This is a genomic window from Agrobacterium sp. 22094 (genome assembly GCF_052046015.1).
In the GTDB taxonomy this organism is placed as follows: Bacteria; Pseudomonadota; Alphaproteobacteria; order Rhizobiales; family Rhizobiaceae; genus Agrobacterium; species Agrobacterium cavarae.
In genome coordinates, this window is sequence record NZ_JBQEPX010000001.1 from 1 (window position 1) to 56538 (window position 56538).

At 59.5% G+C, this 56538-nt stretch carries 50 protein-coding genes, 1 tRNA gene and 2 rRNA genes (1 of these 53 only partly in view); 29 read left to right on the plus strand and 24 right to left on the minus strand.

Translation table 11 applies throughout. The annotated features are described in order from the left end of the window. From ACTJK5_RS00005 to ACTJK5_RS00015, 3 genes are all read left to right on the plus strand, one after another. Positions 1-2212: ribosomal RNA gene (locus ACTJK5_RS00005) — 23S ribosomal RNA — on the plus strand; the annotation flags it as partial. A gap of 129 nt (positions 2213-2341) precedes the next feature. Next, positions 2342-2456, plus strand: a 5S ribosomal RNA gene (gene rrf / locus ACTJK5_RS00010). Between the two features lie 127 nt (positions 2457-2583). Next, positions 2584-2660, plus strand: a tRNA-Met gene (locus ACTJK5_RS00015). 354 nt (positions 2661-3014) lie between these two features. On the opposite strand, the gene ACTJK5_RS00020 is transcribed toward ACTJK5_RS00015, so the two are convergent. From ACTJK5_RS00020 to ACTJK5_RS00030, 3 genes are all read right to left on the minus strand, one after another. Continuing rightward, positions 3015-3548 (minus strand): lipocalin family protein, encoded by a 534-nt coding sequence (locus ACTJK5_RS00020; RefSeq protein ID WP_440611572.1) that lies wholly within the window; start codon positions 3546-3548, stop codon positions 3015-3017. Positions 3549-3871: 323 nt separating this feature from the next. Then, the gene (locus tag ACTJK5_RS00025; protein ID WP_440611573.1) at positions 3872-4429 is read right to left on the minus strand and encodes a DUF6030 family protein; all 558 of its coding nucleotides are present in this window, start codon (positions 4427-4429) and stop codon (positions 3872-3874) included. A gap of 247 nt (positions 4430-4676) precedes the next feature. Further along, positions 4677-5501: a MurR/RpiR family transcriptional regulator gene (locus ACTJK5_RS00030; protein WP_246666378.1), complete on the minus strand. Its 825-nt coding sequence runs from the start codon at positions 5499-5501 to the stop codon at positions 4677-4679. A 270-nt stretch (positions 5502-5771) separates the two neighbouring features. Between ACTJK5_RS00030 and ACTJK5_RS00035 the strand changes: the two genes are divergently transcribed. After that, on the plus strand, positions 5772-6527 hold the full coding sequence (locus ACTJK5_RS00035) for a sulfate transporter family protein (RefSeq protein WP_062425058.1): 756 nt from the start codon (positions 5772-5774) through the stop codon (positions 6525-6527). Here the strand turns inward: ACTJK5_RS00035 and nth are convergent. Then, positions 6501-7271, minus strand: a complete 771-nt coding sequence (gene nth, locus ACTJK5_RS00040; RefSeq protein WP_440611574.1) for an endonuclease III — start codon at positions 7269-7271, stop codon at positions 6501-6503. The genes ACTJK5_RS00035 and nth overlap by 27 nt on opposite strands. Before the next feature lie 44 nt (positions 7272-7315). On the opposite strand from nth, the gene ACTJK5_RS00045 reads away from it, so the two are divergent. Both ACTJK5_RS00045 and ACTJK5_RS00050 read left to right on the plus strand, forming a co-directional pair. Then, positions 7316-7798, plus strand: coding sequence for a DUF2244 domain-containing protein (locus ACTJK5_RS00045; protein WP_440611575.1), 483 nt, complete (start codon positions 7316-7318; stop codon positions 7796-7798). Positions 7799-7868: 70 nt separating this feature from the next. Further along, entirely contained in the window at positions 7869-8741 is an 873-nt protein-coding gene (locus tag ACTJK5_RS00050) for a bifunctional helix-turn-helix domain-containing protein/methylated-DNA--[protein]-cysteine S-methyltransferase (protein WP_343107705.1), read from the plus strand. Here ACTJK5_RS00050 and ACTJK5_RS00055 read toward each other — a convergent pair whose 3' ends face one another. Then, on the minus strand, positions 8742-9740 hold the full coding sequence (locus ACTJK5_RS00055; RefSeq protein WP_112956810.1) for a sugar-binding transcriptional regulator: 999 nt from the start codon (positions 9738-9740) through the stop codon (positions 8742-8744). 51 nt (positions 9741-9791) lie between these two features. Then, on the minus strand, positions 9792-10823 hold the full coding sequence (locus ACTJK5_RS00060) for a hypothetical protein (protein WP_440611576.1): 1032 nt from the start codon (positions 10821-10823) through the stop codon (positions 9792-9794). A gap of 236 nt (positions 10824-11059) precedes the next feature. On the opposite strand from ACTJK5_RS00060, the gene tal reads away from it, so the two are divergent. Continuing rightward, complete coding sequence (tal, locus tag ACTJK5_RS00065) at positions 11060-12019, plus strand: transaldolase (protein WP_062424984.1); 960 nt, start codon at positions 11060-11062, stop codon at positions 12017-12019. Positions 12020-12350: 331 nt separating this feature from the next. Here the strand turns inward: tal and ACTJK5_RS00070 are convergent, their stop codons facing one another. Beyond that, on the minus strand, positions 12351-13115 hold the full coding sequence (locus ACTJK5_RS00070) for an IclR family transcriptional regulator (RefSeq protein ID WP_113271791.1): 765 nt from the start codon (positions 13113-13115) through the stop codon (positions 12351-12353). A 113-nt stretch (positions 13116-13228) separates the two neighbouring features. On the opposite strand from ACTJK5_RS00070, the gene ACTJK5_RS00075 reads away from it, so the two are divergent. Then, a complete protein-coding gene (locus tag ACTJK5_RS00075; protein WP_062439287.1) occupies positions 13229-13960 on the plus strand; it encodes an SDR family oxidoreductase in 732 nt (243 codons plus the stop codon). Positions 13961-14137: 177 nt separating this feature from the next. Here ACTJK5_RS00075 and ACTJK5_RS00080 read toward each other — a convergent pair whose 3' ends face one another. The 5 genes from ACTJK5_RS00080 to ACTJK5_RS00100 all read right to left on the minus strand — a co-directional run bounded on the left by ACTJK5_RS00080 (position 14138) and on the right by ACTJK5_RS00100 (position 18016). After that, a complete protein-coding gene (locus tag ACTJK5_RS00080; RefSeq protein WP_082447294.1) occupies positions 14138-14311 on the minus strand; it encodes a DUF1328 domain-containing protein in 174 nt (57 codons plus the stop codon). 201 nt (positions 14312-14512) lie between these two features. After that, entirely contained in the window at positions 14513-15361 is an 849-nt protein-coding gene (locus tag ACTJK5_RS00085) for a metal ABC transporter permease (RefSeq protein WP_343107700.1), read from the minus strand. Then, complete coding sequence (locus ACTJK5_RS00090; protein ID WP_111850500.1) at positions 15358-16218, minus strand: iron chelate uptake ABC transporter family permease subunit; 861 nt, start codon at positions 16216-16218, stop codon at positions 15358-15360. The genes ACTJK5_RS00085 and ACTJK5_RS00090 overlap by 4 nt, the downstream gene beginning before the upstream one ends. After that, positions 16215-17126, minus strand: coding sequence for a manganese/iron ABC transporter ATP-binding protein (locus tag ACTJK5_RS00095; RefSeq protein ID WP_425532503.1), 912 nt, complete (start codon positions 17124-17126; stop codon positions 16215-16217). Before ACTJK5_RS00095 ends, ACTJK5_RS00090 begins: the two co-directional genes overlap by 4 nt. Next, positions 17126-18016, minus strand: a complete 891-nt coding sequence (locus ACTJK5_RS00100) for a metal ABC transporter substrate-binding protein (protein WP_343107698.1) — start codon at positions 18014-18016, stop codon at positions 17126-17128. Before ACTJK5_RS00100 ends, ACTJK5_RS00095 begins: the two co-directional genes overlap by 1 nt. 545 nt (positions 18017-18561) lie before the next feature. Here ACTJK5_RS00100 and ACTJK5_RS00105 point away from each other — a divergent pair. Beyond that, positions 18562-19689 carry a hypothetical protein gene (locus ACTJK5_RS00105; RefSeq protein WP_440611577.1) on the plus strand — a complete coding sequence of 376 codons (1128 nt, stop codon included), beginning with the start codon at positions 18562-18564 and terminating at the stop codon, positions 19687-19689. Positions 19690-19930: 241 nt separating this feature from the next. Here the strand turns inward: ACTJK5_RS00105 and lysS are convergent, their stop codons facing one another. The 5 genes from lysS to ACTJK5_RS00130 all read right to left on the minus strand — a co-directional run bounded on the left by lysS (position 19931) and on the right by ACTJK5_RS00130 (position 26943). Continuing rightward, complete coding sequence (lysS, locus tag ACTJK5_RS00110; protein ID WP_062424978.1) at positions 19931-21433, minus strand: lysine--tRNA ligase; 1503 nt, start codon at positions 21431-21433, stop codon at positions 19931-19933. A 213-nt stretch (positions 21434-21646) separates the two neighbouring features. Beyond that, positions 21647-23104, minus strand: a complete 1458-nt coding sequence (gltX, locus tag ACTJK5_RS00115; RefSeq protein WP_440611578.1) for a glutamate--tRNA ligase — start codon at positions 23102-23104, stop codon at positions 21647-21649. A gap of 216 nt (positions 23105-23320) precedes the next feature. Continuing rightward, positions 23321-25093 carry an SLC13 family permease gene (locus ACTJK5_RS00120; protein WP_112520887.1) on the minus strand — a complete coding sequence of 591 codons (1773 nt, stop codon included), beginning with the start codon at positions 25091-25093 and terminating at the stop codon, positions 23321-23323. A 266-nt stretch (positions 25094-25359) separates the two neighbouring features. Next, positions 25360-26112: a TerC family protein gene (locus ACTJK5_RS00125; RefSeq protein ID WP_062598961.1), complete on the minus strand. Its 753-nt coding sequence runs from the start codon at positions 26110-26112 to the stop codon at positions 25360-25362. Between the two features lie 159 nt (positions 26113-26271). Further along, a complete protein-coding gene (locus tag ACTJK5_RS00130; RefSeq protein ID WP_296014435.1) occupies positions 26272-26943 on the minus strand; it encodes a TetR/AcrR family transcriptional regulator in 672 nt (223 codons plus the stop codon). Positions 26944-27088: 145 nt separating this feature from the next. Here ACTJK5_RS00130 and ACTJK5_RS00135 point away from each other — a divergent pair, with 145 nt between their 5' ends. From ACTJK5_RS00135 to xylA, 5 genes are all read left to right on the plus strand, one after another. Continuing rightward, entirely contained in the window at positions 27089-28315 is a 1227-nt protein-coding gene (locus ACTJK5_RS00135; RefSeq protein WP_296078447.1) for an HlyD family secretion protein, read from the plus strand. Between the two features lie 33 nt (positions 28316-28348). Next, on the plus strand, positions 28349-29932 hold the full coding sequence (locus ACTJK5_RS00140) for a DHA2 family efflux MFS transporter permease subunit (RefSeq protein ID WP_440611579.1): 1584 nt from the start codon (positions 28349-28351) through the stop codon (positions 29930-29932). A gap of 298 nt (positions 29933-30230) precedes the next feature. Beyond that, positions 30231-31253 (plus strand): LacI family DNA-binding transcriptional regulator, encoded by a 1023-nt coding sequence (locus ACTJK5_RS00145; protein ID WP_440611580.1) that lies wholly within the window; start codon positions 30231-30233, stop codon positions 31251-31253. 81 nt (positions 31254-31334) lie between these two features. Continuing rightward, positions 31335-32789 carry a xylulokinase gene (gene xylB, locus ACTJK5_RS00150; protein ID WP_440611581.1) on the plus strand — a complete coding sequence of 485 codons (1455 nt, stop codon included), beginning with the start codon at positions 31335-31337 and terminating at the stop codon, positions 32787-32789. 68 nt (positions 32790-32857) lie between these two features. Then, positions 32858-34168 (plus strand): xylose isomerase, encoded by a 1311-nt coding sequence (gene xylA / locus ACTJK5_RS00155; protein ID WP_440611582.1) that lies wholly within the window; start codon positions 32858-32860, stop codon positions 34166-34168. Positions 34169-34412: 244 nt separating this feature from the next. On the opposite strand, the gene ACTJK5_RS00160 is transcribed toward xylA, so the two are convergent. Then, positions 34413-35432 carry a GlxA family transcriptional regulator gene (locus ACTJK5_RS00160; RefSeq protein ID WP_440612544.1) on the minus strand — a complete coding sequence of 340 codons (1020 nt, stop codon included), beginning with the start codon at positions 35430-35432 and terminating at the stop codon, positions 34413-34415. 265 nt (positions 35433-35697) lie between these two features. Here ACTJK5_RS00160 and ACTJK5_RS00165 point away from each other — a divergent pair, with 265 nt between their 5' ends. From ACTJK5_RS00165 to ACTJK5_RS00195, 7 genes are all read left to right on the plus strand, one after another. Beyond that, complete coding sequence (locus ACTJK5_RS00165) at positions 35698-36534, plus strand: alpha/beta fold hydrolase (protein WP_440612545.1); 837 nt, start codon at positions 35698-35700, stop codon at positions 36532-36534. 143 nt (positions 36535-36677) lie between these two features. Further along, the gene (locus ACTJK5_RS00170; RefSeq protein WP_113261818.1) at positions 36678-37010 is read left to right on the plus strand and encodes a DMT family transporter; all 333 of its coding nucleotides are present in this window, start codon (positions 36678-36680) and stop codon (positions 37008-37010) included. Positions 37011-37152: 142 nt separating this feature from the next. Beyond that, entirely contained in the window at positions 37153-37785 is a 633-nt protein-coding gene (locus ACTJK5_RS00175) for an NAD(P)H-dependent oxidoreductase (protein ID WP_440611583.1), read from the plus strand. Between the two features lie 337 nt (positions 37786-38122). Then, the gene (locus tag ACTJK5_RS00180) at positions 38123-39166 is read left to right on the plus strand and encodes a methionine ABC transporter ATP-binding protein (protein WP_440612546.1); all 1044 of its coding nucleotides are present in this window, start codon (positions 38123-38125) and stop codon (positions 39164-39166) included. After that, on the plus strand, positions 39156-39824 hold the full coding sequence (locus ACTJK5_RS00185; RefSeq protein ID WP_111849307.1) for a methionine ABC transporter permease: 669 nt from the start codon (positions 39156-39158) through the stop codon (positions 39822-39824). The genes ACTJK5_RS00180 and ACTJK5_RS00185 overlap by 11 nt, the downstream gene beginning before the upstream one ends. Positions 39825-39884: 60 nt before the next feature. Next, the gene (locus tag ACTJK5_RS00190; RefSeq protein WP_296014423.1) at positions 39885-40661 is read left to right on the plus strand and encodes a MetQ/NlpA family ABC transporter substrate-binding protein; all 777 of its coding nucleotides are present in this window, start codon (positions 39885-39887) and stop codon (positions 40659-40661) included. Between the two features lie 169 nt (positions 40662-40830). Continuing rightward, positions 40831-43065 (plus strand): putative bifunctional diguanylate cyclase/phosphodiesterase, encoded by a 2235-nt coding sequence (locus tag ACTJK5_RS00195; RefSeq protein WP_440611584.1) that lies wholly within the window; start codon positions 40831-40833, stop codon positions 43063-43065. Between the two features lie 12 nt (positions 43066-43077). Here ACTJK5_RS00195 and trhO read toward each other — a convergent pair whose 3' ends face one another. Then, the gene (gene trhO, locus ACTJK5_RS00200; RefSeq protein WP_427928815.1) at positions 43078-44064 is read right to left on the minus strand and encodes an oxygen-dependent tRNA uridine(34) hydroxylase TrhO; all 987 of its coding nucleotides are present in this window, start codon (positions 44062-44064) and stop codon (positions 43078-43080) included. Between the two features lie 231 nt (positions 44065-44295). Between trhO and ACTJK5_RS00205 the strand changes: the two genes are divergently transcribed. Beyond that, positions 44296-44490, plus strand: a complete 195-nt coding sequence (locus ACTJK5_RS00205) for a hypothetical protein (RefSeq protein ID WP_112520896.1) — start codon at positions 44296-44298, stop codon at positions 44488-44490. Positions 44491-44538: 48 nt separating this feature from the next. Continuing rightward, a complete protein-coding gene (locus tag ACTJK5_RS00210) occupies positions 44539-44964 on the plus strand; it encodes a type II toxin-antitoxin system HicB family antitoxin (protein WP_440611585.1) in 426 nt (141 codons plus the stop codon). Positions 44965-45045: 81 nt separating this feature from the next. Here ACTJK5_RS00210 and ACTJK5_RS00215 read toward each other — a convergent pair whose 3' ends face one another. Beyond that, a complete protein-coding gene (locus tag ACTJK5_RS00215; RefSeq protein ID WP_440611586.1) occupies positions 45046-45954 on the minus strand; it encodes a CHAD domain-containing protein in 909 nt (302 codons plus the stop codon). Next, complete coding sequence (locus tag ACTJK5_RS00220; RefSeq protein WP_313592690.1) at positions 45938-46426, minus strand: CYTH domain-containing protein; 489 nt, start codon at positions 46424-46426, stop codon at positions 45938-45940. The genes ACTJK5_RS00215 and ACTJK5_RS00220 overlap by 17 nt, the downstream gene beginning before the upstream one ends. 154 nt (positions 46427-46580) lie before the next feature. Here ACTJK5_RS00220 and ACTJK5_RS00225 point away from each other — a divergent pair, with 154 nt between their 5' ends. The 6 genes from ACTJK5_RS00225 (at position 46581) to ACTJK5_RS00250 (ending at position 53813) form a co-directional block, all read left to right on the plus strand. Then, entirely contained in the window at positions 46581-47219 is a 639-nt protein-coding gene (locus ACTJK5_RS00225; RefSeq protein ID WP_062427961.1) for a 2-dehydro-3-deoxy-phosphogluconate aldolase, read from the plus strand. A gap of 105 nt (positions 47220-47324) precedes the next feature. After that, a complete protein-coding gene (locus ACTJK5_RS00230) occupies positions 47325-48026 on the plus strand; it encodes a tellurite resistance TerB family protein (RefSeq protein WP_062427782.1) in 702 nt (233 codons plus the stop codon). A gap of 86 nt (positions 48027-48112) precedes the next feature. After that, on the plus strand, positions 48113-48808 hold the full coding sequence (locus tag ACTJK5_RS00235; protein ID WP_440611587.1) for a GNAT family N-acetyltransferase: 696 nt from the start codon (positions 48113-48115) through the stop codon (positions 48806-48808). Beyond that, positions 48805-49011, plus strand: a complete 207-nt coding sequence (locus ACTJK5_RS00240; RefSeq protein ID WP_116491883.1) for a hypothetical protein — start codon at positions 48805-48807, stop codon at positions 49009-49011. Before ACTJK5_RS00235 ends, ACTJK5_RS00240 begins: the two co-directional genes overlap by 4 nt. Positions 49012-49146: 135 nt before the next feature. Then, positions 49147-53163, plus strand: coding sequence for a Pls/PosA family non-ribosomal peptide synthetase (locus tag ACTJK5_RS00245; protein ID WP_440611588.1), 4017 nt, complete (start codon positions 49147-49149; stop codon positions 53161-53163). Then, the gene (locus tag ACTJK5_RS00250) at positions 53160-53813 is read left to right on the plus strand and encodes a 4'-phosphopantetheinyl transferase family protein (protein WP_440611589.1); all 654 of its coding nucleotides are present in this window, start codon (positions 53160-53162) and stop codon (positions 53811-53813) included. The genes ACTJK5_RS00245 and ACTJK5_RS00250 overlap by 4 nt, the downstream gene beginning before the upstream one ends. A 115-nt stretch (positions 53814-53928) precedes the next feature. On the opposite strand, the gene ACTJK5_RS00255 is transcribed toward ACTJK5_RS00250, so the two are convergent. The 3 genes from ACTJK5_RS00255 to ACTJK5_RS00265 all read right to left on the minus strand — a co-directional run. Beyond that, entirely contained in the window at positions 53929-54660 is a 732-nt protein-coding gene (locus ACTJK5_RS00255; protein WP_440611590.1) for a hypothetical protein, read from the minus strand. 524 nt (positions 54661-55184) lie between these two features. Continuing rightward, positions 55185-56030 (minus strand): diguanylate cyclase, encoded by an 846-nt coding sequence (locus ACTJK5_RS00260; RefSeq protein ID WP_274102983.1) that lies wholly within the window; start codon positions 56028-56030, stop codon positions 55185-55187. 179 nt (positions 56031-56209) lie between these two features. Further along, positions 56210-56538: the 3' portion of a PAS domain-containing protein gene (locus ACTJK5_RS00265; RefSeq protein WP_112956487.1), read on the minus strand. It continues 175 nt past the right edge of the window; 329 of the gene's 504 nt are visible here — the last part of the coding sequence; the start codon falls outside the window, past its right edge — the gene reads right to left on this strand; the stop codon is at positions 56210-56212.

A 56538-nucleotide genomic window follows, 5' to 3' on the forward strand; every position in this document is an offset into this window, starting at 1 on the left:
GGGTGACGGCGTACCTTTTGTATAATGGGTCAACGACTTAGTGTAACGAGCAAGCTTAAGCCGGTAGGTGTAGGCGTAGCGAAAGCGAGTCTGAATAGGGCGTTCAGTTCGTTGCATTAGACCCGAAACCGAGTGATCTAGCCATGAGCAGGCTGAAGGTTGGGTAACACCAACTGGAGGGCCGAACCCATAACTGTTGCAATAGTTCGGGATGACTTGTGGCTAGGGGTGAAAGGCCAATCAAACTCGGAAATAGCTGGTTCTCCGCGAAATCTATTTAGGTAGAGCGTCGACCGAATACCCTCGGGGGTAGAGCACTGGATGGGCTATGGGGACTCACCGTCTTACTGATCCTAACCAAACTCCGAATACCGAGGAGTACTAGTCGGCAGACACACGGCGGGTGCTAACGTCCGTCGTGAAGAGGGCAACAACCCTGACCTCCAGCTAAGGTCCCCAAGTCATGGCTAAGTGGGAAAGGATGTGAGGATCCCAAAACAACCAGGATGTTGGCTTAGAAGCAGCCATCATTTAAAGAAAGCGTAACAGCTCACTGGTCTAAATAAGGGTCTTTGCGCCGAAAATGTAACGGGGCTAAAGCCATGCACCGAAGCTGAGGATACAACGTAAGTTGTGTGGTAGCGGAGCGTTCCGTAAGTCTGTGAAGGCGGACCCGTGAGGGCTGCTGGAGATATCGGAAGTGCGAATGTTGACATGAGTAACGATAAAGGGAGTGAGAGACTCCCTCGCCGAAAGACCAAGGGTTCCTGCTTAAAGTTAATCTGAGCAGGGTTAGCCGGCCCCTAAGACGAGGCGGACACGCGTAGTCGATGGGAACCACGTTAATATTCGTGGGCCTGGTGGTAGTGACGGATCTTGTGTGTTGTTCAACCTTATTGGATTGGTTGGGCGGCGAAGAGGTTCCAGGAAATAGCTCCACCGTATAGACCGTACCCGAAACCGACACAGGTGGTCAGGTAGAGTATACCAAGGCGCTTGAGAGAACTATGTTGAAGGAACTCGGCAAATTGCACGCGTAACTTCGGAAGAAGCGTGACCCTTTTGCACGCAAGTGTGATGGGGTGGCACAGACCAGGGGGTAGCGACTGTTTATCAAAAACACAGGGCTCTGCGAAGTAGCAATACGACGTATAGGGTCTGACGCCTGCCCGGTGCTGGAAGGTTAAAGGGAGAGGTGCAAGCTTTGAACTGAAGCCCCAGTAAACGGCGGCCGTAACTATAACGGTCCTAAGGTAGCGAAATTCCTTGTCGGGTAAGTTCCGACCTGCACGAATGGCGTAACGACTTCCCCGCTGTCTCCAACATAGACTCAGTGAAATTGAATTCCCCGTGAAGATGCGGGGTTCCTGCGGTCAGACGGAAAGACCCCGTGCACCTTTACTATAGCTTTACACTGGCATTCGCCAAGGCATGTGTAGGATAGGTGGTAGGCTTTGAAGCAGGGACGCCAGTTCCTGTGGAGCCATCCTTGAAATACCACCCTTATCTTCGTGGATGTCTAACCGCGGTCCGTTATCCGGATCCGGGACAGTGTATGGTGGGTAGTTTGACTGGGGCGGTCGCCTCCGAAAGAGTAACGGAGGCGCGCGATGGTTAGCTCAGACCGGTCGGAAATCGGTCGTCGAGTGCAATGGCATAAGCTAGCCTGACTGCGAGACTGACAAGTCGAGCAGAGACGAAAGTCGGTCATAGTGATCCGGTGGTCCCGTGTGGAAGGGCCATCGCTCAACGGATAAAAGGTACGCCGGGGATAACAGGCTGATGACCCCCAAGAGTCCATATCGACGGGGTTGTTTGGCACCTCGATGTCGACTCATCGCATCCTGGGGCTGGAGCAGGTCCCAAGGGTATGGCTGTTCGCCATTTAAAGCGGTACGTGAGTTGGGTTCAGAACGTCGTGAGACAGTTCGGTCCCTATCTGCCGTGGGTGTAGGAATATTGACAGGATCTGTCCCTAGTACGAGAGGACCGGGATGGACGTATCTCTGGTGGATCTGTTGTCCTGCCAAGGGCATAGCAGAGTAGCTATATACGGAATGGATAACCGCTGAAGGCATCTAAGCGGGAAACCAACCTGAAAACGAGTGTTCCCTATCAGAGCCGTGGAAGACGACCACGTCGATAGGACGGGTGTGGAAGTGCAGTAATGCATGAAGCTTACCGTTACTAATAGCTCGAGCGACTTCTTCGTTCCCATTGTTCATGCTCATCGAATAAAACTCGATCGCATCACGTGTTCATATCAAATAGAGCCAAAAGCTCTCCAGCTTCTCGATACAACAGCACAAGCCAAAAGCTCGTGCCAGTTGCGTTTTGCCGACCTGGTGGTTATCGCGGGGCGGCTGCACCCGTTCCCATTCCGAACACGGCCGTGAAACGCCCCAGCGCCAATGGTACTCCGTCTTAAGACGCGGGAGAGTAGGTCGCTGCCAGGTCTGCTAAACGCAACTAATTATCTTCTCACTCACAAACCTCTCGGCACAAGCCGAATGCAAAAGCCGCCCTCAAAGCGGCTTTATCCAATTCTAAGACATATCCCGATCCAAATCGGGTAGCAGTCAACGCGGGGTGGAGCAGCCCGGTAGCTCGTCAGGCTCATAACCTGAAGGCCGCAGGTTCAAATCCTGCCCCCGCAACCAGAAAATTCTAAAAAAATTTCAATGTAGCAAGCCCTCCCAAAAGGAGGGCTTTCTTGCGTTTGCGCCTAGCACACCGCTAGCACAAAAACCATGCGCTTTGAATTAACCTTGCCCCCACAAGTTTTATTCCCGTTTTGAGTTCGCCCCGGCGGTCTTTGGGTAGTGTATTCTCGACGGTAGCGGCGGAAGAAGACGCCGCACCTCACACTACTTTATCTTCCGGGTCTCCTTCGGCGCTGGACCACGAACTCAGCACAAGTTTGAGCGCATGCGGCACTGGCGAGCGCCATCGGCAGGCCTGTATCTCGCTTGCTCTCTATCATCGAGGCGGGTGCGTTCTGGAAAATGTCATTCTCAATGGCGTGTCCAGCGCAGTAGCGCCGCATCGTAGCCCAGGGACGTTGCTCTTTTTACCAACATCTTCCGAGTTTGCTCGGAGGGCTTCGCCGTGCGGGTCAGAATCCATAGATAACGGCCGGATGGTTCACCCACAATCGACCAGGAGTAGTCGGCGGCGTGATCGAGGACCCAGTAGTCACCATAGAACGGACCGAAGAACGAGACTTTCAGTTTGGCGTTGCCGCTATCAGGAACGATCTTAGCAAGGCCTTCGACAGCCTTTTTTGCGCCATCAGGGCTGTCTTTGCGGCAGGTGTTGATGACCTTGATCATTCCATCGTCCCGAAGCGAATACTGAGCGGTTACGCCTTCGCAATCGGTTTCGAAAGAGTTCTCGTAGCGGGCTAGTTCGAACCAGTTGCCTAGATATCGGTCTAGTTGAACGGTTTTCGCCGGTTGAGGGACTGATGTGTTGCCGACGGGGCCGACTGTGCTGCAGGCGGCGAGGAAGCCGCTGGCGATGAGGGGGAGGAATGATCTGAGTTTCATCGGCGTTTAATGAGGTTGCGCACCAATAGTTCCCGTGGCGGGGGAGACTGTTCAGGTCATTTTTCTGAACGTCAGCCTGCTGGTGACCTTATGTATCCAGTTCCTAAAGGATGCGCGACTGAGATGAGATATCCGAGATCGAGTGGCGCTCCCGATCAGCGGACGAAGGGCGATTCCCGGACTTGGATGAGCAAGTTGCTGATAGGTACTCCGCCTTTCACGCAGTCGTCGTGGTGGTCCCCAAGCGGGCATTCTAACCTCCGGCACGTTGTGAATCCTCTCCGCTGATTTGCCGATATTGTCATATGCCTCGCTGGAGCCCGTCATTCAGCAATACCCTTCGAAAAGCCCGGCGAGTTGGTGCCGAAGAGGTTGAAGCGGGATTTGTCCATGCCTTCCTGCTTGTACCGCACCTTGGCGCCGGCAAGGGCGGACTCGAATTCCTGACCAGCCGCGAGTTTTGCGGTGAGGTCCTTCATCGGGGTCCGGTCGCCGATCAGCATGTGGATGACGGATAAGGCTCTCTCGCTCAGGATTTGGCGGGAGAGGGGAGAACCGAAGTTGAGCTTCAGTCGAAAATAGGTCCACCGACCGTCCTTGTTGCCGCGGATCTGGATGAAGAGCGAGGGGATGCGTCCCGTCTCTGGAAACTCCAGCAGGGAGTTACATTCCCAATCCCCGTTCGGCATCTGGGTGAAGGTGGGGGCCGCTTTTTGCGATAGGTCCGCAAGCGCCTTGCAGCGAGTGGCGTCAAAATTTCGGACCGGAATTCGGCCCGCCTTTGCCACGATCTGCTGGAGTGGAGCGGGCTCCGTCACGCGCGCGGTTCGGGTATCGTCCATCGTTATGCCGACAAAGGATAAGAGGGCGACGACGAGCATTCTCAAAGGCTCCGATTGAAGGGGCGTGCGGCGGAAGGTGGTTGAGCGGACCGAGACTGCTACCGTTCAAGCTGGTCGCACTCTTTCAGCTACGCTTCCTGCGCTTTCGCTCCAGGTGTCGTCGCATGCCTTCATCAAAAAACCAACAGGAGTTTGACGAAGAGGCTCCGCTCTCAGCTGATCCATCCCGATCAGGTGCTGATTGGCAGGTTCAACCGACTAAAGAGGCCTTTTCACGCCAGCGCCATCACCCGTGGTGGAGCGCCCGCTGCAAATCGCCGATGCGTTTGACGCGTTGTCTGCGGTTCGAGCCGTCATTGTATGAGAGGGACTGAAGCATGAACTCGGTCATGGCGACGAGCTGGAGCATGCTGTCACTGCCGTTCTGGTTCAGTGGGATGGTCAGGCAGATGTCGGCGCTTTCTGGACCCCACTCGTAGAAGCGGGTGGTGATGAGGACCGTTTTGTATCCGCCGCGTTTTGCCATCTTGGCAAGGCGCTGAAGGGCGGGGAGATTGCCGCCGCAGTCGATCAGGATCAGGAGCGTGCTGTCCGGCTCTTCATCCATCAGTTCGATATAGGTCGAGCCGTCGCTTTGCAGATAGTGGACCCGCTCGCGACATTCGAGCAGCTTCATGTAGAAGTAGCGGCACAGGCCGAAGCTTTCCGCCGATGAAGCGATGAAGACGTTCCGGCTGTCCTGAATGGCATCGAGTGCGGTCTTCCACACGGACTGACCAGCGAGGTCGTACACGGCCTGCACGGCCTGGATCTGCTGCATCATCAGACCCGAAAGCGGGGTCTGCCGTGGCTCCTGGCTTTCGGCTTGAACGGCCGGTGATGCGGTGACGCGCTCGCGCAGATGTTCGCGAATGTCGCTCAGCTGCCGGTAGCCGAGAGACCGAAGAAACCGGCCAACCGTCATCGGGCTCAAACCCAGCTTTTCTGCCAGCGTCGCAGCCGTCTCGAAGGGAAGCTCGTTCATATGCTCCATGAGATATTTCGCGATGCGCCGCTCCGCCGGCGTGCCGGACTTCATCAACCGGGACAGATCGATCAGTAGCTTTTCCAATAACGCCTCATTACGTTTCTATCGGACGACGATACAGAGCTTGGCAGGTGGCTGGTGGTCGTACGTGCTTCGCGACACACTGTACCCGCTTCGAGGGCAGAATACTATTTCTTCCCCGTTGTTTTTCATAGTTTAGGCATGGCTGCTATTCAAGCAAAAGATGATAGCTCACCACCATTTGCGAAAGGCCCGAGCGACGGCGTTCTTGTGGAAGAAATACAGCCGCCTTATCTCTGCACCGCAGGTAACGTTCAGAAGAGGAATGGTGGTTTGATTCTTGATGCAGCAAAACGCGCCTTTGAGAACCTGTTTGCTTCGCAGACGCGTTCCGTCTTCTGGAAGGTTCTCGGTCTTACCATTCTTGTTTTGATCGGTCTGTGGTTCGCGATCCGCAGCCTGTTCATCTGGCTTGCTTTGCCATGGCTTGATTCGCTCGTGCCCGGCATGCCGGATTGGGCCGGTTGGATGAGCGTTGTTCTGGCGATCCTTGCTGGCATCGGATTGGCGCTGGCGCTGGCACTGTTGATATCACCGGTCACGGCGGTAATTGCCGGCCTGTTTCTCGACGATGTGGCGGAGGTGATCGAGAAACAGGATTATGCAGGGGAGCCCGCCGGCCGCGCCATGCCGCTTGGGGAAGCGGTGTTGTCTTCGATCAAGTTTTTCGGCGTGGTCATTCTTGGCAATGCCATCGCACTTCTCCTGCTTCTGGTGCCAGGCGTAAACCTCATCGCCTTTTTCATGGTCAATGGTTATCTTTTGGGGCGGGAGTTCTTTGAATTCGCGGCCATGCGCTTCCGCACGCCAGAGGAGGCGCGGGCCTTTCGCTCGAAACACGCATCGACGGTGTTCATGGCGGGCCTGGTGATCGCAGCGTTTCTGGCGGTGCCCTTCCTCAATCTGCTGACGCCACTCTTTGCGGCATCCTTCATGGTGCATCTGCACAAGTCGATCAGCCGGAAAGACCCATCATTCGTGCTGCAATCGAACGCTCCCCGCTCAGGCACCAACCAGCTGGGGCGGTAGCTCGACCAGCGGGGCAGGAATGTCCCAGGTCTTTTCCGGCGATTTACAGATGTCGGCAATGATGCAGCGCTCGCATTCCGGCTTGCGGGCCTTGCAGCAATAGCGCCCATGCAGGATCAGCCAGTGGTGGGCGTGGAAGAGATAGGGCTCGGGAATGATCCTGACCAGCCGGTCTTCCACCTCGTCCGGGGTCTTGCCCGGTGCCAACAGGATGCGGTTGGCGATGCGAAAGACATGGGTATCGACGGCCAGCGTCGGGATGCCGAACGCCATGGACATGACCACGTTGGCGGTCTTGCGGCCCACACCCGGCAGCATCATCAGCTCTTGGCGGGTTTTTGGCACCTCGCCACCAAAATTGTCGATCAGCATCTGCGACAGAGCGATGACGTTCTTGGCCTTGTTGCGGTAAAGCCCGATGGTCTTGATGTAATCGATCAGCCGCTCTTCCCCAAGCGCCAGCATCTTTTGTGGCGTATCGGCAATTTCAAACAGTGCTCTCGTTGCCCGGTTGACGCCGACATCGGTGGCCTGGGCGGACAGTGCGACGGCCACGACCAGGGTGAAGGGGTTGGAATGTTCCAGCTCCCCCTTCGGCTCCGGCCGCTGGATGGAAAAACGGCGGAAGATCTCGTTCAGCTCGTCTTTCGAGTAAGCGGTCTTCACGCGCTTTTGCCTGGGCTTCGCCGTTGAAATTGACTTTTTTGCCGTTTGGGTGCTGGATCGTTTCTTGTCGATTGTCATAACGGATCTACATGCGCGTTGATCAGCCGTATCGAGGAAGGCAGATGGAAATGCTCAACGATCAGCCGGTTTTTTCTGCCGAACTCATCCCCTATCGCTCACTGGGGCGCAAGGGCTTTCGTATCCTGCTGGTGATCTGCGCGCTCGTTGCAGTGCTCTATGGCGGCTTCTTCCTCGTCACCGGCGCGTGGCCGATCGGCTTCTTCCTGGGGCTCGATTTCCTGCTTCTCTATATTGCCTTTCGCTCAAACTACCGTGCCGCCAAGGTCAAGGAGCAGGTGGTGGTATCCCGCACCAACCTCTCCATCCGTAAATTTTCGCCGAAGGGAGAGGTGGTTGAACATCGGTTCAACCCGTTCTGGGCGCGGTTTCGGGTGCGCCGTCACGAGGAATTCGGCATTCTTTCCATGCATGTGTCAGGCGAAGGCCGAGTGACGGATATCGGCTCCTTCCTCAACCCGGAGGATCGGGAAAGCTTTGCAAAGGCATTTCGCAATGCGCTGGCGACGGTGAGGCTCAAAATCTGATAGGTCTTGGCAAGAAACGGGTGGAGGCAGACGTCAGGTCGTGGTCTTCTGAATGCCAAGGAGACATGCCATGAATGCCAATATCATGCTGAAGGAAGATATCACCCCTGTCGGCGCCGACTATGAGACGGTGCGACAGGTGATCGAGATATTGACGGTGGATTACCGCGACCAGCCGTCGCTGGAGGAGATTGCCGCGAGGCTCAACCAGTCCCCCACCCAGTTGCAAAAGACCTTTACGCGCTGGGCGGGCTTGTCGCCAAAGGCCTTTTTGCAGGCCGTGACGCTGGATCATGCCAAGCGCCTTCTGCGCGAGGAAAATCTGCCGCTTCTGGAAACGGCCATCGAAGTCGGCATGTCCGGCCCAAGCCGCCTTCACGATCTCTTCGTCACCCATGAGGCCATGTCGCCCGGTGAGTGGAAGGTGAAGGGCAGCGGACTGCAGATCCGCTACGGCTACCACCCATCGCCCTTTGGTCTGGCGCTGGTGATGATCACCGATCGCGGGCTGGCCGGCTGCGCCTTTGCCGATGCGGGTGAGGAGACGGAATGTTTCGAGGACATGGCGCGGCGCTGGCCCAACGCCATCTATGTCGAAGACAGCGCCGCGACGGCACCCTATGCCGAGCGGATCTTCGATCCTACCCGCTGGAACAGCGACCAGCCGCTGCGCGTCGTGCTACTAGGAACGGATTTCCAGGTGCGCGTCTGGCAAAGCCTGTTGAAGATCCCGATGGGCAAGGCCGTCACCTATTCGCATGTGGCGCAGGATATCGGCCAGCCGACGGCGTCTCGCGCCGTGGGGGCGGCGATCGGTGCCAACCCCATCTCTTTCGTCGTTCCCTGCCACAGGGCGCTCGGCAAAAGCGGGGCGCTGACCGGCTATCATTGGGGCATTACCCGCAAGCGAGCGATGCTGGGCTGGGAAACGGGGCGGGTGTGACTACTCCGCTTCAGTGGCTTTTCCCGCCGCGGCCAGTTCCATCAGCGCCCTTGCCGCAGCCTCGTCGGTGATCAGCGTGTTGCAGCCGATGCGTTTGATGGTGGCGCGGATGGCGGTAGCGCGATGGGCGCCGCCGGAGGCGAGAACGATGTGTTTGGCCTTTTTCAGCGTATCGAGATCGATCGACATGGCGTGATTGTTGATCGGGTGATCGACGGAGCGGCCTTCGGCATCGATGAAGTTGAACATGGTGTCGCAGACGCAGCCCGCCGCGACCAGCTCATCGAGCGTCTGTTTGGAAATGAAACCTTCCGACAGCGATGTGGAATGCGGGCCGATATCGCCGCAGCTGACGATGGCAAGATCGAGGTTTTCGGCAAGCGCATAAAGGGTGCTCAGCCCGCATTTTTCGATCAGCGCCCGCTTGGTTTCGATGGAATCGACCAGGAGCGGGGCAAGAAACATGTAGCATTCCGCGCCTAAGGCACTGGCGAGCCGCCAGGTGTAGTCGAGCGGATTGGTCTGGTGCACGGCAACGATCCCGCCAAGCAGCGAGACGACCTTGCAGTTTTCGCGCCGCGGCGGGCGGAAGCTGGAGAGGGAAGCGGTCATGGTGCGGCCCCAGCCGACACCGATCGTGGCATTGTCCGGCACGACTTCGGAGAGGAACTGGCCGAGCGCAAGACCCACGCCCTTGGCGATATCTCCTACCTTATCCGAACCCGTGGGAATGATCACCGCCTCGTCCAGGCCATAGGCTTTTTCCAGATCGATCGAAAGCGCGACGAAGTCCTCGATGCCTTCATTGATCCAGATCTGCACGTCGGAGCGCTTCATCGCCTCATCGAGCAGGCGGATGACGGTGGAGCGGCTGATGCCAAGTTTTTCGGCGACATCCTTCTGCGTCATGCCCTGATTGTAATAGAGCCACGCGGCGCGAAGCCTCAGCGAGGGCGCTTCGGAAAAGGCCGTATGGGTTTCTCTACGCAGTTTTGCCACTGTCTTTTGCCATATCCTGGTCTGAGTATGCTTGAAAGATGAGCCTGTCGCTCAAGGGTGCCTGGGTTGAAGAAGAGACTTTAGGGAAAGGCGGGTTTGATCGCTGCATTTTTCCGCCTGACGCATTGCCGAGCGGAGAGTTACCTTGTGCTTGTCCGGCATGACGGGATATGCCGTTTCGAAAAGCCCGGTCAGCGGCGCCAAACGGGCGTCGCACCAACTTGCTTCCATGCCGTCCAAGGCCAGCGCCTCCAGGCTGCCCTCGATGACCAAGCCAATGTTCGAATAGACCTGATCACGACCTGCCGCCGCCTTTGGATTGCTCGATAGCTCGGGCATTTCTGAAAACATTTTCTTGGTGATTGTGACCGCTGCACGACTGGACCAGAGTGTGGCGTCCAGACAGGCGCCAAGCCCCCTCATATTGTCGGTGATTGCCTTCTGCGATCTCGCCGTGGCAGGATCTTCGTAGATATTCATGACGACGATGAGAGAGCGTGTGTAGCTCACCACCGTCTTGTACTCATGTGGGGAGAGTTCATCCAGCTTTTCCGCTTCACTTGGGCGACAGAGGATATCGAGGGTTTTTGAAACCTCTGGATTTGTGGGCTTCATGGCCTCCCGGGAGTGGCGATTGCGCTCGGCGAAAGCCTGCAGGCGTTGTGCGGCGTCCTGCATCTCCTGCAATCGCTTTTCTGACGGTGCGTTCGGTGAAACGCCATCCGCCGCTTGCGATGGCACTGGCGCAAAATTGAACCTGACTTCACCTTGGATACCCATGGCAGCCAGTTGCGGTTGGCAGCGCAGAACCGCTCTCATAGCCGCATTGGCGAAGGCCTGATCGATCGCCCCATTGCCTTTTTCAATGACGACGGGCGTCTTATCGAGCGACCCGTCAGCTTCAAATGTTGCGGCAATGACCACCGCACCGGTTGCCCCCGGCGGAGGGGTGAAACATGCCTCCACTGCGCGCTGAAACTCGGACGGGCTGACGGCCTTTTGCGTCTCCGCCTGCGCTGCCTGGAAGACAAAAGCGGCTGAGGCTATGGCTGCAAAGATCATGTAAAGTCGTTTGGCTATCATGTTTGCATCCAAATTCGTTTCGTCACCCCGACGTCAGGCAGCGCATTGGCTTGATCCGGCAGTATTGCAGACATGAAACTTATGTCAATTGCGATGGGCAAATGTCTTGACTTCCTCCCGTAAGCTGCGCGATACTCCCCGCGAACACAGTTCCCTTGTCGCCGTCTGTACGCTCACCCGTGCGGAACGAAATTCGATAGCGATGGTTTCCGAGACATTCACAAGGATTAAACGGCATGACTTCCAAGCTTGATCAACTTCGCGCCATCACCACCGTGGTTGCCGATACCGGTGACATCGAGGCGGTGGCCCGTCTGAAGCCGGTGGATTGCACCACCAACCCGTCCATCGTCTTGAAGGCGCTCGGCACGCCTGCCTTTGCCGATACGGTGAAGGAAGCGGTTGCCTGGGGTCGCAAGCAGGGCGGTGCCTCCGAAGGCGTGATTGCCGCGGTTGCCGACCGTCTGGCGATCTCCGTCGGTGCAGCCCTTGTCGATCTCGTACCCGGCCGCGTCTCGACCGAAGTGGATGCCGACCTCTCCTTCGATACGAAGGCTTCGATCGACAAGGCGCACAGCATCATTGCCGCCTACAAGGAGCGCGGCATCGAGCGCGAGCGCATCCTCATCAAGCTCGCCTCCACCTGGGAAGGCATCAAGGCGGCGGAAGTGCTGCAGGCGGAAGGCATCGATTGCAATCTGACGCTTCTCTTCTCGCAGGCCCAGGCGATTGCCTGCGCCGAAGCGAAGGCTTTCCTCATCTCGCCCTTCGTCGGTCGCATTCTCGACTGGTACAAGAAATCGACCGGTGAGACCTACACCGCCGAGACCGATCCGGGTGTACTTTCGGTGCGCCAGATCTACAATTACTACAAGGCCAACGGCATCTCGACCGTCGTCATGGGCGCGTCCTTCCGCAATGTCGGCGAAATCGAAGCGCTGGCCGGTTGCGACCGCCTGACGATCAGCCCGGCACTTCTGGAAGAGCTGGACAAGGACACCGGCACGCTCGAGCGCAAGCTGTCTCCCGATCACGCCAAGGCAGAGCCGCTTCAGTCGCTGGACGAGAAGTCCTTCCGCTGGCAGCTCAATGAAGACGCCATGGCGACGGAAAAGCTATCCGAAGGCATCCGCCTGTTTGCCAAGGATCTGGTGTCGCTGCGCGAAATCGTCCGCAAGGAACTTGCTGCTGCCTGACGAAAAACGACCGGGAACCGATTTCGCGTCCGGTCGTTTTATTCTCATAAGATCTCCAGTCTTGAAGCGCGGCTGTTCCCCCTGGCAGTCGCGCTTTTTCTTTGTGTGTTTGGTGCGGGGCTGCTGTGACAGCTGGGCGAAGCAGCGCTGCCTCAACGGATGGTGACGGTCAGCATTAGAGCCGTCGAGTGGCGGGGCGAGGATGTCTCGATCTCATCTCGCGTGCCGATCAGGTGCTCTACCGGGCGAAGATGTCCTGTCGCGCGCGAGTGGCCGCCCGGCGTCAAGACGTTGCGAGTAAAGCCTTCACGTAACGGATAGTTTAGGCGCCTTACTGACCGGCCACGACTTCTGAGATCGCCTTAGCCGTCTCGCGGATCAGCTCCAGACAGTCATCCTCTTTTGGCGCCGCTTCGTTGAGCGAGCCGATGAAGGGACAGGTGACGACGGCGAGCGCCGTGCCGTCGAGGGTCAGGATCGGGGCGGAAATGTTGCGCACGCCGGCGGTCTGCAGGCTGTTCATGCTTTCATAGCCTTGGGCCTTCACCTGTCGCAGCCGTTCGCGCAGGTTTGCAGGCAGTTCCTTTTCCTCGCCACGCAGCTGTTCGGCAATCATCAACTCTCGCTGCGTCTCGTTCTGGAAGGCCAGAAGAACGTGGCCGGAGCCGGTGTTGAACAGGCTCATCTGCGCACCGACGCGAATGGAGAGCGCCCAATAGGTAGAAGAATCCTGCTGCGCGATGACGACGACCGAGCCGCGATCATAGACCGCCAGATGACAGGCCTGCTGCGCTTTCGCCGAGAAATCCCGCATCATCGGGGCTGCAAAGGAAACGAGGCGTCTGACGGGCTGGTGGAAGTGGGCGAGCCCGAACATTTTCAGAGTGAGGGTAAAGCGGTCGCCATCCTGGCGCTGCACATAGCCGCGGCGGACCAGCCGATCCAGCATGCGATAGAACTCATTCGGGCTCTTGCCGAGCGCCTTGGCGATTTCCACCTGGGTCAGCCCGCCATCGGTGCGCGCCAGAAGCTCGAGAATATCCAGCCCCTTGTCCAGCGCCGGTGCGCGGTATCTGTCGCTATCGTCTTCCGTCATCGGGCCTCTATTGATTGCAAGCTGGCTTGACGGTCTGTGAATACACCGTTTACATATGAATTGTCGATGCATATTTGAGACGTTGCGCCCGAAGGCGCCGGAGGAGAGCCATCATGGGCCAGGATTTTTCAGGACAGACCGTTGTCATTACCGCAGCGGCGCAGGGTATCGGCCGGGCAACGGCGGAACGCTTCATCGCGCTTGGTGCGCGCGTTATCGCCACCGACATCAATGAAGCTGCTCTCGCAACCCTTGAAAATGCCGAGACCCGCGTTCTCAACGTTCTCGATGGCGCTGCCGTTCAGGCCTTTGCCGCCGAGATCGGCTCTGCGGATGTGCTCTTCAACTGCGCAGGCTTCGTGCATGCCGGCACCATTCTCGACTGCGAGGAAAAGGACTGGGATTTCTCCTTCGATCTCAATGCCAAGGCCATGTACCGCACCTGCCGCGCCTTTTTGCCCGGCATGTTGGAAAAGGGCAAGGGCGCCATCGTCAACATGTCGTCAGTGGCCTCCAGCGTCAAAGGCGTGCCGAACCGGTTTGCCTATACGGCCTCGAAGGCGGCTGTCATTGGCCTGACGAAGTCCATCGCATCGGATTTCGTCACCAAGGGTGTTCGCTGCAACGCCATCTGCCCCGGCACGGTGGATAGTCCATCGCTGCATGAGCGCCTGCGCGCGACCGGCGATTACGAAAAGGCGCTGAGCGACTTCATCGCGCGCCAGCCGATGGGGCGCATTGCCAAGCCGGAAGAGATTGCAGCGCTGGTGACCTATCTGGCTTCGGACGAGGCCGGGTTCACCACGGGTCAGATCCATGTGATCGACGGTGGCTGGACGGCCTGATAGGGCCGCTTTTCAGCCCGCGCATTAGCGTCTCGTCATCCCGCGGGTGACGGGGAGGGACTTAAGCTTCTCTCGTCGACTTGGTATGCCGTCAATGTCACGCAGGTCATCGATATGACCAAACAAAAACGGCCGGGGGAGGCCCGACCGTTTCTGTATTCCAAGCCTCTATAACTCTTAGAGGATCGCCTGACCGGCCATCACTGCCAGCACCAGGAAGATGAGGAAGACGACCACGGCGATGAAGAACAGGATCCGGGCGATGCCGGAGGCCGCCGCCGAAATGCCTGTGAAGCCGAAAACGCCGGCGATGATCGAGATCACGAAAAATATTAGAGCCCACTTCAGCATGGTCGGTCCTCTTGCGTCAGATTTGAAACGGGCAAACGCTCAAGGTCCTGGACCCACTCGTTTGTCTCTCAGTCTTTGTTCAGCCAAGCCCTTGGCGCACAATAATCTTCATGCGCACGGGCATGCACTAATGACGCAAAAGTGAGGGGAGAGGTTCCAGGGTACCGAAAATCTTTTTCGACACCCTGCCCGTGCGATGGGTCACGCGGTCGCGGTGTCGGGAGTTTCCTTGGCTTTCATCGTCGTGCGGAGGAAGGCCAGGATGAAAAGACCGCTCATGATCAGGACGATCGTGGGGGCCGGTGCGCTGTCGATCAGGAAGCTCAGCCAGATGCCAAGGGTGGTAGAGAAGAGCGCCACGCAGACGGCGGCAATCAGCATCTCGGAGAAGCGTCGCGTAACAAGGAAGGCGATAGCGCCAGGTGCCACCAGCATGGCGACCGACAGGATGATGCCGATTGCCTGGAGCGCGCCGACGACGGTGAGCGACAGGACGGCAAGCAGGCCGTAATGCAGGATGCGGACCGGCAGGCCGATGGCCTTGGCGTGTTGCGGATCGAAGGCGTGCACAAGCAGATCCTTGCGCAGTATGGCGAGGAAGAGTGTGGCGGCAAGCGCAATCAGGCCAGTCTGGATGACATCGACAACCGAAACGCCGAGCATGTCGCCGAAGAGGATATGGTCGAGATGCACGTCGCTCTGCACCTTGACGTAGAGCACCAGCCCCAGACCGAACATGCCGGAAAAGACGATGCCAAGCACCGTGTCTTCCTTGATACGGCTGTTTTCCTTCAGAAAACCGGTGCCGAGCGCGCAGATCATGCCGGCGATGAAGGCGCCGATGGAGAAGGGGATGTTGACGATATAGGCGATGACGACGCCGGGCAGCACCGCATGCGAGACAGCGTCACCCATCAGCGACCAGCCTTTCAGCACCAGCAGGCAGGAGAGCATGGCCATCGGCACGGCGATCATCAGCGTGATGATGAAGGCATATTGCATGAAGGGAAGCTGGAAGGGCAGGAGCGCCAGTTCGAGATATTCGCTCATGCGGGCTCCTCGAGTGCGGCGCGGGCCTTGGCGCGCGAGGCGAGATAGCCATGCTTGGGCGCAAACAGGAAAGCGGTCAGGAAGATCAGCGTCTGTAGCACGACGATGATGCCGCCGGTCGCGCCATCGAGGAAATAGCTCAGGTACGCGCCGAGGAAGCTCGTTGCGGCGCCGATGCCAAAGCTCATGCCGATCAGCCGCTCGAAACGGTCCGTCAGCAGATAGGCGGTGGCGCCGGGCGTCACCACCATGGCGACGACCAGAAAGGCACCGACGGTCTGCAGAGCTGCGACAGTGGAGGCGGCGAGCAGGGTAAAGAAGATCACCTTCAGCACATCAGGTTTGAGGCCGATTGTGCGGGCGTGGTTCTCATCGAAGAAGACGACCATGAAGTCCCGCCATTTCAGCGACAGGACCAGGAGGCTGATGCCGCCGATCAGCGCCAGCTGGATCGTGTCTTCGGGGGTGATGGCGAGGATGTTGCCGAGAACGATGGTCTGAATGTTGATGGAGGTGGGCGAGAGCGACACCATGAAGAGGCCGAGACCAAAGAAGGAGGTGAAGATCAGGCCGATAATGGCGTCTTCCTTCAGCCTTGTCTTCTGGTTGAGAAACAGCATCGATGCTGCCGCAAGCCCGCCGGAGAAAAACGCGCCGAGTGCGAAGGGAAGACCCAGCATATAAGCGCCGGCCACGCCCGGCACGATGGCGTGGGAGAGGGCATCGCCGATCAGCGACCAGCCCTTCAGCATCAGATAGGCGGAGAGAAAGCCGCAGACGCCGCCGACCAGTGCGCTGACCCAGATGGCATTCAGCATGTAGGAATAGGTGAAGGGCTCGAGCAGGATGGAGATCATCGCTCCGCGTCTCCCACCTTCGCCGGATCGCCCCGCGTCTCATGGCCGTTCTGGCCGTAGATGACGAAGGGGCGCTCGTCATCGGTGATCACTTTCAGATGCCGCGGGTCGGCATCGTCATGCAGATCGGCGCCACCCAGGATGAAGTGGCGAAGGCTTCCGCCAAAGGCGGCCTGAAGATTGGCTTCGGTGAAGGTGTCTTTCGTCTTGCCCGAGGCAAGCACCGTGCCCTTGACGAAGACGGCGCGGTCGCAGAAATCCGGCACACTGCCGAGATTGTGGGTGGAGACCAGCATGATGCGGCCTTCGTCGCGCAGGGATTTTAAGAGTGCAATGATCTGCTCTTCGGTCGTCACGTCGACGCCGGTGAAGGGCTCGTCGAGGAGAATGACCTTGCCTTCCTGCGCCAATGCGCGGGCGAGAAAGACGCGTTTCTTCTGGCCGCCGGAAAGCTCGCCGATCTGGCGCTTGCGGTAATCCAGCATGTTGACGCGGGCGAGCGCCTCTTCCACCATGCAGTGGTCGCGTTTGGTGGGAATGCGAAAGAAGTTCATGTGGCCGTAACGGCCCATCATCACCACATCCTCGACGAGGACGGGAAAGCTCCAATCCACCTCTTCGGCCTGCGGCACATAGGCGACGAGGTTCTTTTTCAGCGCGGTGGAAGCCGGCTCGCCGAAGATCGAGACGGTGCCGGCCGACAGCGGCGCGAAGCCCATGATGGCCTTGAAGATGGTGGATTTGCCCGCACCATTGACGCCAACAAGGGCAGTGATGGTGCCCCGGGGTATCGAGAAGCTTGCGCGGCGCAATGCCGTGTGGCCGTTGCGATAGGTGACCGTCACATCATCGACGGTCAATCCATCCCGAGGCTCTGGCTTCGCAGCGCTTCTCGTTTTCCCCATCATCATTCGCTGAGACCCTTCACGATCGTGGCTGTTGTGGTGCGCAGAAGATCGAGATAGGTCGGCACGGGGCCGTTCGCCTCACTCAGAGAATCCACATAGAGAATGCCGCCATAGGCCGCGCCCGTTTCCTTCGCCACCTGCTTTGCCGGATCGGGCGACACGGTGCTTTCGCTGAAGATGACGTGGATAGTGTTGGCGCGCATCGCGTCGATGACGCCGCGCACCTGCTGCGGTGTGCCCTGGCTATCCGCATTGACCGGCCAGAGGAACAGTTCCTTCAGGCCGAAATCACGCGCCAGATAGGAGAAGGCCCCTTCGCTCGTCACCAGCCAGCGCTTGTTTTCCGGCAGTGCTGCGATGGCATCGCGCATCGGCTGGATTTCCTGTCGGATCTTGTCCGAATAGGCCTTGGCATTGGCGGCGTAGACATCCGCATGGTCGGGATCGATTTGCGTCAGCGCCTTGCGAATGTTCTCGACATAGATCAGCGCATTGTCCGGCGACATCCAGGCATGCGGGTTGGGCTTGCCGCTATAGGCGCCGCCGCTGATCGAAATCGGCGTCACACCATCGCTGACGACGACATTCGGCACGCCGGAGAGATTGGCGAGGAACTTCTGAAACCAGAGTTCGAGATTCAGCCCGTTCCACAAGACGAGGTTGGCATCGCGGGCTTTGAGAATATCGCGCGGGGTCGGCTGGTAGTTATGGATCTCGGCCCCGGGCTTGGTGATGCTCTCGACATCAGCGGCGTCGCCCGCAACGTTGCGGGCCATATCGGCAATGATGGTGAAGGTGGTGATCACCTTGGGCTTTTCCGCAGCAAAAGCGGAGAAGGGCAGGAAGGCTGCGGCGCAGAGAGCGATAAACGTCGAGCGGGTCAACTTCATGAGAACGATAAAACCTCTTTTGCGATTAATTCGCAATAGCAATGTGGGAGACATCGGAAAGATTGTCAATGCTATTGCAAATCATTCGCATTAAGAACGGCTTCAACTGAATATTGTTCCAAATTCTCCTGTGCAACTGTGTGCTGCGGCCCGATTGGGCGTGGGCTGCTGTCGACGGCGAGCCTATGCGGCGCGGTCTCTCTCTGCATAGGAGAGACCAAACGCCGTCCGCCGATACGTGCGGGCTCGCCCGTTGCGTGTCTTGTCTGGAAAAAGCGTCAGTGATCTTACGGCGTGTTTCGCCTGGCAGCCTGGGCAAGAGCGGGCTGATGAGCCTCGGCGCACCAGCCCAAAAAACGTCCGGAAACAAACGTTTTTCCTGCCTAATTAAGTCTTCTTCAATGAGAAGCCATCAAGATCAATGGCTGCACGGATGTGGTCTATCACCATCCGGCCTTTTTCCACTCCGGTGGCGCAACGAGGCGCGACGGGAGACGAAGGCGTTAGACGAGGTTGTCTATGTCGGGACGTTTGACGTGAAAGCAGTGTTCAAAAGAATACGGTTTTCCCGCAAAGTGGTATTGATTGGCGGTGGCATCCTCCTTCTGGGTGGTGCCTCCGGCGTTGCTGCCATTGTCGTCGGCAGGGATCAGCTCTTCGGTAATTCGGAGGTCGTGCAGAACGGCCTGGAATGCAAGACGGCGCAGACAGTCAAGATCAAGAAGAACGGCTCGGTCTGGATCCGCAAATTCGTCCGCACGGAAGGTGGTGATGGCCCGGAGCGCATGAAGACGGCGCTGCGCGTGGCCAAGGCCATCTACGACAAGGACCATCCCGATCTCGTCCAGGTCTCGGTGCTGGATGCCAAGGGACCGCAGATGCGCGCCGACATGCGCGGCCGATCGATCGCGGCGCAGGCAATCTACATCGCCGATCCCAGCAAGCTGCCGGAAGGCGCTGCTTCTCAGAGTTATTCCGCCTATTACTATGATGGCGCGGCCGCCGATGACGGCCAGTTTTACGGATTGCGCATCGATCTGCCCGTCGAAGACGCCAAGGCGATGACCGCGTCGCTCACCGAATTTGCCGATTGCGTCGATCCGGTCGCGGCCACTGCCGGCGACGGACATGGCGCTCCGGCGGGTGGCCACGGCGCGCCTGCCGGTCACGGTGCTGAGGCCTCGGGCGGGCACGGCGAAAGCAAGGGATCGGATGGCCACGGCGCCGAAGGCGATGGACATGGCGGTGGCGACAAGCCTGCCGAAGGCGGCCACGATGCGCCTGCCAATGCCGATGGCAGTGGTCACGGTTCTGCTGAGCCACTTTTGACTTCGACACCGGACAAGAGCGAAAGCATGTTCAGCTTCGGCTACATCAAGTCGCTGCTGTTCGGTAAGGGTGAGACGACGGCGGTTGCGGCCGAGCAGCCAGCGGCGGAAGGCCATGGCGAGCCGGCAGCGGCTGGCGACCATGGCAGCGCCCCGGCTTCAGACGGTGGGAATGAGGCGGAGGGTCACAGCGCCCCCGCCGTAGCGGAAGAGCCTGCCGCACAGGGCAGTGCAGCGTCCGGCACGGCGGCTGGTGGACACGATGCGCCTGCGGCCGAGGCGGCGGGACATGATGCTGCTGCTGGTGGCGATAAGACCGCAGAGGCTCCGAAGCCCGAGCATTGATTGGATTGCCTGGCGCGAGATGAGGGGCTTAATGACCCCCCTCGTGCATGTGAGTATGTTGCCAGTTCTGCAGGAACGCGAGCAGCGAGATCGAAAATTGCCATCGAAGGCACGAACCCTTCCACAGTCCTGTGCTGATCCTCGGATCAAGGACAGGTGAGGCAGGATGATAAGGCCGAACCAATAAGCCGCTTATCTCGGACCGCCGCTCGTCGCGACGGTCCTTCGCAGTTCTTAAACCTCAGTCTGCCTTCTGGCGGCGGGCTGGGAAGAGGATGACGTCGCGGATCGAGGGGGCGTTGGTGAGCAGCATGACCAGGCGGTCGACGCCGATGCCGAGGCCGCCGGCGGGGGGCATGCCCTGGTCGATGGCGTCGAGGAATTCGTCGTCGAGCTGCTTGTCCTTTTCGCCGCGGGCGTGGGCCTGTTCCAGCTGTTCCACCATGCGGCGGCGCTGTTCTTCCGGGTCGTTCAGTTCGGAGAAGGCATTGCCGACTTCCCAGGCGTTGCAATAGCTTTCGAAGCGCTCGACCAGACGCGGCTCGCCCGGCACTTCCTTGGCGAAGGGCGAGATGTCCTTGGGGAAATGCGTCACGTGGCTTGGCTGGATCAGCGTGCCTTCGACCTTTTCCTCGAAGATGAAGGCGAGGCATTCGCCCCAGGTCCAGTCCTTTTCGACTTCAAAGCCGGCGGCCTTGGCGGCAGCGCGGGCTTCCTCGTCGGTCTTGATCGCCAGGAAGTCGATGCCGGTAGCTTCCTTGACGGCATCTGGCATCGGCACGCGCTTGAACGGGCCCTTGAAGGAAATTTTCTGGCCCTGGAAATCAAGCTCGGTGGTGCCGTGGATAGCAATGGCCAGCGTCTCGAACATGCGCTCCACGAGGCTCATAATGTCCTCGTAGTCGGCATAGGCCCAGTAGCATTCCAGCATGGTGAATTCGGGATTGTGCCGTGTCGACACGCCCTCATTGCGGAAGTTGCGGTTGACCTCGAAGACCTTGTCGGACAGGCCGGACACCAGCGTGCGCTTCAGGAACAGTTCCGGCGCGATGCGCAGATACATGTCCATCTTCAGCGTGTTGTGGAAGGTCTTGAACGGATCGGCGGTCGCGCCGCCATAGACCGTCTGCAGCATCGGGGTCTCGACTTCGAGGAAGCCTTCGGCCTCCATGAAGCGGCGGATGCCGGAAATGATCTTGGAACGCTGCTGGAAGCGCAGCTTGGATTCCTCATTGGAGAGGATGTCCAGATGGCGCTTGCGATAGCGGATTTCGACGTCGGAAATGCCGTTCCACTTCTCCGGCATCGGCAGAAGTGACTTGGTGAGCATGGTGATCTCTTCGGCATTGATCGTCAGCTCGCCACGCTTGGTGCGGCGCACCTTGCCGGTAACGCCGATGATGTCGCCGATGTCGATCATCGGCAGCATCTCGCGGGCTGCTTCCGGCGTCGTATCCTTGTGCGAGAAGATCTGCACCTTGCCGGACGCATCATGGATATCCATGAACATGCCGGAATTGCGCGAGGAGTAGACGCGGCCTGCAACCGTCACCGTATCGCCCGTTTCGACATCCGGCTCGATATCGGCATATTTTTCCGCAAGCTCGGCATTGGTCAGCGTGCGGTGGAAATGCGCCGGATAGACGTCGCCGATCTTGTCGCGCAAAAGCGCCAGCTTCTGGCGGCGCACTTCGGTGGCGTCGGAGGACAGGGCAGTCGTTTCGGTCGTCTTGGTGTCGGTCATGGTCTTGAAGCCTTTTTCGGGCGAGTTGTTCTTGTGTCTGTGGCCGCCAGGTGGGTTGGCTGCACTCGTTTTCCGTATTCGTCATCCTCGGCCTTGAGCCGAGGATCCATAGTCTGGCGCTCGTTCCATCCGTCGGCCTTAGGAGACCTTGGCGTGGATCCTCGGGTCAAGCCCGAGGATGACGGCAGAGCAACTTGGTGCCGTCGGTCAGCCTCAGCCGGCAGCGCCAACCATCGTCGTGACGACGGCGACGGCAGCCTTCAGGCGCTGGCGCACGACGGAGCGGCCGAGCAGCGCCATGGAATCGAAGAGCGGCAGGGAGCGCGACGAGCCGGACATGGCGACGAACAGCGGCGGGGTGACGACGCGCAGCTTCTTGCCCGTGCGTTCGGCCACATCTCGCAGTTCCGCTTCGATGGCCTCGACGTTCCAGTCGGGCATCTTTTCCAGATCGGTAGCAACGGTCGTCAGGATCTCGAGGATCTCTTCCGGCTTGCTCTTCAGCCCGGCAAAGGAGGCCGGTGTAAGACCTACATCGCCAGAGAGCAGGAAGCCTGCGAGATTGGGCAATTCGCCAAGCTTTGACACACGGCTCTGGGAGAGCTTCAGGCCTTCGGTCAGGCGCTGGTTCAACATCGCCCATTCCAGCGTGCGGGCAATGAACTCTTCCGGCGTGAGCTTTTCGCGCAGCCAGCGACCGTTCAGCCAGTCGAGCTTCTGGATGTCGAAGATCGCGCCGGCCTTGGAGAGCGCGTCCGGATCGAATTTCGCCGCAAGCTCGTCCATCGACAGCAGCTCTTCGCCTTCAGCAATCTGGATGAAGAACAGGCCGAGAAAGTTCATCAGCGCTTCCGGCAGATAGCCGAGCGCGGAATAGTAGGAGATCGAGGTCGGGTTCTTGCGCTTGGAAAGCTTCGACTTGTCGGCGTTGCGCATCAGGGACAGATGCATGAACACCGGCTCCTGCCAGCCGAAATAGCGATAGAGCAGAATGTGCTTGGGCACCGATGCCAGCCACTCTTCGCCGCGCGCCACATGGGTGATCTTCATCAGATGGTCGTCGATGACGTTTGCCATGTGATAGGTCGGCATGCCGTCGGCCTTGATCAGCACCTGCATGTCGACCGATTCCCACGGGATCGAGACATCGCCATAGACGCCGTCATGGAAATCGCAGGAACCTTCGGTCGGGATCTTCATGCGCACGACGGAAGGCTCGCCCGCTTCCATCTTGGCGGTGACTTCTTCCGCCTTCAGGTGAAGACAAAGACCGTCATAGCCCGGCGGCTTGCCGGCGGCGCGCTGTGCTTCGCGCATTTCTTCCAGGCGCTGCGGCGTGCAGAAACAGCGGAAGGCGTGGCCCTTGTCGAGCAGCTCCTCAGCGTAAGGCCAGTACATGTCCTTGCGTTCGGACTGGCGGTAGGGGCCATAAGGGCCGCCGACATCCGGGCCTTCCGACCAGGTCAGGCCGGTCCATTTCAGCGCTTCCAGAACCTTCTCTTCATATTCGCGCGTCGAGCGCGTGGCATCGGTATCTTCGATGCGCAGAATGAACTCGCCGCCGTGTTTCTTGGCGAAGAGATAGTTGAAGAGCGCGATATAGGCCGTGCCGACATGCGGCTCGCCGGTGGGGGAAGGGGCAATACGGACGCGGACGCCGGAAGTGGTCATTGAAATTCACTCGTCGTGACGTTGCAGCGACGCAAGGCTGAAATCAGCCTGTTGTCAGCGAAATTGACGTTGGATGCGGCAGGATTGGCAAAAACAGGCGTTGGATCAAGCGCCATTTCACACCATCCCATTGGGCATGGCTTAGGCCACATTCCGCCGCAGGCGTCAAGAAAAGACTGTTGCGCTGTCTTGCCGGTGGTGCCGGAGCAGGCACCCTTAGGACACCGGCCAGACGTACAGCAGCATGGGAATGCTGACGATGACGATGATGAAGGAGAGCGGAAGGCCAAGGCGCGGATAATCACTGAAGCGATAGCCGCCCGGTCCCATGACCAGCGTGTTGCACTGGTGGCCGATGGGGGTAAGGAAGTCGCAACCGGCACCGATCGCGACGGCCATCAGAAAGGCTTCGGGCCGAAAGCCGAGCGTGGTGGCAAAACCTGCTGCAATCGGCGCCATCACCAGAACGGTGGCGGCATTGTTGAGGAAGGGCGTCACCGCCATTGCCGTGAGCAGGATCATGCCAAGTGCGGCAAAGGGCGGAAGACCATGGGCGACGCTGCCAAGCCAGTGGGCAATCAACTCGCTGGCACCTGTGGTTCTCAGGCTGTCGCTGACGGGAATGAGGGCGGCGAGCATGACGAGGATTGGGCCGTCCACGGACTTGTAGACCTCCGTCAGTGGGATGGCGCCGACCACGATCATCAGGAAGGCGGCGGCGAAGAAGGCGACCGAAACCGGTACCAGGCCGCTGCCGGCGGCAATCATGGCGGCGGCAAGCACGATCAGCGGCATGAAGGCGCGGCGCTTGACGCCAAGCAGGATTTCGCGCTGGGCAAGCGGCAGCAGCGAAAACTCCTGCAGCATCAGCGGCACATTCTTGCGGCTGCCCTGCAACAACAGCACGTCGCCCGCCTTCAGCGTCAGATCGCTCAGGCGTTCGCTGACGCGCTGACCGCGCCGTGACACGGCAATCAGATTGACGCCGCGCGTATAGGAAAGCGCCAGTTCGCGCGCCGACATGCCGTTCAGGTGGGAATCGTTGCTGATGACGGCTTCCATGGAGATGAGATCGACGACCTTTTCGCCCTTGTCGGTGAGCGGCTTGCCCGAGAGGATGAGGTTTGCCTGCGACACCATCCGGTCGAGACCTTCCGGGCTGCCTTCCAGCATGACGGTGTCGCCAGCCTTCAACGTCACATCGGGAAAGGGCGAGATGCGGCGGGGCCCACGCAGAATGGTTCTGGCGATCACGTCGCCATCGCCAAGACGCAGGAGTTCGCGCAGTGGCTTGTCGACGAGCACGCTGTCGGGCGAAAGTGTGGCTTCGGCGGTGTAGCTTGCTTGGTCGAGAATATCTTCCACAGACGCCTGCTGCTTTGCCCGCACCGGCAAAAGACGATAGCCGACGGTGAGGAAAAGAATGCCGACGACCGTCAGCGCAAGGCCGACGGGGGTGAAATCGAACATGCTGAAGCTCTGCCCGGTCATCTCCTCGCGAAGGCGCGACACGACGATATTGGGCGACGTGCCGATCTGCGTCATCAAGCCGCCGAGAAGGGCGGAAAAGGCCATCGGCATCAGATAGAAGGAGACGGGGCTGCCGGACTTGCGGGCAAACTGGAAGGCGACCGGTATCATGATGGCGAGCGCGCCGATGTTCTTGATGAAGGCCGACATGACGGCAACGGTCACCATGAGGAAAGCCAGTTGCAGGCCTTTCGAGCGCATTTCCGGCAAATAGCGCTTGATGATGAAATCGACGATGCCGGAGCGCGCCACGGCGGAACTGACGATCAGCGCGCTGCCGACAATGATGACGATATCGTCGGAGAAGCCGGAAAAGGCCTTGTCGAAGGGAACCACACCGACGGCAACGGCCACCAGAAGCGCGCTGCAGGCCACCACGTCGTAGCGGAACCTGTCCCACATGAAGGCCACCATCATCCCAGCAATCACGGCGAAGGCGAGGATCTGCTCTGTGGTCATGCGGGGGTACTTTCAGGAGGGCATTGCCATTGGACAATGCGGGGATGACCCAGGGAGGGTGCATCAAGAACGCGGGCGCTGTGCCACTTGTTCCTGCCGGCTTTGCGGGTTTTGCGGGCGTGCCGCGCATGCGGCATCCGGGCGTGCCCTTGGACAAGTCTTTGAGGTTGCTTGTCTCTCAGACTTGAGGCGCAAGCGCCGTGTTCAGCCTTGAGTTTAAGCTGGAGCCCGCAGCGGGTGCGGGCTCCAGGGATGTCTTCACAGCATCAATGCAGGGTGCTGCTCTTCTTGCGCTTGGAATTGCGCGAGACGATGTTGAGCACTTCCACCAGCGCCGAAAACGCCATGGCGGCGTAGACGTAGCCCTTCGGCACATGGAAGCCCATGCCTTCGGCAATCAGCGTCGTACCGATCATCAGCAGGAAGGCGAGTGCCAGCATGACGACCGTCGGGTTGCGCTCGATGAAGTTGGCAAGCGGGGTTGCGGCGAGCAGCATGACGGTGACGGCAAAGACGACGGCGACGACCATGATCGGCACGTGCGGGGTCATGCCGACTGCGGTGATGATGCTGTCCACCGAGAAAACCAGGTCGAGAAGCAGGATCTGGACGATGGCCGACGAAAAGCTGGTGATGGCAACCTTGCCGCCGACCATGTCTTCCTTGTGATCGATCGGGTCCACGTTGTGGTGGATTTCCTTGGTGGCCTTCCAGACGAGGAAGAGACCGCCGACGATGAGAATGATGTCCTTCCAGGAGAAGGGCTGGCCGAAGACTTCAAAGACCGGCTCCGTCAACTGCACGATCCAGGCGACGGTGCCGAGCAGTCCAAGACGCATGACGAGCGCCAGACCGATACCGATGCGCCGTGCCTTTTCCCGCTGGTGTTCCGGCAGCTTGTTGGTCAGGATCGAGATGAAGATCAGGTTGTCGATACCCAGCACCACCTCCATGACGATAAGGGTGACGAGCGCCACCCATGCGGTGGGATCTGACAAGAGAGGGACGATGGACTCCATCGGGCCGGACTTCCTTTCAACTAAGGGTTATTTTTCCACGTAATTAGCGCAGATAATGGCGATTTATAACTAAAAAGTTGCGACGCTGGTATGTCAAAAGCGCCGTCGGAACCAAGGTCCGGCGGCGCTCATTGCAATAGTGCGGAAGAATGAATGGTCTCAGGCAGCTTTGGTTCCATAGGCGGCCATGAAGACGCGGATGGCGCTGGATATCACGCGCTCCAGTTCCTCGTCGGGCACCGGACCTTCAAGCTCACCGAACAGGCGATATTTGAAAAAGGTACCGGTGGAGAGTTCGATAAACTGGCGTGCAGCCAGTTCCACATCATCGATCTCGAGACTGCCATTGGAAATATGGTGGCGGATGAACTCTTCCAGAACGATGCGGACATTGTTTGGCGCCGAGCTGAAGAAACGGCGCGAAAGTTTCGGCATGCGATCGATTACGCCAAGCAGTGAGCGCATGGCTGGTATCATGTCAGTACATACCAGGCGATTGGCAAAGGCCGTTCCGAACTGCCTCAAGCCTTCGCGCACCTCTTCGGTGCCAGCGAGAATATCGCGCATGGAATCGGCAAATTCACGTCTGTGGCGATCGATGAGCGCTTCGAACAGTTCTTCCTTGTTGGAAAAGTAGACATAGATCGTACCCTTGGAAACGCCTGCTTCCCGGGTAATATCGTTCATGCTGGCGGCATCGAAGCCCTTCTGCCGGAACATGCGCCACGCGCCGTCGAGAATCTGTTCGCGCTTGGAGGGGTCCTCGCCCGCTGCAAAGCGCCCACCCGCTGCAGCGGTCGAACATGCGTCCTCGATAGCTCTCTCCGTCATCGTCTTCCGTCCGGTTGCGATTAACACTCAATTCAACATATCGAACCGGGTGGTTCGATGGCTCTTGATATGTGCGTTAAAACGGACTATGTCAATCGAACCGAACGGTTCAGTTCAATAAATTTCGTATAACCAGGTGTCTACCATGTCGTCTCAAAAGAGTGGCGCAGTGCGAGCGATCAATTCGTCCGATGCAGCAGAAGCCCAGACAACAGTTCAGGCTGAAGCCCGCACTGAAGAAAACCGTCCAGCAGATGCCGCAAAGGCCGCAGCGCCGGTGCAGCCGCCAGTCCAGAAGAAGAAGGGCAAGTCCTTGCTTCTTCCGATCATTGGACTTGCGCTGTTGGCCGGTGCCGCCTGGTATGGGTACGACTACTGGACGACGGGCCGCTTCATGGTGTCGACCGACGACGCTTATATCCATGGCGATATCGCTGTCATTTCGCCGAAGGTTTCGGGCTATGTCGCGAAGGTGGATATCGTCGCCAACCAGCAGGTAAAGGCTGGCGATCCGCTGGTGACGCTGGACGATGGCGATTACCGCAACGCCCTGGAACAGGCTGAGGCGCAGCTTGCCACCCAGCAACTGTCCCTGAACCGCATCGACGCGCAGATTTCAGGCGGCGAGGCGGCTCTCGCCCAGGCCGTAGCCCAGAAGGGCGCGCTTGACGCAGCGCTTCAGGGTGCCGAGATCAACAACAAGCGCGCTACCGAGCTCCAGTCGAAGGATGTCGGCACCGCCGCATCCGCCGACAATGCCCGCATCGCGCTGGAGCAGGCCAAGGCCAATCTTGCCGCCGGTCAGGCGAATGTGGTTGCGGCTCAGGCCAATATCGAACTTTTGAAGGCGCAGCGCAAAGAGGCCGAAGGCTCGATCCGCACGCTGGAACTGGCGCGCGACAAGGCCGCCCGCGATCTCTCCTTCACCGTTCTGCGTGCGCCTTATGATGGTGTGATCGGCAATCTCTCGGTTCAGACGGGCGATCTGGTTTCGGCCGGCAAGCGCCTGGCCTCTCTGGTGCCGATGAACCAGCTTTACGTCGATGCCAATTTCAAGGAAACGCAGCTCGCACGCATCGTTCCCGGTTCCAAGGTGACGGTGCATGTGGATGCCTTCGACGATGACGCCATCGAAGGCACGGTGCAGTCGATCTCGCCAGCATCCGGCTCGGTCTTCTCCATGCTGCCGCCGGAAAATGCCACGGGCAACTTCACCAAGGTGATCCAGCGCGTGCCGGTGCGTGTCGTTCTGTCCAAGGAAGATATCGACAAGCATCATCTGCGCGCGGGCTTGAGCGTAGTTGTCGATGTCGACACCCGCACGGCGCCCAAGGCGACCGATACGGCAGCAGCGCAGAACCAGTCCAAGTAACCGGCGGCCCGGATCAAAGTAAGGATCACTACGATGGCGGCTACAGCCAGCATGAGCGGCGGCACCACAGCCGCCGTCGATCCGCCGATGGACCGCAGACGCCTGATCGCGTTCTTCGCCATGGTCTTCGGCATGTTCATGTCGATCCTCGACATTCAGATCGTCTCGGCCTCGCTGGCCGAGATTCAGGCGGGTCTGGGTGCCGGGTCTGATGAGATTGCCTGGGTGCAGACATCCTACCTGATTGCCGAGGTCATCATGATCCCGCTGTCTGGTACACTTGCGCGCATTCTCTCCACCCGCGTGCTGTTTGCCACCTGTGCCGCTGGCTTCACCATTTCCAGTGCGCTTTGCGCCACCGCGACGAATATCGACCAGATGATCGTCTACCGCGCCATTCAGGGCTTTATCGGCGGCGGCATGATCCCGTCCGTCTTCGCTGCAGCCTTCACCATCTTCCCGCCCTCCAAGCGCCCGATCGTTTCACCGATCATCGGCCTTGTCGCAACGCTTGCCCCCACCATCGGCCCGACAGTCGGCGGTTATCTTTCCAACGCCTTTTCCTGGCACTGGTTGTTCCTAGTCAACATCATTCCCGGCATCATCGTCACCATCCTGACCTGGAGCCTGATCGATTTCGACAAGCCGGAAACCTCGCTTTGGAAGAAGTTCGACTGGTGGGGTCTGATCTCCATGGGTGTCTTCCTCGGCTCGCTGGAATATGTGCTGGAAGAGGGTAACAATAACGACTGGTTCAATGACGAGAATATCGTCATTGCCGCGATCGCCATGACGATTGGCGCGGTGGTGTTCTTCTGGCGGGCCTTCAAGGTGGATTTCCCGGTGGTGGATCTGCGCGCCTTTGCAGACCGGAATTTCTCCATCGGCTCGCTGTTTTCCTTCGTCATGGGTATCGGCCTTTACGGCTTGACCTATCTCTACCCGCTCTATCTGGGGCGCGTGCGCGGCTATGATGCGCTGATGATCGGCGAGACGATGTTCGTTTCGGGTCTGACCATGTTCTTCACCGCACCGATTGCAGGGCGGCTTTCGGCCAAGCTCGATCCGCGGGTGATGATGGCGATCGGCTTCATCAGCTTTGCCGCGGGCACCTGGATCATGACGCATGTTACGGCGGACTGGGATTTCAACGAGCTTCTGATCCCGCAGATCCTGCGCGGTTTCGGCCTCATGATGTGCATGGTGCCGATCAACAACATCGCGCTCGGCACGCTTCCGCCCGCCCGCATCAAGAACGCATCCGGTCTCTTCAACCTCACGCGTAACTTGGGCGGTGCGGTCGGTCTGGCCATCATCAACACCGTGCTCAGCCAGCGCACCGACGACCACTATGTCCGCATTGCAGAGCATGTGAATTACGGCAATCCGGCAGCCCTCGACTGGCTGAACAATGTCGGCGGCAATTACGACTCCTACGGCCTCGACGGCGCGTCGGTGGCGATCAAGAAGCTCGTCGGCGTGGTGTCGCAACAGGCGTGGATCCTGGCCTTTGCCGATGTGTTCCTGCTTTTGACGTTCCTGTTCACCGGGCTGATCTTCCTGACGGTGCTGATCAAAAAGCCAAAGGCGGCCCCGCCGCCCGATGCCGCCCACTGAGTTTCACCTATCCACCGCAGCGCATGTGGGGTCACCGGAAACGGTGGCCCCTTTTTTGTTTGGGTTGGACACTCCGCTTGTTTTTGTGGTCTATCCACGCGCTCTGCCGTCATCCTCGGGTCAAGCCCGAGGATGACGCAGAGTGTGTGGCAGGCTGCCTGCGAACAACCGAAACGCAGTAGAACAAAGAACGCTGGCCGCTCAAGCGACCAATCCGCAACCCATTCATGAGGTACGTACATCATTTTCTGATTTACGTACCTCAGAAACTCCTCTATGACGGTGCGCGGGAGGAAGCATGAAGCCTACAGTTCACGATATTGCGTCCAAGGCAGGGGTCAGTCTCGCCACCGTCGACCGGGTGATCAACCTGCGTCCGGGCGTGCATCAGCTGACCCGCGCCAAGGTGGAGGCGGCGATTTCCGAGCTTGGCTATGTGCGCGATATCGCAGCCGCCAACCTCGCCAAGGGGCGCAGCTATGCGCTGGTCTTCGTTCTTCCCAACAACGACAATTCCTTTATGGCCGGGCTTCGCAACGAGGTGAGGTGTGCGGCCTCACGCTCCTATGTGGAGCGCACCTCGATCCGCATCATCGAGGTGCCGCCCTTCGATGCGGCGGCACTCACCCAGGCGCTGGATGTGGCGCGGCTGGAAAAGCCGTCGGGCGTTGCCTTTGTCGCGATCGATTCCGAGGACGTGGTCGAGGCAACGGATCGTCTGGCTGACAGCGGGATCGCTGTCGTGACGCTGGTGTCGGATCTGACGGGCTCCAAGCGCGACCATTTCGCCGGTGTCGACAATGCCGCTGCAGGCCGCACGGCGGCAAGCCTGATGGGGCGCTTCCTGCCAAGAGAGACGGCAGAGATTGCGGTTCTGGCGGGCTCCATGCTGGTGAAGGATCACCGTGAGCGTCTGGCCGGCTTCGAAGGTGTGATCAAGGCGGAGTTTCCGCATCTTTCCATCCGTCCGGTTCTGGAGGGACGCGACGATGCCGACAGGGTGGACGCGCTGGTCGGAGACACGCTGCGCGACAATCCGCGGCTTGCCGGGCTCTATAGCCTCGGTGCCGGCAATCGCGGTCTGATACGTGCGCTGAAGGCCCATGATGGCTTCCGGCCCTGCGTCATTGCCCATGAGCTGAACGACACGACCGCGGCAGCGCTTCGCGACGGCGTGCTGGATGCCGTACTGAACCAGGATGCCGGCCACGAGGTGCGCAGCGCCATCCGCGTGCTGAAAGCCCGCGCCGATGGGCTTACCGTCATCGAGGCGCAGGAGCGTATCCGTATCGACATATTCCTGAGGGACAATCTCCCTTGAGCACTCTTCGTTTGAACCCGTTTCGGGCGCGGCCCGGCCTCAACTGCGCCAGCCCCATCACATCCCATCTTGGAGGACGACATGTATCTCGGTCTTGATCTTGGAACATCCGGCGTCAAGGCGCTGCTGATCGATGGCGATCAGACGGTCATCGGTTCGGCCAATGGCGCGCTGGACATTTCGCGTCCGCATCACGGCTGGTCGGAGCAGGATCCGGACCACTGGATCAAGGCGACCGAAACGGCGATCGCCGGGCTGAAGGCGAAATTTCCGGCCGAGCTTTCGGCGGTCAAGGGCATCGGCCTTTCCGGCCAGATGCATGGCGCAACGCTGATCGATGCGAGTGGCGACGTTCTTCGCCCCTCGATCCTGTGGAACGACACGCGCTCTTACGCCGAAGCTGCGAAGCTCGACGCGGACCCGCGCTTTCGCCGGATCACCGGCAATATCGTCTTTCCAGGCTTCACCGCGCCGAAGCTCGTCTGGGTGAAGAACAACGAACCGGAGATTTTTGCCAAGGTCGCCAAGGTGCTTCTGCCGAAGGATTATCTGCGTCTGTGGCTGACGGGCGAGTACATTTCGGAAATGTCCGACTCTGCCGGCACCTCCTGGCTCGATACCGGTGCGCGCGCATGGTCTTCCGAATTGCTGGCGGCCACCGATCTTGATGAGAAGCACATGCCTTCGCTGGTGGAAGGCACCGATGAGGCGGGCGTGCTTCGCTCCGAGCTTGCCTCCGCCTGGGGCATTTCCGGCAAGGTGGTCGTCGCCGGTGGCGCTGGCGACAATGCCGCATCCGCCTGCGGCATGGGCACGGTTGCCGAAGGCCACGCCTTCGTGTCTCTCGGCACCTCGGGCGTGCTCTTTGCCGCCAATGCCTCCTATCTGCCGAAGCCGGAGAGTGCCGTTCACTCCTTCTGCCACGCGCTGCCCAACACCTGGCACCAGATGGGCGTGATCCTATCGGCCACCGATGCGCTCAACTGGTATTCCGGCATTGCCGGCAAATCTGCGTCCGAACTTTCCAGCGAGCTCGGCGACGACCTGCAAGCACCAACCGGCGTCACCTTCGCGCCCTATCTCTCCGGCGAACGCACCCCGCACAATGACGCGGCCATTCGCGGCTCCTTCATCGGCCTTTCGCATGAAAGCGACCGCAAGGCGCTGACGCAGGCCGTGCTGGAAGGCGTGACCTTTGCCATCCGCGACAATCTCGAAGCGCTGAAATCGGCTGGCACTTCGATCTCGCGCGTCACCGCCATCGGCGGTGGATCGCGTTCGCGCTATTGGCTGGCCTCGATTGCCACCTCGCTCGGCGTGCCGGTCGATATTCCGGCGGAAGGCGATTTCGGCGCGGCCTTTGGCGCCGCGCGTCTTGGCCTGATTGCCGCAACCGGGGCCGACCCGGTTGCCGTCTGTAGCCAGCCGGAAACGGAAGAAACCATCGAGCCGGTGGCAGCGCTGTCTGGCGCTTATGAAGAGGCTTATGCGCGGTACCGCGCGCTTTATCCGGCGATCAAGCCGCTGTCGCATTAGGCGTAGGAAGGGGGGTGAACCACACCCTCCAACGCCGCTAACCACACACCATCAAGGGAGAAGTAACGATGAGCACTGGATTTTTCGGCGATATCGCCAAGGTCAAATATGAAGGCCCGGACAGCACCAATCCGCTGGCCTTCCGCTACTACAACCCCGATGAGATCGTCGCCGGCAAGCGCATGGAAGACCATCTGCGCTTTGCGGTCGCCTACTGGCACTCCTTTGCCTGGGAAGGCAGCGATCCCTTCGGCGGACGCACCTTCGACCGCCCATGGTTTGGCGATGACATGCAGAAGGCCAAGCTGAAGGCCGATGTGGCGTTCGAAATGTTCAGCCTTCTCGGCGCACCCTATTACTGCTTCCACGATGCGGATGCGCGGCCGGAAGGCAAGACCTTTGCGGAAAGCACCAGGAACCTCAACGAGATCGTCGATTACCTGCAGAAGAAGCAGGAAGAGACCGGCGTGAAGCTTCTCTGGGGCACGGCGAACCTCTTCTCCAACCGCCGCTTCATGTCAGGCGCCTCCACCAATCCGGATCCGGATGTGTTTGCCTATTCGGCAGCCACCATCAAGACCTGCATGGACGCCACGATGAAACTCGGCGGCGAGAACTATGTCCTATGGGGCGGCCGCGAAGGTTACGAGACGCTGCTCAACACCGACCTCTCCCGAGAGTTCGACCAGATGGCGCGCATGCTGCACATGGTGGTGGAGTACAAGTACAAGATCGGCTTCAAAGGCACGATCCTGGTCGAGCCGAAGCCGCAGGAGCCTACCAAGCACCAGTATGATTACGACGTCGCGACTGTCTATGGCTTCCTGAAGAAGTACGGCCTCGAAAACGAAGTGAAGATGAATATCGAGCAGGGCCACGCGATCCTTGCCGGCCACACCTTCGAGCATGAGCTGGCGCTTGCCAACACGCTCGGCATCTTCGGCTCTATCGACATGAACCGCAACGACTACCAGTCCGGTTGGGATACCGACCAGTTCCCCAACAATGTCCCGGAAATGGCACTTGCCTATTACCAGGTCCTGCAGGCTGGCGGCTTCACCACCGGTGGCACAAACTTCGACTCCAAGCTGCGTCGCCAGTCGCTCGATCCGGAAGATCTGCTGATCGGCCATATCGGCGGCATGGATTGCTGCGCCCGTGGTCTGAAGGCTGCGGCGAAGATGGTGGAAGACGGCGCGCTCTCCAAGCCGCTTTCTGAGCGCTACGCCAAGTGGGACCAGCCGGAAGCCCAGAAGATGCTGCGCGGCGAAATGAAGCTGGAAGAGATCGCGGCCAAGGTGGAGCGGGAAAACATCAACCCCGAGCCGAAGTCCGGTCGCCAGGAATATCTCGAAAACGTCGTCAATCGCTACGTTTGAGGTTTTGGCCGGTAGAGACCGGTTGTTGCAGTTGCTTCACCCAGGACGTGCGTTCGGGGTGAAGTCTTTTACTCCCTCATTCCCGTGCTCGTCACGGGAATCCAGCCGACGCGCGTCTGCGCGGCGAAAAGACGCCCTGCCAGACCAAAGACTTGGTCTGACTGGATTCCTGTGACAAGCACAGGAATGAGGGTGGATGCTTCAGACCAACTCTTCCGCACGCGCCTCCAATAGCGCGAGGATTTCACACCCGCACATCCCCCCGATACACATTCGGCGTCGTCCCCGTCAGCCGTCCGAAAATCTTGCGAAACGCCGCGGGGTCGGTGTAGCCGACGGACCAGGCGATGGATTCGATGGAGCCGTTAGTGGTTTCCAGCAATTGCCGCGCCTTCATGATGCGGACATTCTGGTGATACTCGGTGAGCTTCAGTTTCGTGGCGCGGAAGAAGCGGCGTTGCAGGGTGCGCTCCGAGAGGTTCACGCCGTCTGCCAGTTCGCCAACGCTCTTTTGCAATTCCGGGGTGGCGTGGAACTGGTGCTGGATCTGCAGCACCTCGCGGTCGCCATGGTCGAATCGCGGCAGGAAGGCCTTGTAACGGGCCTGGCTGGCGCGCGGCGGATCGACGATGAGGAAGCGGGCGGTCTCCAGCATCACCGTCTGGCCGAGAAGTTTTTCCACGAGCAGCAGGCCGAGATCGGCCCAGGCGAGGATGCCGCCTGCGGTGATCACGTCGCCGTCGTCGATGATCATATTGTCGGGTGCCACATCGATGCCGGGAAAGCGCTCTGACAGCCTGTCGGCAAAGGCCCAGTGGGTGGTGGCCCGCCGCCCGTTGATGAGGCCGGTTTCGGCCAGCACGAAAGCGCCGGCACAGACCGAGCAGACGGTCACGCCTTCGGCATGTTGTGCTGAAAGCCACTGTGAGGCGGGCGTCATGCTCTGCATCTTCTCCGGCATGACAATGCTGGGCGGCGCGATGACGTAGCGCAGTGCATGGGGCTCGCCCGGATGCGAATCCCAGATGCAAGAGACCGTGTCGCCTTCCATCTTCCAATGACTGATGCGGATGCCGGTTTCACCGGCGCGACCTTCCAGCGCCATCGCCCAGCTGGACGCGAGGCTGAAGAGATCGGTCAGCCCGTAGATCGCGGCCAGCTGACAGTCTGGATAGATGAGTAGCGCAATTTCGATAGTGCTGATATTCGTATCGACGGTCGTCGCGACATCCGTCTCGACACCTTTTTCCAGCATTTGCACCATTGTCACTTTTGCCTTCTATAAAGTCGTTTGCGCCACGTGTTTTGTGTAGAGCAAGGCGCTAGCTTGTTCAAGTCAACAGCAACCAGACAGGCACCGACAGGAGAGCGCGATGACGGAACCAGGGACAACCAATGACGCCAACCGCTTTTTCGTGTCGAGGCGCAGTGTCTTGATCGGAGGTGCCGCCCTCGCAGGCGCCGCACTCTCGCCACTCGATTTTTCATCCGCCTCTGCAGCAACCAATTTAGCACAAGGAGATATCAACATGGGTTACGTTACCACCAAAGACGGCGTGCAGATCTTCTACAAGGACTGGGGTCCAAAGGACGCGCAGCCGGTTGTCTTCCACCATGGCTGGCCGCTGTCTTCCGACGACTGGGACGCGCAGATGCTGTTCTTCCTTGCCAACGGCTACCGCGTCGTTGCCCATGACCGCCGTGGACATGGCCGCTCGGAGCAGGTGTCCGAAGGTCACGACATGGACCATTACGCCGCCGACGCCTTTGCTGTCGTCGAGGCGCTGGACCTGAAGAGCGCCATTCATATCGGCCACTCCACCGGCGGCGGCGAAGTTGCCCGCTATGTGGCCAAGCACGGCGAACCGGCAGGGCGCGTTGCCAAGGCGGTTCTGGTCTCCGCCGTTCCGCCGCTGATGCTGAAGACCAAGGCCAACCCGGAAGGTCTGCCGATCGAAGTGTTCGATGGTTTCCGTTCCGCACTTGCCGCCAACCGCGCGCAGTTCTTCCGCGACGTTCCGGCTGGCCCCTTCTATGGCTTCAACCGCGATGGTGCTAAGGTGCATGAAGGCGTGATCCAGAATTGGTGGCGTCAGGGCATGATGGGCGGCGCGAAGGCCCATTACGATGGCATCAAGGCGTTCTCCGAAACCGACCAGACGGACGACCTGAAGGCGATTGGCGTTCCGATGCTGGTGCTGCATGGCGAAGACGACCAGATCGTTCCGATTGCGGACTCCGCTCAGAAGTCGATCAAGCTTCTGAAGAACGGTGAGTTGAAGACGTATCCGGGCTTCTCCCACGGCATGCTGACGGTCAATGCCGACGTGCTGAACGCCGATCTTCTGGCCTTCGCCAAGAAGTAAAAACCTAAACGAAGGGCCGCTGGCGGGGCAAATGCTCTGCCAGCGGCCCTTCGTCGTTGAACCTTGGGGCCTCACGAAACTGTGATGGTGACGAGCGCTGCAATTTCTGATGTTTAAGCGGTCTCTGCCATTGGAGATTGCCCATGCCCGCTTATGCCATTCTCGCTCTTGCTGTGATCAGCGAAGTCGTCGCGACCATGTCGCTCAAGGCATCGAAAGGGTTCACCGTCCTCGTCCCCTCCATCGCCGTCGTCATCGGCTATGGCGCTGCCTTCTTCTTCCTGTCGATGATCCTCGATCGCATTCCGGTGGGTGTGGCTTACGCCATCTGGGCCGGTGGCGGCATCCTTTTGACGGCGACACTCGGCTGGTTCGTCTTCGGCCAGCGCGTGGATTTCTGGGGCTTTGTCGGCATGGCATTCATCCTCGCCGGCGTGATCATCCTCAATCTGCTGTCGAAATCGTCCGTGCATTGAGCGGCCACAAACGCCTGCAAAATCGCATGGTTACATTTCTGTGCCTTCTTGTGTGCGGCGCAACAGACCCTATCTGTATCTGCGTTTCAAAGGGCTTCAGACCGCGCATTGACGCGCATGGCTGGCCCGCCAAGGAGTTTCTATGCTGATCGATAAACTGAACTGGCGTTATGCCACGAAGAAGATGGACCCTGCCAAGGCTGTGTCCGAGGACAAGGTGGACCGCATCATCGAGGCGGCGCGTCTGGCTCCGACGTCCAGCGGCCTGCAGCCCTTCGAAATCATCGTCGTCACCAATCCGGACGTTCGCGCCAAAATCCAGGAGATCGCCTGGAACCAGGCGCAGATCACCGATGGTTCGCATCTCTTGGTCTTCGCCGCCTGGGACAATTACACGCCAGAGCGCATCAACCACATGTTCGATCTGACGAACGAAGAGCGCGGCTTCAAGAACGAAGGCTGGGAGAAGTACCGTCAGTCCCTTCTCGACAGCTATCCGAAACGCGACCCCGAGGTTAATTTCGAGCACGCCGCTCGTCAGGCCTATATCGGCTTCGGCATGGCCGTCGCACAGGCTGCCTTCGAAGGTGTGGATGCAACGCCGATGGAAGGCTTCGATCCCGCCAAGCTGGACGAGATCCTCGGTCTTCGCGAAAAGGGTCTGCGCTCGGTGACGATCCTGCCGCTTGGCTATCGCCAGGAAGAGGGCGACTGGCTGGTCAATCTGAAGAAGATCCGCCGTCCGCTGGATCAGTTCGTCTCGAAGATAGAGTGACCGGATTTCGGCTTTTCGGGCAGATTTTTCCGCCATTCGCGGATAATTGAAATATCCTGCCTATAAATTGGTATCGCATACGGGCATGTATGCGATACACAAATGGCTTACACGCTATGTCCTCCACGGACTTCGGCGGAAAGCCATCACCCTTGGAAAGTCGACCATGCTCTCAGATGTCTTTCATTGTCGAATGTGCCAGATGGCGGCATGACCGGTTGTGGCCCGATGGGCCGGTTGCCGCAATGAAAAGACGCAACTCCTCAAGAGCAATGGCATGAATTCCGAAATTTCAAAGAGCGCAGAGCGCTCGGTCCCGACATCGACAGCCGACCCGATGGTGGTCTTCGATGCCGTCACCAAGACCTTTGGTGGCAGCGGCAGCCAGTCTGCCTTTACGGCGCTGGCGGGCGTCGATTTCATCGTTCCGCGCGGTGGCATATCCGGCATTATCGGCCGTTCGGGTGCCGGCAAATCCACCATGATCCGCCTCGTCAACGGGCTGGAACGACCGACGTCGGGCAAGGTGGTGGTGGATGGCGTCGATGTCGGTGCGCTGGACGAGAGCGGCTTGCGCACCCTTCGCCGTTCCGTCGGCATGATCTTCCAGCATTTCAACCTGCTGTCGTCGCGTACCGCTTATGACAATGTCGCGCTGCCGCTGGAAATTTCCGGCGTCTCGAAGGAGGGCATCAAGCGCAAGGTCGGGCCGCTGCTCGATCTGGTCGGGCTGGGTGACAAGGCAAAGCGCTATCCGGCGGAGCTTTCCGGCGGGCAGAAGCAGCGTGTGGGCATAGCGCGTGCGCTTGCCACTGAGCCGAAGCTGCTGCTCTCCGACGAGGCGACGTCCGCGCTCGACCCTGAGACGACACAATCGATCCTGGAACTGTTGAAGCGCATCAATGCAGAACTCGGACTGACCGTGCTGCTCATCACCCATGAGATGGAAGTGGTGAAGACCATTGCCTCGCAGGTTGCCGTCATCGACAAGGGCCTGATCGTCGAGCAGGGCTCCACCTTCGATATCTTCACGAACCCGCGCCATGAAACGACCCGCAGCCTGTTGTCATCCGCCGTCGGCGTCAAGCTGCCGCATTGGGTGACCTCCGGCCTGAAGAGCGAACCGGGGGGCCTAAGTGACCGCATTCTGGTGCGCCTGGTTTTCTTCGGCGATACGGCCTTCCAGCCGCTTACCGCCCGTCTCGTCAACGAGATCGGCCCTGATGTGAATATTCTGGCCGGAACCATAGAAGAGATCGCCGGTGCGCCCTTCGGCTCGCTGGTCGTCTCTTATCCCGCAACACCGGATGTGCTGGCGCGGGCCAAACGCGTCTACGACGAAACGGGTCTGACGACGGAGGTGCTTGGCTATGTCGCCTGATATGCTGTTCAACATTCTCCTCAAGGGCCTGATCCAGACGCTGCATATGGTGGCGGTGTCCGGCATCGTCGGTTCGCTGCTTGGCTTGCCCATCGGCATCTTCCTTGCCACCAGCGGCAAGGGCGAACTGTTCGAAGCGCCGATGGCAAACCGCATCATCGGCTTCATCGTCAATGCGGCGCGCTCCACACCCTTCATCATTCTGGTGGTGGCGATCATTCCCTTCACCCGACTGGTCGCCGGAACCTCGATCGGTACCAATGCCGCCATCGTGCCGCTGACGGTGGCCACCGTGCCCTTCATTGCAAGACTGGTGGAAGCGGCCATCCGCGAGGTGGACAAGGGGCTGATCGAGGCAGCGCGTGCCATGGGAGCCACACCGCTCCAGATCGTCACCAAGGTGCTTCTGGCCGAAGCCAAGCCCGGCATCACGCTGGCGCTGACGCTGACACTCGTCAGCCTCATCGGTTACTCGGCAATGGTCGGTGCCGTCGGCGGCGGCGGGCTCGGAGACCTCGGCATCCGCTACGGCTATCAGCGCTTCATGCCGGATGTGATGCTGGCGGTGGTCGTCGTTCTCATCGTGCTGGTGCAGCTGGTGCAGAGCGCCGGTGACGCGCTCGCCCGCAGCTTCGACAAACGCAACCGCAAGAATTGACATTCAACATGCGGGGGTTCGCCCCACGCTCAAGAGATAACAAACTAAAGGAGACACCTCATGAAAAAGCTTATCATCGCTGCTTCTCTCGCAGCACTGTTTGCCGGCAGCGCGCTGGCGGAAACCATCAAGATCGGCGTCACGCCTGCCGAACATGCGCAGATCATGGAGCAGGTGAAGAAGGTTGCCGCGACCAAGGGTCTCGATATCGACATCCTCGAATTCTCCGACTACGTCGTGCCGAACCAGGCGCTGGCCGATGGCGAGCTGCAGGCCAACTCCTTCCAGCACCAGCCTTACCTCGACAATCAGATCGCTGATCGCAAGTTCGATCTCGTCAGCGTCGGCACCACCATCACCACGCCGATGGGCGTCTACTCCAAGAAGGTGAAGAGCCTGGACGAGCTGAAGGATGGCGCGACCGTCGGCATTCCCAACGACCCGACCAATGGCGGCCGCGCACTTCTGGTGCTGGCGTCCAAGGGGTTGATCAAGGTGAATGAAGCTGTTGGCCTCAAGGTCACGCCAGCCGACATTACCGAGAACCCGAAGAACATCCAGATCGTCGAACTGGATGCCGCACAACTGCCGCGCTCGCTGGATGATACCGATGCATCGGTGATCAACACCAACTACGCAACGGCTGCCGGTCTGAACCCGAAGAAGGATTCGATCGCCATCGAAAGCGAAAAGTCTCCCTATGCGAATGTGATTGCCGTGCGCGCAGAAGACAAGGACAAGCCTTGGGTCAAGACGCTGGTCGAATCCTACCACAGCCCGGAAGTGAAGAGCTTCATTCTTGAGAAGTATAACGGCACCGTCATCCCGTCCTGGTAACAGGCTGTCCTAAGGTTCAGATCGGTCGATTGCTGATGGCATGGCCGCCCTTGCGATGACGTGTAGAAAATCGCCCCTTCCGCAACCGCCGAAGGGGCTTTTTCTTGCCCAGGTGGCAGAATTGTACGTTTTGTACCAAGTTTCTGCGCACACCCTTAATCTCTTTTGAATGTTTCGCCCGCACCATGGCCTTTTAAGAGAGTGTGCAAGTACGTTTAGTGTGGGGCAGGGCAGCATGAGGATGATCGGCAGGAGATCTGCGGTTGCAGGTGTTCTTTTCGCCTTTGCGCTGATCGTCATCCTGATCACAGCGCTCGTTCTCTCAGCACTCACCAATGTCACACAGATGGCCAACCGGCTTGACGAGGAACGGTCTCTCCAGACGGCACGCGGTGCGCTGTCCACGTTTGTGCAGCAGCTTGGTGCGACGCTGAATGATTACGCCGCTTGGGACGATGCCGCCCGTTTTGTGTATGCGGCCGATGGCGCTGACTGGATCATCAGCAATTACGGCAACATGACCGTCAATAGCGAGCTATTCGATACCGCGGTCGTTCTGGACGATCGGGACGGCGTGCTGCTGGCCTATCAGAATGGCGCGCCTGCACCCTGGAGCGTCGGCTCCTATTTCGGTGCCAGCATTTCTGAAATGATCAACCGGATCCGCAATGCTGGACCGGGGACCAAGCCCGAAATGGCTGGCTTCATCCGCACGCGTGATGGCATTGCCGCCGCCGGTGTGGCGCTGGTGCGCAAGAAATCCGGTGAGCTCGACCCCGCGCTCGGCAAGCGCTACCTGGTGTTCGTTCGCCATCTGACCGATGACAAGGTCGCCAAGCTCGGCCAGACCTATCTGGTCAATGGGCTGTCGCTGGAACCCGGCCTTGCGGCCACACCCTATTATGTCGATATCGTCGATCCGCATGGCGATATCCTTGGCAAGCTGACCTGGACCTCCACCATGCCGGGCGATGTTAGCCTCAACGAGGTGCGCCCGCGGGTGCTGACCGCCTTTGCCATTGTCGGCGTCTTCTTCCTGGTGCTCTTCATCTTCGGCCTTGCCGTCATCCGCAAGCTCAGACGTGAGGAAGCGGTCATGCGCGAAGAGCTTCTGGTCGATCGCTTGAGCGGGCTGCATAATCGTCCCGGCCTGTTTCGTGGCCTGAAGCGCATGACGGAAGCGGCGAATGCGGACGGCTCCTATGTGGAACTCATCTATCTTGATCTCGATGGCTTCAAGGATGTGAACGATTCCTTCGGCCACGAGGTGGGAGATCTGCTGATCAAGGCGGTGGCCGCGGCCCTCAAGGTTCTCGCGCCGAAGGATGCTCTGCTGGCGCGCCTTGGCGGCGACGAATTCGCCGTTGCGCTGCAGGGTCCCAATGCCCGTATCGAGGGGCGCATGTTCTGCGACGCACTGCTGGAGCTCGTCTCCGAACCCTTCATGCTGGGTGACCGCGTTGCCGCAATCGGCTGCAGCATCGGCACGGCCGTCTCCAAGGGTGGCGATATCAATGGCGAGGAACTGCTGCGGCGGGCGGATATGGCCATGTATGAGGCGAAGGAAGGCGGTGGCGGCCGCTACTTCGCCTATCAGGTTGATCTCGACGCGCGCCGTGAAGAGCGCAAGCAGCTGGAAGCCGATCTGAAATACGGCATCGACAACAACGAAATCCGCGTCGCCTTCCAGCCAGTCGTTTCTACGTTGAGCCGCCGTATCATCGGAGTGGAAGCGCTTGCCCGCTGGAACCGCCCAGGCTATGGCCCGGTTTCGCCGGATGTCTTCATTGCAGCGGCGGAATCAGGCGGGCTGATCGACAAGCTCGGCATGCAGGTCATGCGCACGGCGCTCAAGGAAGCGGCCGGCTGGCCGGAGCTGAAGATCGCCATCAACATCTCGCCTGTCCAGTTCCGCAACCCAGCCTTCGCCGGACATGTGGTGCAGGTGCTGGACGAAACCGGCATTGCCCCGGAGCGGGTGATGCTGGAAATGACCGAAGGCTACTTCATTCATCATCCAGAGCGCGCCCAGGCCGTCATTGAAAAGCTGCAGCAGATCGGGCTCAGCATCGCGCTTGACGATTTCGGCTCGGGCTTTGCCAGCACCGGCTATCTGCGTCGCTTCGGTTTCGATCGGATGAAGATCGACAAGTCGCTGGTCGTGGCGCTGGAAGAGGGTGGTCGTTCATTGGAAATGCTCACCGCCACCGTGGCACTTGCCCGCTCGCTTGGAATTCCGGTGACGGCGGAAGGCATCGAAACCGAGGACCAGGCCGTCATCCTGCAAATCTGCGGCTGCGACGAACTACAGGGCTATCTCTTCTCCAAGCCGCTCCCTGCCGCAGGCATTCACGAGTTGCTGGCGCAGCAAGATGCGCCGATGGAGCAGTTGAAGGCTTCGTGATTTGTAGGGCGACTACCGCCCCAAATGCTTTTCGCCGCGCTTCTTGGCAATATCGATCTGCTTCTGGCGGTCGCGGAAGCGTTGGCGGTCTTCTTCGGTCCGATCGTTGTAACAGCTCGGGCAGGAGACGCCTTCTTCGAAGAGCGGTGACAGGCGCACCTCCTCGGTGATCGGGTTGCGGCAGGCGTGGCAAAGCTGGTGGTCGCCTTCGGCAAGACCGTGGACCACGGAGACGCGCTCGTCGAAGACGAAGCAGGCGCCTTCCCACAGGCTTTCTTCTTCCGGCACCTCTTCCAGATATTTCAGAATGCCGCCCTTCAGGTGGAAGACATCTTCAAAGCCCTGTTCCTTCATGAAGGCCGTGGCCTTTTCGCAGCGAATGCCGCCGGTGCAATACATGGCGATCTTCGGCTTGTTGTGCAGGCCGGGATTGTTCTTCACCCAATCGGGAAACTCGCGAAACGTCTTGGTCTGCGGATCGACCGCGCCCTTGAAGAGGCCGATTGCGGTCTCGTAATCGTTGCGGGTATCGATGACGATCGTATCCGGATCGGAGATCAGCGCGTTCCAGTCCTTCGGCTCCACATAGGTGCCGACGATCCGATTGGGATCGATATCCGGCACGCCCATGGTGACGATTTCCTTCTTCAGCTTCACCTTCATGCGCACGAAGGGCATTTTCGACGCGCGGCTTTCCTTGTGCTCGAGGCTCGCAAATTCCGGCTGGGCGCGAAGATAGGAGAGCACGGTCTGCACGCCTGCATCGGTTCCGGCAATCGTACCATTGATGCCCTCCGCTGCCAGAAGCAGCGTGCCCTTCACACCCTGTTCCTGACAGAGCTTGAAGAGGCTATCGCGCACGCTCTCGAACCGCGGGAAGCGAGCGAAGTGGTACAGCGCTGCCACGAGGAAATCGCCAGCGGCACCGGAGAGGGTGGAACTGGAAGACGTCGCCTCGGCGGTGGCGTCCGGGCGGAAGGATGTCGCAGTGTCGGTCATGGGCGCTGAAATACAGCCATCCGGGCGTGGTTGCAATCCTGATTGCGCTGGATTTGCTTGGGGCTCCGCGCAAGTTCACAGAGCTGGTCAAGAAAGCCATGGGTCGAACTCTGGCAAGTATCCAATCTCTTTGCTCCATTGATGTGGCCGAAAAATTCGTACCTTCTGTACGATTTCGATTGAAGCTCGGACAAAAATGTCCGAAAATCGAAATCCACACAGGGAGCAAAAATGAAGCGCGAGCAGTTTCTTCGAGAGCTTCGCAAGATCGCCAAAGACAGGCAACTCGACTTGGAGATTTTCGAAGACAAGGGAAAAGGTTCGCATTATCGGGTAAAGCTCAATGGCAAGATGACAACCATCAAGTCCGGTGAACTCACACCCACTTATGTGCGACTGGTGAGAAAGCAGCTTGGCATCGATTGATGCAGCACCCCGTCAGTTGGACTGCGCACAAAGGAAGTTGAGGAACGCATGTTGTTCAAATACATAGCGACTATCGAAGAAGATCCTGATGGCGGTTTCGTTGTGACCTTCGCAGATGTGCCGGAAGCCATCACCGCGGGTGAGACGAGAGAAGAAGCGCTGACCAATGCGCGGGAAGCGCTGGGTCTTGCCCTTCGTGGCATCCTTCAGGACGGTGGCAACCTTCCTGAGCCAGCGGCAAAGCAAGGAACGCCGGTGTCTGTCGAAGCGGATGTTGCGCTCAAGCTGGGCGTGATCCAGGCATTCAAGTCGTCGGGTATATCCAAAAGCGAGTTGGCGCGCCGCATCGGCAGGGAAGAGAAGGAAGCACGCAGAATTCTCGATCCCGATCACGCCACCAAGATCGGTCTGCTTCAAGAGGCCTTGCACGTGCTGGGTATGGAAGTGACCGTTTCCGTTCAGCGTGCGGCATAAATCAACCGGATCGCCATCTTCGGTAGCGAAGGTCGAAAGCATTTGCGAGTGCTGGGCTCAGGCCTGGAAGCATCCGCCGCCCTATCGCGCCGCATGCTTCCACAAAAGCGCGACGATCTCGGCCTCGCGGGCGGCCGTCTCGGCGAAGACGTGGTCGGCGAGTTTCAGGCTTTCTTCGCGCAGTGCCTGCTGTCGGTCGATGATGGCGTCGAGCAGCAAAGCGAGGGTTTCGCCGCCTGCGAAGCTGTCCGGTTCACGGTCCGCGAAGGCGGCGAGTACGGAGAGGTCGTGTTCGTGGCCCAGCAGTTTGACCAGTTGCTTGGCGTCCGCCCTCTTGGCGCGCATGGCGGATGGCCAGAGCTTTTGTAGCAGCGCCAGATGCATCCAGTAGACCTGGCCGCTTTTGCGCAGGTCGTGAAAATACTCGTCATGGGCTTGCCCGTGGCAGAGGCCCAAGGCATCGAGCGCCTTGCGACGCTGCTTTTCCCACGTCTTGCGGATCATCTTCAGCGCGGTCTTTTCGCCGTGAGAGAGCGACAAGGCTGAGAGTGCTTCCTTGCCGTCTTCGCAGGACTGGATGGCGTCTTCGATCCGCTTTGGTAGGTCGCCATCCTCGTGGGTTGCGGCATCACGGCGCCTGCTCAACACATCATGGGCAGTTGCCAACGCGTCGCGCTCGGCATCGGAGCGGGCGACGCCTTGCAGATAGGTGATGGTTTCCACCAGCGCTGCGGCATCGCGCGCGGCTGACAGGGAGCGGGCGATATCGCGGAAGCGGGCGTTTTCCGCCTTGCGGAAATCCGGCGCCTCCTTTTCGAGGAAGCGATAGAGCGCCCGGATGCGCTTGAATTTCTTGCGGGCATCATGCACCGCACGGTCCGTTCCGTCCGGTTGATCTTTCAAAAGCGCGATGGCGTCGTCGATGAGCTCTCGCCCGGTATGCTTGATCTCCTCGACGAAGGAGCGGGTGGGATCAATCCTGAAGGACATGGCACAGCTCCCCGCTCAAATCTTCCAAGGCCATATGCTGGTTGGAATAGCGCCGGTCGCCGGTAACTTCCGGGCCAAGCCATGCGGGAAGTGCCGGACGGTCGGTTTCCTGCTTCATCTCGACTTCTGCAACGACGAGACCGCGATACAGCCCGTCGAAGACATCAACCTCCCAGACAAAGCCTTCGTGATCCACCGTATAGCGGGTCTTTTCGATGACGATGCCAAGCGCTGTGGTCATCAATTCGCGGGCGTCTTCGACCGTGATGGGGTATTCGTATTCGTCGCGCACAAGCGCACCGGTGCCGATCTTGATGGTGAGCCGGGCATCGGTATCGTCCATGATCCGAACGCGGACCGAGCGGTCTTCCATGGAGGCGATATAGGCTTGCTGGAACGATTTCCGAGACGTCGTTTCTCGCTGCCACTCATCGTTGCGGACCAGAAACTTGCGTTCGATTTCTTTTGCCATTCAACACCCTGCGCTGTTTTGTCGGGACGGTAAACCAAGTAGTTGTCATGAAAAAGCAATAAATGAGAAATCGTTGGCCCGGCCTCGACACGGCGGAATGGTCGCGGTATTTGAAAGCGCAATTTCAATCGATACAAAAGCGGGAGATAACGCCGTGGCCCAGGACTCCGAAAAGCTTCTTTCCATCCTGAAACTTCAACCTGTGGTGCCCGTGCTGATCGTGGACGATCTGGCCTCTGCCGTGCCGCTGGCCCGCGCGCTGGTGGAAGGCGGTCTGAAAGCCATCGAGATCACCATGCGCACGCCTGTCGCACTCGATGCCATCCGCGCCGTCGCCGCAGAGGTGGAAGGTGCGCATGTGGGCGCCGGCACCATCTTGAACGCCAAGGATTTCGATGCCGCCGCCAAGGCCGGTTCCACCTTCATCGTCAGCCCCGGCGTCAACAAGAGCGTTCTCGACGCTGCGGAAAGCTCCAACGTGCCGCTGCTTCCAGGTGCCGCCACCGCCAGCGAAGTCATGGTGCTGCGCGATGCGGGCTACAAGGTTCTGAAATTCTTCCCTGCGGAACAGGCCGGTGGTGCGCCTTACCTGAAAGCGCTTTCCTCTCCGCTCGCCGGCACCGTGTTCTGCCCGACGGGTAGCGTCTCGCTGAAGAACGCCAAGGATTATCTGTCGCTGCCGAACGTCGTCTGCGTTGGCGGTTCGTGGGTTGCGCCCAAGGAACTGATCGCAGCGGGCGATTGGGCGGGCATTACCAAGCTTGCAGCCGAAGCCGCAGCGCTTCGCGGCTGATCGCTCGTTCATGCCGTTCACGACGGCGTGAAGATCCCTGCCATTTGTAATCGGCCGTACACTCCCTATCTCCTGTTTCGACATTGACGCAAACAGGAGATTTTGATGTTCGACGCGAAAAAGCTTCTCGACCAGTTTTTGGGTTCGCAGGTGCCTGGGCTGTCAGGAAGCGTGCGGGACCGTGCAGGCCAAGCCGCAGAGATTGCGAAGAACAATCCGATGAAGGCCGGCGCACTGGCCGCAGCCATTTTCGGCACCAAGACGGGCCGCAAGCTTGCGGGCAATGCCGCCGCCGTCGGCGGTATCGCCGCCATCGCCGGTCTTGGCTATCTCGCCTACCGCAACTATCAGTCCGGCAAGTCGCCGCAGGCAGTGACCCAGCCGCAGCCGACGCAGGAGCTTTTGCCGCCGCCGGTCGATTCCCCGTTCCACCCGCAGTCTCCCGCGCTGTCCAACAGTTTCGCGCTGACGCTGGTGCAGGCGATGATTGCCGCGGCCAAGGCTGACGGCCATATCGACGCAGGCGAACGTGCCCACATCATGGAGAAGGTCAAGGTCTCCGGTCTCGACCATGAGGCGGAAGCCTTCATCGAGAAGGAACTGGCCGATCCGCTGGATATCGACGCGCTGGTGGCTGCGGCAACGACCGAAGAGCAGAAGGTGGAAATCTACACCGCCTCGCGTCTCACCATCGAGCCGGACAGCCGGGCCGAGCGCGGCTATCTCGATCTTCTTGCCGGTCGTCTTGGCCTTCCGGATGCGCTGGTGGAGCATATCGAAGCCACCGTTTCGGCTGCCAAGGTCTGATCGATCAAATTATTCCATATCAGAGGTCGGTTGTCTTTGATCGATGGCTGACCTATTCCTCTGGGTGGAACCGCTCAGGAGGAAACATGCGCGATCTCAGCCAGTTCAAAGGATGTCCAGCACCGCAGCCGGTGACGCTCGAAGGCCGGTTCGTGACCGCCGTTCCCTTTGATCGAGCGGCGCACCAGCAGGCGCTTTGGGATGCGCTTGGCGGGCTCGGCACCAATGAGCTGATCAAATATTTCCCCAACGAGCCTTTTGCCGATGCGGCCGCCTTCAGCGACTGGATCGAGAGCATGGCAACGAGCTTGCAATGGGTGACACTGGTCTTCATCGAAAATGCGAGCAGCGACGTCGTCGGCATGGCAACCTATATGCGGCCCGATCCGAAGAATGGCGTGGTCGAGGTGGGCTCGGTTGCCCATGGCCCGAAGATGAAGCGCTCGCCGCTTGCCACCGAAGCCCATTATCTGATGGCGCGGCATGTCTTCGACGATCTCGGTTACCGCCGTTACGAGTGGAAGTGCCACAATGAGAACGAGCCGTCCAAGACAACGGCCAAGCGCTACGGCTTCACCTTTGAAGGCGTCTTTCGCCAGCACATGATCTCCAAGGGCAAGAACCGCGATACGGCGTGGTTCTCGATCATCGACAGCGAGTGGCCGGTGATCCGTCAGGCCTTCGAGGCATGGCTTTCGCCAGAGAACTTCAACGAAGACGGAACGCAAAAGCGCAAGCTGGAAGATATCCGTGCCGATCTTCCCGCCGGGGCTCCAGCATGAGCGGCAAGGATACGACATCGGCCGCCATTGCCGCCATCGCCATCATCCTCGGCTTCGGGTTTCTGTTCTACATCATCCCGACAGTGACGCTGTGGCTTGCCAATACCTATTCGGTGTGGCTGGCGGCGGCCTTCGATGTTGCGGCGGTGCTCGCCTTCTTCTTGGTCTTCTGGCTACGGGCGCGCTACCAGCGGCGGGGTTGACTGCCTAAAGCGATGGCAATCGCGCCTGCCCAAAAATTCTGCATTTGGCCTTTTCTTGCACCTTCTTTCGGCGCAATTCCAAATGATGTATAGCGGCGGCATTTAAGATGCTGCTCTGTATATTTTGGTGACTTCATGGACTGGAATGTGGCCGAAAGGCCGTTGGAATTGACCGTTTTTGCGCCGATTGCCCCGTCGCTTCCCGTCCGAGAGGATGAACCTTACGCCCGCGACGAGATGTTGCAGGAAATTTTTGAGCAGACGGCCAGGCGCTATCCGTCCAAACTTGCGCTTCGGCTTCTGGGAAACGATCCCGAATATAGCCGCCGGACTGAGCTGACCTACGGGCAACTGGCTGAACGCGCCATTCGCTTTGCCCGCACGCTGCAGACCATGGGGGTGAGACGTGGCGATCGCGTTGTCATCTGCCTGCCGCGCGGGCTCGATCAGTATATGGCGATCCTCGGTACGCTCTGGGCCGGTGCCTGCTATGTGCCGGTGGACTGGACCTATCCGCAGGACCGTATCGACTTCATTGCCGAAGATAGCGGCGCCACGCTGATCGTGACCGATGCCGAACGTGCCGGTGCCATGCGGGTGCAGACGCTGGTGGTCAACGAGACTCTGGGCGATCTTGCGGCGCAGGATGCGCTGCCGATCACGCGGGCCGAAATCGGCGCGTCTCCCGACGATCTCGCCTATATCATCTACACCTCCGGAACGACCGGTCGCCCCAAGGGCGTGATGATCTCGCATCGCAGCGCCTGCCATTTCCTGCGGGCCGAAGGCGCGATCCTGGCGATCGAGGACACCGACAAGGTGTTCGGCGGCTTCAGCGTGGCCTTCGACATGTCGATCGAGACCATGTGGAGCGCCTTTTCCGCCGGTGCCGAACTGTTGGTTGCCAACGAAGCGCTGCACAGAGCGGGCCCGGATGTGGCGATCACGCTGGCTGAGGAAAACGTCACCGTCTGGCACGTGGTGCCATCGCTCTTCACGCTGGTGGAAACCGAGCTTCCGACGCTGCGCATCGTCAATCTCGGCGGCGAAGCCTGCCCGCCGGATCTGGTGAACCGCTGGGCGCGCCCCGGCCTCCGCATCCTCAACACCTATGGTCCGACTGAAACGACGGTGACGGCCACATGGACGGAGGTGCAGCCTGGCCGCCGCGTCACCATCGGCCGGCCATTGCCGGGCTATACCGCCTGGATCGTCGACGACAAGCTTTGGCCGGTGAATGCCGGCGCCGAAGGCGAGCTTGTGATCGGCGGGCCGGGGGTCAGCTCCGGCTATGTGAACCGCCCCGATCTCACCGCAGACAAATTCGTCATGACGCCCTTCGACGGGCCGGACGGGCTTCCCGCGCGGATCTATCGCTCCGGCGATCTCGTGCGGCTCGATGCCGTCGGCGATATCGAATTCATGGGGCGCATCGATACGCAGGTGAAGATCCGTGGTTTCCGCGTCGAGCTTGCCGAGATCGAAGCGGTGATTGCCGAGGATTCCAGTGTCGCGCAGGCCGTGGTGCATCTCTTCCGCGATGATGACGGGTCCGAACTTCTCGCCGCCTTCCTGGTGGCGCGGGGCAGTGCGGTGATCGATATCGACGCTGCCCGCAAGCGCGTGGCTGACCGCTTGCCGAACTATATGCGGCCCGCCGCCTACCAGATACTCGATGCGCTGCCGACGCTGCCCGCCTCCGGCAAGGTGGACCGCAAGGCGCTTCAGCGCCCGGTGGTGGTGGCGTCCTCGGATCGCGAAGCTGTCGCGCCGCAGACGCCACTCGAAATGCAGCTGCATGCCATCTGGTCTGAGGCTTTCGCGCCGCAGAAGGTTTCCGTCGAAGACGACCTCTTCGAGGATCTCGGCGGCCATTCGCTGAAAGCCGCGCGTCTGGCGTCGGCCATGCGCAAGGCGCCCGGCCTCTCCGGTGTTTCCATTCAGGATCTCTACGCTGCGCCGACCATCCGCCGGCTTGCCGCGCGCCTGGGTGAGCACGTGATGGCCGAGAGCGCCGCCCTCGAGCCGTTCCACCGTGTCAGCACGTTCCAGAAGCGCCTCTGCTGGACGCTGCAGACCATCGCGCTGGTGCCGATCTATGCGGTGGCCGGGCTGCAATGGTTTTTCCCCTATCTGGCCTATACCTATCTGGTCGAAGATTTCGGCCGCGTTTCGGCGCTGCTGTTGAGCGGCTTGAGCTTCATTCTCATTCCGCCGCTTGGCATGGTCTTTGCGATCCTGGTCAAATGGCTGGTGATCGGCCGCTACAAGGCGGGCGATTATCCGCTGTGGGGCAGTTATTATCTGCGCTGGTGGTTCGTGCGCCGCCTTTCCGATATCATCGCCACACCCTATCTCAGCGGCACGCCGATGATCCGCTTCTATTACCGGCTGCTGGGTGCCAGGATCGGTCGTCGTGCCTTTATCGGCACCGTCGCCATCGACACCGCCGACCTCGTCAGCATCGGCGATGATGCAATCGTCAGCGATTATGCCATGCTCGCCACCAGCTCCGTCGAGCGCGGCCTCTTGCGCCTCGGCTCGGTCAAGATCGGCCGCAGCGCGTCCATCGGCACCATGGCGGTGATCGGGCGCAACTGCGTGGTGGGCGATGCTGCAGCGCTCGAGGATCTGTCTTCGCTGCCGATGAACCAGTCGATCCCCGCTGGCGAAAGCTGGAACGGCTCTCCGGCCAAATGCGCCGCCACGGGCCGTGTTGCCCGGCGTGATGACGAGGCGGGCTTCCTGCGCCGCTTTCTCGTCGGCGTCGGCCTGTTCATCGCCGCCGCCCTTCTTCCCGTGGTCGCCATCCTGCCGATTGCGCCCGGTCTGATCGCGATGATCGAAATCGACTGGAACACCGATGGCTATTCCTACCTGCTGATTTCGCCGTTCCTGGCGCTCACCTATATCGTGTTGATGTGCGTTCTGACCGTCTTTGCCAAGCGCCTGATCCTTGGGCCGGTGCGACCGGGGCGCTACTCGATCCATAGCTGGTTCTATCTGCGCTTCTGGTTCGTCCAGCAGGTGACGGATCTGGCGCTGGCACTGCTTCACCCGATCTATGCCACCCTTTACGTGCTGCCCTGGTATCGCGCACTGGGCGTCAGGATCGGCAAGCGTGCCGAGATCTCCACCGCCGCAAAGATCGTGCCCGATCTTGTCGATATCGGGCCGGAAAGCTTCATTGCCGATGGCGTGGTCTTTGGTGCGGCGCGCCATGAGCCCGGCATCATCGAGCTTGCGCATACCAGAATCGGCCGGCGTTCCTTCATCGGCAACTCCGCAGTGCTGCCGACCGGGGCCAAGATTGCTGATGGTACGCTGATCGGCGTGCTCTCCAAGCCGCCATCGGATGGCGGGGCCGAGAAGCCGGATGGCACATGGTTCGGTTCGCCACCGATTTCGCTGCCCGTGCGCCAGGCCGTCGGCCTGTTCGATGAGGGCGCGCGCTTCAACCCGCGGCCACGCCTCGTCGCCATGCGCCTTGCGATCGAGGCGATCCGGGTGATCCTGCCGCTCACCCTGTTTCTCGCCTTCTTCAGCATCCTGTTCTCCATCGTCGGCGATATTCAGGATTACGATGACAGCCAGACGCTGATCGCAGCCGTCTTCCCCTTCCTCTATATCGGCTTCGCGCTGGCCTCTGGTCTCTCGGTCGTGGCGCTGAAGTGGCTGGTGATGGGCCGCTACAAGCCGACGACCAAGCCGCTGTGGAGCACCTTCGTCTGGCGCACCGAACTGGTGACGGCAACTTACGAGAACCTGGCAGTGCCGAACCTTCTGCAGCCTTTGCGCGGCACGCCGTGGATCTCGGCCTATCTGCGCCTGCTCGGCTGCAAGATCGGTCGCGACTGCTTCATCGACACGACCGATGTCACCGAGCATGATCTGGTGCGCATCGGCGACGAGGTGGCTCTGAACGAGTTCTCCGGCCTGCAGACCCATCTCTTCGAAGACCGGGTGATGAAGGTCAGCAGCGTCACGGTGGGCGACCGCGCGGTGATCGGCTCCTACGCCATCGTTCTCTACGACGCCGAAATCGGCGAAGATGCTCAGCTTGGCGACCTTTCCGTCGTGATGAAGGGCGAAACGTTGCCGGCGGGCACCTCATGGGAAGGCTCTCCGGCGCAACCCGTGCGCAGCGCATGAGCGAGATCGTCTGGCTTTCCGGCGCGGACGATCTGACGATAGCCACCGGCGAGGCGTCGGTGGTGTGGCACCTGCGCCTCGACAGGCCCGAGACGGAACGACTGGCGGGGGGAGCATCGCTCTCCGCCGCCGATCTGCAGGATCTGGCGGCCAAGCCGGATGCCGGCATGCGGGCTCTGCGCCGACGCCTGGCGAAGATCCTTCTGGCGCGGCTCTCTGGCCTGCACCCGGACGAGATCATCATCGGCAGAGGCGCATTCGGCGCGCCGCAGGTCCTCCATCCACAAAGCTGGCACATCAGCCTCGCCGGACGATTTCCCCACTGCCTGATCGGCCTCAGCCGGACCCCCATCGGCGTGGATATCGAACCGCTTGATGCCGAACCGCCGCCCGAAGACAGCTTTACCCCCACCGAACGACTGGCCCTTCAAGGGGCCACGGATAAAACGCTCGTCACCCGCTGGACGGCAAAAGAAGCCCACGCCAAATGCCTCGGCGTCGCGTCGCGCATCGATGCAGCTGAGATGGAGACGGTGGCTTCCGGTGACGGATTGCGGGTAGTTTCGAGGGATGGGGAGACGAATGTGTGCGTGCGGGTGGAGGCAGGGGGGGTCTGGTCTGTTGCGACGGTATCCGATCCGGAATCATGACACGGATTTCAGGCACACCGTCAATTTCATCGTCTGAGCGCTCAGAAAACGTGCTTATTGGGAGCTGTCATCATCCGTCGCTCGACGCGAACTGCAGACATCACCAGTTCGCCTGTCAATGAAGGCGCTCTCGAACCAGCTCTTCTCGTCTAGCCATCGCTTTTTCAAGAAGCCAACTATCCTTCGAGCGTATTCGAAGGCTCACGGATAGAAGCAACGACCGTGTTTCCTCGCTAAGTAGCCAAGAGCGAGTTTCCTTCATAGTGGTCTCAGGCACATCCTCCCAATAGCCTCGCTCAGAGGGATCGCTCTCGAAAAGACAGCTTGACACGAGTAGATGGGCAACTTGAAGGCCGCAACAGTCATCATTTGATGCGAGGACGTCGGTCCGTAAGCCACTAGGGTCAATGTTCAGTATCGCAAGGCTGACGAGCCAATCACCGGCAAGGACATCATCCGTATGCCGCTTGAAAGCATCCGTGCAGGCATGGATAAAAATTTCCTCAAGGGACCGTTGCTCGTTTTTTGGCCATGTCCGCCATGCCGCCATCTCCAACTTGAGAGCGATCATCTGAGGCTCCACGGCACCGGGCTCCGTTGCAAGCTCAAGGAGCCGTGGAAGGAAATGCTTGTAATCCTCGATAGTGCCGACCGTCGTTAGTGCCGCCAATGCATATTCTTGAACATCCCTAGCATCGAGAAGCCTTAGCGGCTTTGAGCTCAGTTGGTTCAGTAGCAATTTTGGATCGCGTAGCGGCGAAGCGTCAAGAAACAGCGGACGGCCGTATCGAGCAAACACGTCATAAGCACCGTCAATCTGTTGGCTTAGTTTGAGCGCATCAAGCACGGCTAATCCTATTTATCAGTTTCGCTATCGCAAGCATTGATAGTCACCAGCGATGATCAACCCTGCTTTGCGTCGAGGAGGCTAGGCCCGTCGGGGTAAGAAGGAGATCAACTTTTGCTTTGCATCAGCTAATGCATCGGAAAACGTTGCAAAGTCGATGAGGAGAGGAGCGGTGGCGGGGTCGCTGTCCCGATAGCGAGAATAAATGCTCACCTCGAACTGATCCATAGATCGCTCTTGGCTCACCACCACCATCTCGCCGTTGTCGAAGAGGATTTCAGCGACTAGTTCTTCATATGCCGTGTCTGAGGTTATCGCAATTTGGTAGTTCAGTTGAACCGCTCCCCTCTATGGTCTTCCTTAAAAGACGAGGATAAGCAGACATCTGGATGTACGCAATGGGCCAGAATTCACACCGCAGGTCCTATCAATATTCGTAATGTCCCAGCCTCATGCTCTCCCCCCCCCCCCCGCATAGGGGGTGGAAACGGATTTCATTCATGCGGACCAGCGCGACAATCGTCTTAAGGCTGCGCCCGAACCACGACATTTCTGCCCTGGTCCTTTGCCGAGTACAATGCCGCGTCGGCGCGCAGGAGAAGCTCTTGCAGTCGCTCGGTCGGTCGGGCCTGGGCGACGCCGAAGCTGCCGGTGATGCGCCCTTTGGGCAAGGGCTCGACCACGCGACTTTCGACAGCGTGGCGCAAACGTTCTGCCACTGTTTCCGCCGCTGCGAGGTCGGCGCCGGGCAAGACGATGCAGAACTCTTCGCCGCCCATTCTTGCAGCGTAGTCGTAAGGGCGCAGGTGATCCTTCACGGCTTCGCCGATGGCCATCAGAACATTGTCGCCGGCATCGTGGCCGTATTCATCATTGATGCGCTTGAAGTGATCGAGATCGAAGAGGATGAGAGACACGGCTTCTTCGGGCCGTGCGGCCTTGGCGCGAATGATCGGCATCTGCTCCATCAGCGCGCGGCGGTTTCCCAGCCCGGTGAGAAAATCCGTAGTTGCCTGATGTTTCAATTGCTTGGTCAAAGTCTCGACCTGCAAGAGCGTCGCGCGCGCAATATCGGTCACCGTGCCGATCTCGTCAGGCGACTTTGGATAGAGCTTCAAAATCCCCTTGTCCTCCGGATACCGCTTCATGGCATCCGCCAGCAGGTTGAGAGGCCTGAGCAGCCGCCAGATCGCAAAAAGGCACAGCGACGTGCCGACCAAGGTAGCGACGAGAATGAGAAGGAGAACCGACAACATGCTGAGCTGAAAACCCATCGACAGATAGGCGACAAGCGCAATCAGCGGCACGTGGACGCTGACGAAGCAGACAAGAAAGGTTTTCGCGACAAAGGACGATTTGATCTTGGTCACGAGCACCTCAGGCTGCGGCTTGTATTAACGCTGCCTCATTTAGTGGCATAAACATGAGAATCCTAGACCATTTTCTGGTGGGCGACATTTCGCAGCGAGTGGCTTGCATCGACACGAGAGGCGCGTACGTCCTATTGAACGATCTCGTTCAGGATGTCAGTTTTGCAAGGCGCCGCTTGTCATGCGCCACCAGCAGAGAGCGATCTGAGCGCCGAGGACAGATAGCGTTCCGTCAGTTCGAATTTTCTCGCCTTTGCCAGATCGATCGCAGCGCCAATATGCAGTTCCAATCCTTCAGCCCCGGAACTTGCGTCGCTCTCCTGTTCGACAAGCACCACACCCGAATAGACCGAAGGCACGCCATCGAAGTCCTTGGCGCATGATCCCATGCTCAGGAGAGACTTCACCTTTCCATTGGCACAGTGAATCCGATAGGGCGACACGAACGGCGTGCCACCCAGGATGACATCATGGATACGGGCGGCAAGGCGCGGACGATCTTCCTCGA

Bases quoted from the DNA above. Each gene is read 5' to 3' on its own strand.
- ACTJK5_RS00085 (WP_343107700.1), bottom strand. From the start codon at position 15,361: ATGAGCGAATATCTCGAACTGGCGCTCCTGCCCTTCCAGCTTCCCTTC.
- ACTJK5_RS00160 (WP_440612544.1), bottom strand. From the start codon at position 35,432: ATGGTGCAAATGCTGGAAAAAGGTGTCGAGACGGATGTCGCGACGACC.
- ACTJK5_RS00165 (WP_440612545.1), top strand. From the start codon at position 35,698: ATGGGTTACGTTACCACCAAAGACGGCGTGCAGATCTTCTACAAGGAC.
- ACTJK5_RS00050 (WP_343107705.1), top strand. From the start codon at position 7,869: ATGAATGCCAATATCATGCTGAAGGAAGATATCACCCCTGTCGGCGCC.
- ACTJK5_RS00100 (WP_343107698.1), bottom strand. From the start codon at position 18,016: ATGAAGTTGACCCGCTCGACGTTTATCGCTCTCTGCGCCGCAGCCTTC.
- ACTJK5_RS00180 (WP_440612546.1), top strand. From the start codon at position 38,123: ATGGTGGTCTTCGATGCCGTCACCAAGACCTTTGGTGGCAGCGGCAGC.
- ACTJK5_RS00075 (WP_062439287.1), top strand. From the start codon at position 13,229: ATGGGCCAGGATTTTTCAGGACAGACCGTTGTCATTACCGCAGCGGCG.
- ACTJK5_RS00025 (WP_440611573.1), bottom strand. From the start codon at position 4,429: ATGCTCGTCGTCGCCCTCTTATCCTTTGTCGGCATAACGATGGACGAT.
- ACTJK5_RS00205 (WP_112520896.1), top strand. From the start codon at position 44,296: ATGAAGCGCGAGCAGTTTCTTCGAGAGCTTCGCAAGATCGCCAAAGAC.
- xylB (WP_440611581.1), top strand. From the start codon at position 31,335: ATGTATCTCGGTCTTGATCTTGGAACATCCGGCGTCAAGGCGCTGCTG.
- ACTJK5_RS00220 (WP_313592690.1), bottom strand. From the start codon at position 46,426: ATGGCAAAAGAAATCGAACGCAAGTTTCTGGTCCGCAACGATGAGTGG.
- ACTJK5_RS00185 (WP_111849307.1), top strand. From the start codon at position 39,156: ATGTCGCCTGATATGCTGTTCAACATTCTCCTCAAGGGCCTGATCCAG.
- gltX (WP_440611578.1), bottom strand. From the start codon at position 23,104: ATGACCACTTCCGGCGTCCGCGTCCGTATTGCCCCTTCCCCCACCGGC.
- ACTJK5_RS00210 (WP_440611585.1), top strand. From the start codon at position 44,539: ATGTTGTTCAAATACATAGCGACTATCGAAGAAGATCCTGATGGCGGT.
- ACTJK5_RS00250 (WP_440611589.1), top strand. From the start codon at position 53,160: ATGAGCGAGATCGTCTGGCTTTCCGGCGCGGACGATCTGACGATAGCC.
- ACTJK5_RS00230 (WP_062427782.1), top strand. From the start codon at position 47,325: ATGTTCGACGCGAAAAAGCTTCTCGACCAGTTTTTGGGTTCGCAGGTG.
- ACTJK5_RS00190 (WP_296014423.1), top strand. From the start codon at position 39,885: ATGAAAAAGCTTATCATCGCTGCTTCTCTCGCAGCACTGTTTGCCGGC.
- ACTJK5_RS00045 (WP_440611575.1), top strand. From the start codon at position 7,316: ATGGAAATGCTCAACGATCAGCCGGTTTTTTCTGCCGAACTCATCCCC.
- ACTJK5_RS00095 (WP_425532503.1), bottom strand. From the start codon at position 17,126: ATGATGGGGAAAACGAGAAGCGCTGCGAAGCCAGAGCCTCGGGATGGA.
- nth (WP_440611574.1), bottom strand. From the start codon at position 7,271: ATGACAATCGACAAGAAACGATCCAGCACCCAAACGGCAAAAAAGTCA.
- ACTJK5_RS00175 (WP_440611583.1), top strand. From the start codon at position 37,153: ATGCTGATCGATAAACTGAACTGGCGTTATGCCACGAAGAAGATGGAC.
- ACTJK5_RS00020 (WP_440611572.1), bottom strand. From the start codon at position 3,548: ATGAAACTCAGATCATTCCTCCCCCTCATCGCCAGCGGCTTCCTCGCC.
- ACTJK5_RS00235 (WP_440611587.1), top strand. From the start codon at position 48,113: ATGCGCGATCTCAGCCAGTTCAAAGGATGTCCAGCACCGCAGCCGGTG.
- ACTJK5_RS00080 (WP_082447294.1), bottom strand. From the start codon at position 14,311: ATGCTGAAGTGGGCTCTAATATTTTTCGTGATCTCGATCATCGCCGGC.
- ACTJK5_RS00195 (WP_440611584.1), top strand. From the start codon at position 40,831: ATGTTTCGCCCGCACCATGGCCTTTTAAGAGAGTGTGCAAGTACGTTT.
- ACTJK5_RS00145 (WP_440611580.1), top strand. From the start codon at position 30,231: ATGAAGCCTACAGTTCACGATATTGCGTCCAAGGCAGGGGTCAGTCTC.
- ACTJK5_RS00135 (WP_296078447.1), top strand. From the start codon at position 27,089: ATGTCGTCTCAAAAGAGTGGCGCAGTGCGAGCGATCAATTCGTCCGAT.
- ACTJK5_RS00130 (WP_296014435.1), bottom strand. From the start codon at position 26,943: ATGACGGAGAGAGCTATCGAGGACGCATGTTCGACCGCTGCAGCGGGT.
- ACTJK5_RS00060 (WP_440611576.1), bottom strand. From the start codon at position 10,823: ATGATAGCCAAACGACTTTACATGATCTTTGCAGCCATAGCCTCAGCC.
- ACTJK5_RS00140 (WP_440611579.1), top strand. From the start codon at position 28,349: ATGGCGGCTACAGCCAGCATGAGCGGCGGCACCACAGCCGCCGTCGAT.
- ACTJK5_RS00090 (WP_111850500.1), bottom strand. From the start codon at position 16,218: ATGATCTCCATCCTGCTCGAGCCCTTCACCTATTCCTACATGCTGAAT.
- trhO (WP_427928815.1), bottom strand. From the start codon at position 44,064: ATGACCGACACTGCGACATCCTTCCGCCCGGACGCCACCGCCGAGGCG.
- ACTJK5_RS00245 (WP_440611588.1), top strand. From the start codon at position 49,147: ATGGACTGGAATGTGGCCGAAAGGCCGTTGGAATTGACCGTTTTTGCG.
- lysS (WP_062424978.1), bottom strand. From the start codon at position 21,433: ATGACCGACACCAAGACGACCGAAACGACTGCCCTGTCCTCCGACGCC.
- ACTJK5_RS00170 (WP_113261818.1), top strand. From the start codon at position 36,678: ATGCCCGCTTATGCCATTCTCGCTCTTGCTGTGATCAGCGAAGTCGTC.
- ACTJK5_RS00120 (WP_112520887.1), bottom strand. From the start codon at position 25,093: ATGACCACAGAGCAGATCCTCGCCTTCGCCGTGATTGCTGGGATGATG.
- ACTJK5_RS00125 (WP_062598961.1), bottom strand. From the start codon at position 26,112: ATGGAGTCCATCGTCCCTCTCTTGTCAGATCCCACCGCATGGGTGGCG.
- ACTJK5_RS00215 (WP_440611586.1), bottom strand. From the start codon at position 45,954: ATGTCCTTCAGGATTGATCCCACCCGCTCCTTCGTCGAGGAGATCAAG.
- xylA (WP_440611582.1), top strand. From the start codon at position 32,858: ATGAGCACTGGATTTTTCGGCGATATCGCCAAGGTCAAATATGAAGGC.
- ACTJK5_RS00070 (WP_113271791.1), bottom strand. From the start codon at position 13,115: ATGACGGAAGACGATAGCGACAGATACCGCGCACCGGCGCTGGACAAG.
- tal (WP_062424984.1), top strand. From the start codon at position 11,060: ATGACTTCCAAGCTTGATCAACTTCGCGCCATCACCACCGTGGTTGCC.
- ACTJK5_RS00240 (WP_116491883.1), top strand. From the start codon at position 48,805: ATGAGCGGCAAGGATACGACATCGGCCGCCATTGCCGCCATCGCCATC.